Origin of the sequence: Thalassoglobus sp. (assembly GCF_048270125.1) — a bacterium.
In the GTDB taxonomy this organism is placed as follows: domain Bacteria; phylum Planctomycetota; class Planctomycetia; order Planctomycetales; family Planctomycetaceae; genus Thalassoglobus.
Genome location: NZ_JBLWTN010000032.1, coordinates 1 through 57,671 on the forward strand (window position 1 = coordinate 1; position 57,671 = coordinate 57,671).

The 57,671-nt window shown below is 50.1% G+C and carries 45 protein-coding genes and 1 riboswitch (1 of these 46 running past the window's edge); of the genes, 24 read left to right on the forward strand and 21 right to left on the reverse strand.

Translation table 11 applies throughout. The features are described from left to right. Window positions 1-386: 386 nt before the first annotated feature. The 6 genes from ACN0YR_RS22150 to ACN0YR_RS22175 form a co-directional block, all read right to left on the reverse strand. Window positions 387-2,351, reverse strand: coding sequence for a cation acetate symporter (locus ACN0YR_RS22150; protein WP_417851390.1), 1,965 nt, complete (start codon window positions 2,349-2,351; stop codon window positions 387-389). Further along, window positions 2,348-2,590 carry a DUF485 domain-containing protein gene (locus tag ACN0YR_RS22155; RefSeq protein WP_417851391.1) on the reverse strand — a complete coding sequence of 81 codons (243 nt, stop codon included), beginning with the start codon at window positions 2,588-2,590 and terminating at the stop codon, window positions 2,348-2,350. Before ACN0YR_RS22155 ends, ACN0YR_RS22150 begins: the two co-directional genes overlap by 4 nt. A 219-nt stretch (window positions 2,591-2,809) precedes the next feature. Then, window positions 2,810-4,000: a pyridoxal-phosphate-dependent aminotransferase family protein gene (locus ACN0YR_RS22160; RefSeq protein ID WP_417851392.1), complete on the reverse strand. Its 1,191-nt coding sequence runs from the start codon at window positions 3,998-4,000 to the stop codon at window positions 2,810-2,812. A 224-nt stretch (window positions 4,001-4,224) separates the two neighbouring features. Further along, complete coding sequence (locus tag ACN0YR_RS22165) at window positions 4,225-6,387, reverse strand: cytochrome b N-terminal domain-containing protein (RefSeq protein ID WP_417851393.1); 2,163 nt, start codon at window positions 6,385-6,387, stop codon at window positions 4,225-4,227. A gap of 169 nt (window positions 6,388-6,556) precedes the next feature. Continuing rightward, the gene (locus ACN0YR_RS22170) at window positions 6,557-7,123 is read right to left on the reverse strand and encodes a ubiquinol-cytochrome c reductase iron-sulfur subunit (RefSeq protein WP_417851394.1); all 567 of its coding nucleotides are present in this window, start codon (window positions 7,121-7,123) and stop codon (window positions 6,557-6,559) included. A 144-nt stretch (window positions 7,124-7,267) separates the two neighbouring features. After that, entirely contained in the window at window positions 7,268-8,290 is a 1,023-nt protein-coding gene (locus tag ACN0YR_RS22175) for a DHH family phosphoesterase (RefSeq protein ID WP_417851395.1), read from the reverse strand. 161 nt (window positions 8,291-8,451) lie between these two features. Here ACN0YR_RS22175 and ACN0YR_RS22180 point away from each other — a divergent pair, with 161 nt between their 5' ends. Then, complete coding sequence (locus ACN0YR_RS22180; protein ID WP_417851396.1) at window positions 8,452-8,796, forward strand: 4a-hydroxytetrahydrobiopterin dehydratase; 345 nt, start codon at window positions 8,452-8,454, stop codon at window positions 8,794-8,796. Between the two features lie 186 nt (window positions 8,797-8,982). Here ACN0YR_RS22180 and ACN0YR_RS22185 read toward each other — a convergent pair whose 3' ends face one another. Then, entirely contained in the window at window positions 8,983-9,696 is a 714-nt protein-coding gene (locus tag ACN0YR_RS22185; RefSeq protein ID WP_417851397.1) for a pyridoxine 5'-phosphate synthase, read from the reverse strand. Between the two features lie 42 nt (window positions 9,697-9,738). After that, on the reverse strand, window positions 9,739-10,830 hold the full coding sequence (gcvT, locus tag ACN0YR_RS22190) for a glycine cleavage system aminomethyltransferase GcvT (protein ID WP_417851398.1): 1,092 nt from the start codon (window positions 10,828-10,830) through the stop codon (window positions 9,739-9,741). 204 nt (window positions 10,831-11,034) lie between these two features. Here gcvT and ACN0YR_RS22195 point away from each other — a divergent pair, with 204 nt between their 5' ends. From ACN0YR_RS22195 to ACN0YR_RS22205, 3 genes are all read left to right on the forward strand, one after another. Then, window positions 11,035-12,180 carry a serine hydrolase domain-containing protein gene (locus tag ACN0YR_RS22195; protein WP_417851399.1) on the forward strand — a complete coding sequence of 382 codons (1,146 nt, stop codon included), beginning with the start codon at window positions 11,035-11,037 and terminating at the stop codon, window positions 12,178-12,180. Further along, window positions 12,177-14,966, forward strand: coding sequence for an FG-GAP-like repeat-containing protein (locus ACN0YR_RS22200; RefSeq protein ID WP_417851400.1), 2,790 nt, complete (start codon window positions 12,177-12,179; stop codon window positions 14,964-14,966). The genes ACN0YR_RS22195 and ACN0YR_RS22200 overlap by 4 nt, the downstream gene beginning before the upstream one ends. 368 nt (window positions 14,967-15,334) lie before the next feature. Continuing rightward, entirely contained in the window at window positions 15,335-17,062 is a 1,728-nt protein-coding gene (locus tag ACN0YR_RS22205; protein WP_417851401.1) for a SulP family inorganic anion transporter, read from the forward strand. A gap of 11 nt (window positions 17,063-17,073) precedes the next feature. Here the strand turns inward: ACN0YR_RS22205 and ACN0YR_RS22210 are convergent, their stop codons facing one another. The 3 genes from ACN0YR_RS22210 to ACN0YR_RS22220 all read right to left on the reverse strand — a co-directional run bounded on the left by ACN0YR_RS22210 (window position 17,074) and on the right by ACN0YR_RS22220 (window position 19,613). Beyond that, a complete protein-coding gene (locus tag ACN0YR_RS22210; RefSeq protein ID WP_417851402.1) occupies window positions 17,074-18,063 on the reverse strand; it encodes an ABC transporter ATP-binding protein in 990 nt (329 codons plus the stop codon). 104 nt (window positions 18,064-18,167) lie between these two features. Next, a complete protein-coding gene (locus tag ACN0YR_RS22215; RefSeq protein WP_417851403.1) occupies window positions 18,168-19,304 on the reverse strand; it encodes a VWA domain-containing protein in 1,137 nt (378 codons plus the stop codon). 18 nt (window positions 19,305-19,322) lie between these two features. Next, window positions 19,323-19,613, reverse strand: a complete 291-nt coding sequence (locus tag ACN0YR_RS22220; RefSeq protein ID WP_417851404.1) for a hypothetical protein — start codon at window positions 19,611-19,613, stop codon at window positions 19,323-19,325. A gap of 407 nt (window positions 19,614-20,020) precedes the next feature. Here ACN0YR_RS22220 and ACN0YR_RS22225 point away from each other — a divergent pair, with 407 nt between their 5' ends. The 4 genes from ACN0YR_RS22225 to ACN0YR_RS22240 all read left to right on the forward strand — a co-directional run bounded on the left by ACN0YR_RS22225 (window position 20,021) and on the right by ACN0YR_RS22240 (window position 27,482). Continuing rightward, window positions 20,021-21,853 (forward strand): UbiD family decarboxylase, encoded by a 1,833-nt coding sequence (locus ACN0YR_RS22225; protein WP_417851405.1) that lies wholly within the window; start codon window positions 20,021-20,023, stop codon window positions 21,851-21,853. Between the two features lie 372 nt (window positions 21,854-22,225). Then, a complete protein-coding gene (locus ACN0YR_RS22230; protein WP_417851406.1) occupies window positions 22,226-24,766 on the forward strand; it encodes an ABC transporter substrate-binding protein in 2,541 nt (846 codons plus the stop codon). Between the two features lie 57 nt (window positions 24,767-24,823). After that, window positions 24,824-25,345: a thermonuclease family protein gene (locus ACN0YR_RS22235; protein ID WP_417851407.1), complete on the forward strand. Its 522-nt coding sequence runs from the start codon at window positions 24,824-24,826 to the stop codon at window positions 25,343-25,345. 616 nt (window positions 25,346-25,961) lie between these two features. After that, on the forward strand, window positions 25,962-27,482 hold the full coding sequence (locus tag ACN0YR_RS22240) for a CARDB domain-containing protein (protein WP_417851408.1): 1,521 nt from the start codon (window positions 25,962-25,964) through the stop codon (window positions 27,480-27,482). 168 nt (window positions 27,483-27,650) lie between these two features. Here the strand turns inward: ACN0YR_RS22240 and ACN0YR_RS22245 are convergent, their stop codons facing one another. Further along, entirely contained in the window at window positions 27,651-29,114 is a 1,464-nt protein-coding gene (locus tag ACN0YR_RS22245; RefSeq protein ID WP_417851438.1) for a sulfatase, read from the reverse strand. A gap of 814 nt (window positions 29,115-29,928) precedes the next feature. Here ACN0YR_RS22245 and ACN0YR_RS22250 point away from each other — a divergent pair. The 6 genes from ACN0YR_RS22250 (at window position 29,929) to ACN0YR_RS22275 (ending at window position 35,746) form a co-directional block, all read left to right on the forward strand. Continuing rightward, window positions 29,929-30,951 (forward strand): DUF1559 domain-containing protein, encoded by a 1,023-nt coding sequence (locus ACN0YR_RS22250; RefSeq protein ID WP_417851409.1) that lies wholly within the window; start codon window positions 29,929-29,931, stop codon window positions 30,949-30,951. Between the two features lie 648 nt (window positions 30,952-31,599). Continuing rightward, window positions 31,600-31,836, forward strand: a riboswitch (cobalamin riboswitch). Window positions 31,837-32,047: 211 nt separating this feature from the next. Beyond that, a complete protein-coding gene (locus ACN0YR_RS22255; RefSeq protein WP_417851410.1) occupies window positions 32,048-32,938 on the forward strand; it encodes a DUF1559 domain-containing protein in 891 nt (296 codons plus the stop codon). A gap of 50 nt (window positions 32,939-32,988) precedes the next feature. Continuing rightward, window positions 32,989-33,345 (forward strand): hypothetical protein, encoded by a 357-nt coding sequence (locus ACN0YR_RS22260; protein ID WP_417851411.1) that lies wholly within the window; start codon window positions 32,989-32,991, stop codon window positions 33,343-33,345. Then, window positions 33,342-34,043 (forward strand): ATP-binding protein, encoded by a 702-nt coding sequence (locus ACN0YR_RS22265; RefSeq protein ID WP_417851412.1) that lies wholly within the window; start codon window positions 33,342-33,344, stop codon window positions 34,041-34,043. Before ACN0YR_RS22260 ends, ACN0YR_RS22265 begins: the two co-directional genes overlap by 4 nt. Next, window positions 34,040-34,678: a DUF6580 family putative transport protein gene (locus ACN0YR_RS22270; protein ID WP_417851413.1), complete on the forward strand. Its 639-nt coding sequence runs from the start codon at window positions 34,040-34,042 to the stop codon at window positions 34,676-34,678. Before ACN0YR_RS22265 ends, ACN0YR_RS22270 begins: the two co-directional genes overlap by 4 nt. 141 nt (window positions 34,679-34,819) lie before the next feature. After that, window positions 34,820-35,746 carry a cobalamin-binding protein gene (locus ACN0YR_RS22275; protein ID WP_417851414.1) on the forward strand — a complete coding sequence of 309 codons (927 nt, stop codon included), beginning with the start codon at window positions 34,820-34,822 and terminating at the stop codon, window positions 35,744-35,746. Window positions 35,747-35,843: 97 nt separating this feature from the next. Here ACN0YR_RS22275 and ACN0YR_RS22280 read toward each other — a convergent pair whose 3' ends face one another. Further along, the gene (locus ACN0YR_RS22280) at window positions 35,844-37,259 is read right to left on the reverse strand and encodes a proline dehydrogenase family protein (RefSeq protein WP_417851415.1); all 1,416 of its coding nucleotides are present in this window, start codon (window positions 37,257-37,259) and stop codon (window positions 35,844-35,846) included. A 276-nt stretch (window positions 37,260-37,535) separates the two neighbouring features. Then, window positions 37,536-38,783 (reverse strand): lactate racemase domain-containing protein, encoded by a 1,248-nt coding sequence (locus ACN0YR_RS22285; protein ID WP_417851416.1) that lies wholly within the window; start codon window positions 38,781-38,783, stop codon window positions 37,536-37,538. A gap of 603 nt (window positions 38,784-39,386) precedes the next feature. Here ACN0YR_RS22285 and ACN0YR_RS22290 point away from each other — a divergent pair. Beyond that, entirely contained in the window at window positions 39,387-40,253 is an 867-nt protein-coding gene (locus ACN0YR_RS22290; RefSeq protein WP_417851417.1) for an endonuclease/exonuclease/phosphatase family protein, read from the forward strand. 52 nt (window positions 40,254-40,305) lie between these two features. Continuing rightward, a complete protein-coding gene (locus tag ACN0YR_RS22295; RefSeq protein WP_417851418.1) occupies window positions 40,306-41,634 on the forward strand; it encodes a DUF4832 domain-containing protein in 1,329 nt (442 codons plus the stop codon). 13 nt (window positions 41,635-41,647) lie between these two features. Here the strand turns inward: ACN0YR_RS22295 and ACN0YR_RS22300 are convergent, their stop codons facing one another. From ACN0YR_RS22300 to ACN0YR_RS22315, 4 genes are all read right to left on the reverse strand, one after another. Next, complete coding sequence (locus ACN0YR_RS22300; RefSeq protein WP_417851419.1) at window positions 41,648-42,286, reverse strand: DsbA family oxidoreductase; 639 nt, start codon at window positions 42,284-42,286, stop codon at window positions 41,648-41,650. Beyond that, window positions 42,258-42,854 carry an alpha-ketoglutarate-dependent dioxygenase AlkB family protein gene (locus tag ACN0YR_RS22305; protein ID WP_417851420.1) on the reverse strand — a complete coding sequence of 199 codons (597 nt, stop codon included), beginning with the start codon at window positions 42,852-42,854 and terminating at the stop codon, window positions 42,258-42,260. Before ACN0YR_RS22305 ends, ACN0YR_RS22300 begins: the two co-directional genes overlap by 29 nt. Before the next feature lie 82 nt (window positions 42,855-42,936). Continuing rightward, the gene (locus ACN0YR_RS22310) at window positions 42,937-43,824 is read right to left on the reverse strand and encodes an aldo/keto reductase (protein ID WP_417851421.1); all 888 of its coding nucleotides are present in this window, start codon (window positions 43,822-43,824) and stop codon (window positions 42,937-42,939) included. Between the two features lie 131 nt (window positions 43,825-43,955). Next, the gene (locus ACN0YR_RS22315; RefSeq protein WP_417851422.1) at window positions 43,956-45,014 is read right to left on the reverse strand and encodes a Gfo/Idh/MocA family protein; all 1,059 of its coding nucleotides are present in this window, start codon (window positions 45,012-45,014) and stop codon (window positions 43,956-43,958) included. Window positions 45,015-45,149: 135 nt separating this feature from the next. Here ACN0YR_RS22315 and ACN0YR_RS22320 point away from each other — a divergent pair, with 135 nt between their 5' ends. The 5 genes from ACN0YR_RS22320 to ACN0YR_RS22340 all read left to right on the forward strand — a co-directional run bounded on the left by ACN0YR_RS22320 (window position 45,150) and on the right by ACN0YR_RS22340 (window position 50,188). Further along, window positions 45,150-46,553, forward strand: a complete 1,404-nt coding sequence (locus ACN0YR_RS22320; protein ID WP_417851423.1) for a DUF1501 domain-containing protein — start codon at window positions 45,150-45,152, stop codon at window positions 46,551-46,553. 56 nt (window positions 46,554-46,609) lie between these two features. Then, window positions 46,610-47,449, forward strand: a complete 840-nt coding sequence (locus ACN0YR_RS22325; RefSeq protein ID WP_417851424.1) for an alpha/beta fold hydrolase — start codon at window positions 46,610-46,612, stop codon at window positions 47,447-47,449. A 149-nt stretch (window positions 47,450-47,598) separates the two neighbouring features. Continuing rightward, window positions 47,599-48,528, forward strand: coding sequence for an amidohydrolase family protein (locus ACN0YR_RS22330; protein ID WP_417851425.1), 930 nt, complete (start codon window positions 47,599-47,601; stop codon window positions 48,526-48,528). Between the two features lie 251 nt (window positions 48,529-48,779). Further along, complete coding sequence (locus tag ACN0YR_RS22335; protein WP_417851426.1) at window positions 48,780-49,121, forward strand: exonuclease domain-containing protein; 342 nt, start codon at window positions 48,780-48,782, stop codon at window positions 49,119-49,121. Between the two features lie 176 nt (window positions 49,122-49,297). Beyond that, window positions 49,298-50,188 carry a dienelactone hydrolase family protein gene (locus ACN0YR_RS22340; RefSeq protein WP_417851427.1) on the forward strand — a complete coding sequence of 297 codons (891 nt, stop codon included), beginning with the start codon at window positions 49,298-49,300 and terminating at the stop codon, window positions 50,186-50,188. A gap of 134 nt (window positions 50,189-50,322) precedes the next feature. Here ACN0YR_RS22340 and ACN0YR_RS22345 read toward each other — a convergent pair whose 3' ends face one another. Then, window positions 50,323-51,741 carry a sigma 54-interacting transcriptional regulator gene (locus ACN0YR_RS22345; RefSeq protein WP_417851428.1) on the reverse strand — a complete coding sequence of 473 codons (1,419 nt, stop codon included), beginning with the start codon at window positions 51,739-51,741 and terminating at the stop codon, window positions 50,323-50,325. A gap of 47 nt (window positions 51,742-51,788) precedes the next feature. Continuing rightward, window positions 51,789-53,192: an ATP-binding protein gene (locus ACN0YR_RS22350; protein ID WP_417851429.1), complete on the reverse strand. Its 1,404-nt coding sequence runs from the start codon at window positions 53,190-53,192 to the stop codon at window positions 51,789-51,791. A 320-nt stretch (window positions 53,193-53,512) separates the two neighbouring features. Here ACN0YR_RS22350 and ACN0YR_RS22355 point away from each other — a divergent pair, with 320 nt between their 5' ends. After that, on the forward strand, window positions 53,513-54,550 hold the full coding sequence (locus ACN0YR_RS22355; RefSeq protein ID WP_417851430.1) for a DUF1559 domain-containing protein: 1,038 nt from the start codon (window positions 53,513-53,515) through the stop codon (window positions 54,548-54,550). A gap of 97 nt (window positions 54,551-54,647) precedes the next feature. On the opposite strand, the gene mgtE is transcribed toward ACN0YR_RS22355, so the two are convergent. Continuing rightward, the gene (gene mgtE, locus ACN0YR_RS22360; RefSeq protein WP_417851431.1) at window positions 54,648-55,670 is read right to left on the reverse strand and encodes a magnesium transporter; all 1,023 of its coding nucleotides are present in this window, start codon (window positions 55,668-55,670) and stop codon (window positions 54,648-54,650) included. 767 nt (window positions 55,671-56,437) lie between these two features. On the opposite strand from mgtE, the gene ACN0YR_RS22365 reads away from it, so the two are divergent. Both ACN0YR_RS22365 and ACN0YR_RS22370 read left to right on the forward strand, forming a co-directional pair. Continuing rightward, entirely contained in the window at window positions 56,438-57,310 is an 873-nt protein-coding gene (locus tag ACN0YR_RS22365; RefSeq protein ID WP_417851432.1) for a universal stress protein, read from the forward strand. Further along, window positions 57,310-57,671: the 5' portion of a potassium/proton antiporter gene (locus ACN0YR_RS22370; protein ID WP_417851433.1), read on the forward strand. The gene runs 1,192 nt beyond the window's last position; 362 of the gene's 1,554 nt are visible here — the first part of the coding sequence; its start codon is at window positions 57,310-57,312; its stop codon lies off the right edge, out of view. Before ACN0YR_RS22365 ends, ACN0YR_RS22370 begins: the two co-directional genes overlap by 1 nt.

Below are 57,671 nucleotides of genomic sequence, written 5' to 3' on the forward strand. Positions count from 1 at the left end.
CTCACACTTGCACCAAGCGTTCTGGCAACTCGGCTGCATGTTCACTATCCTCAAGGCGTTTTAGGACCGGTTCTAGTCTTCAGTGTCGATGTAGCCCCCGGTGAGTCATCGGGAGAGAAGCGGCCACCCAAGATGCAGCGATAATGCTGCAGACTCATCGTGAATTTGTTCTCGTGTTTGATCGTTTCTTCTCGGATGAACGAGAGTGAAGAAATAAAAAAAGCTGCACACCTGACCTGAGGTGTGCAGCGAAGTGCGTTTGAGCCGCAATCGTCGTTCAAGAGTTAGAGCATCTTTCGAGCTGGTTTGCAGGATCTGCCTCGTGGCGAACAGCATTTTTCCTGGAGAGATGCGTTCTTCACGGGCACACGGTAGAGCAAACTGCTCTAGCTGGCGACTGCGGTTTCGGATTTAGATTTGGTGAGTAATGAAAAGACAATCAAAGTGATGAAACCAAGTGGAATGGTGACAATTCCGGGTTGGCTGAACGGGACATATCCCGGATGACCAGCGTAGCCGTAAACCGAACTGAATGTGTCGGCACTCAGCAGAATCCAGCCGAGTGATGAAATCATTCCGACCCACACTGCAGCGATGATTCCCTGTTTTGTCGTCCCTTTCCAGAAGAGAAGCATCACAAGAGCGGGAAGGTTTGCAGATGCTGCAACACTAAACGCCCATCCGACCAGATAGCCAACGTTCATTCCTTCGAACAGAATTCCAAGGACAATCGCGATTGCACCCACGACAACTGAAGTGATTTTTGCAACTTTCACTTGTTGGTGATCAGTCAGTTCAACTCCTCCGACGTTCATTAACAAGTCACGAGTCACCGCACCTGCTGATGCGAGAATCAAACCGGAAACAGTTCCGAGAACAGTTGTAAATGCGATCGCGGAGATGATGGCGAACAGCCAGATGTTCATACTTTTAGCAAGCAGTGGAGCGGCCATGTTTGTGTCAGTGACATCCATTGCCCCTGAGACCATTGCACCAAGGCCTAAGTACAACGTCAGGACATAAAAGAAGCCGATCGCCCCGATACCGACAATGGTACTTTTGCGGGCACTTGCTTCATCTTTGACGGTGTAGTAACGAATCAGGATATGTGGCAAAGAGGCCGTTCCGCAAAACAAAGCAAGCATGAGCGACAGGAAGTTCAGCTTCGGAATCAGTTTGTCTCCACGAATTCCGGAGAACTTTTTGTTGTTCCCCGGCATGAGGACTTCGCTCCCCATTGTCGGCTTTTGGTAATAGAGCGTCGTTGTGGAACCATCTTCATTTTCGAAGATATCGCTCCCCCACAAAATGACTTCGCTGCCATGAAATTTCTGAAAGAACTCGACCGGTCCTAGAGGGCCAGTTTTTTCCACATCGCCAGGAAGCTTGCTGATGTATCCAACGGGATGGAGTTCCGGCTCGCCTTTTTCTGTCCCTTTTTCTTCGCCGTTGACGATAATTTTTCCATCGGCTCCATCTGTGAACATTTGCCCTTCAACAAGCATGACCTCATTGCTTTCGGCAACCGGTTCAATTCGGTAGGTGTAAATTCTGTCGTGATCAGCTTCCTTGGATTGAATGAAGTTGAGCTTTTTAAGACGTTCCTCTCTAGGGAGAAACTCTCCTTTGACACCATCGAGTTTCGGAGGAGTGTCGCCAGTCCAGTCCAGATCACTCATAGGAAATGGGCCAGCCTTGGTGAACTCATATTTATCCATGCCACCTGATTCTGTAGTGAAACCTTTCGCGAGAATCATCAGCGTCAGGATGAAGCTGAAGACTACCAGCAAGGACCCTTTCAGGAACTGGACGTATGTTGTCGAAACCATCCCAGCGGAGACGACGATAATCACTACTGCAGCGCCTACCAGGAGAACGCCGACCCAGTGTGGGAATCCGAGGAGTGGTTGAATCAGCACACCGGCTCCCACCATTTGTGGGATCAGGTAAAAAATTGAGACCGCTAAAGTACTGATTCCAACAACGAGCTTAATTCCGCGCGAATCAAACTTCGCATCGAGAGCATCGGCAAAGGTAAACTTTCCTAAACGCTTCAGTGGTTCTGCGACCACAAACAGTGCGACAATCCAGCCAGCCAGGAATCCGATCGAGTACAAAAATCCATCGTACCCGTAAAAGGCAATCATCCCGCAGATTCCAAGGAATGACGCTGCCGAAAGGTAATCCCCAGCAAAGGCAATCCCGTTGATGAACCAGGGGATTTCACCATGGGCGGCGAAGTACCCAGCAGAAGACTTTGCTTTGCCAGCAAGATAGAAGCTGAGGCCCATCGTCCCACCGACAAACGCCAGAAACGCAATAACTGCAATGACAGAAGGTTCGTAAATCATTTTTGCACCTCTTCTTCGTCGTTGGGAACCTCAGAACGACAAAGAAAGCCGTAAAGAATTGCGAGAACAAACGCAGCGATGATCAGACCGAAGCCGTAAATAATCGCAAGGTTGATCCCTTCAATAGGGGTTGCTCGCATAGTGTCCGGGCTGAATGCATTCAGAAGCACAAAACCGGAGTAGAAAAGTAAATAGACGGCGAAGAGCCGCAGCCCGATCCGCGCATTCCGAGCCTGCATAATCGAATTCCAATCTTCAACAGGAGTATTGAACCACTCGTGGGTCTTGATTTGCGTTCGAATCTCTTTGAAAAACTTTTGAACACATGCTCGCGAGCAGTTGATGAATCAATGATGTTTGATTGAACGGGAGGATACTGATTCAGGAGATTGGTCACAAGCGCTTTATGAAGATGTTTTGCCAGGCGCCTTTAGTGATACGCGAATCAGTAAGTGTTCTCAGTCACTCAGTTTTGAGTACGCTTGATTCGCGGCTCCGACTCCTGCACCGGGCGTCAGGTGATGGCCCGCAGCTTGTAAGCAGAATTCTAATGCAGCCAGAAAGAGGAGGACGTTTCGTTGTGTACATGCTTCGCCCATCAAGCCGATTCGCCAGGTCTTGCCTGCCATCGGACCGAGACCTCCGCCGATTTCAATTCCGAAATCAGTTAACAATTGTCCGCGGACAGCTTTGTCGTCGACGCCATCTGGAATTGTGACAGCATTGAGCATCGGGAGTCTGTACTCTTCTGCGACCGCGTATTTCAGTCCCATTGCTTCCAGCCCAGATCGCAATGCCTGATGATTGCGTAGATGCCGTGCAAATCGGTTTTCGAGACCTTCTTCGAGCAGATCTCGCAATGCCTGATGCAATCCGTAGTTCATATTAATCGGGGCAGTATGGTGATATGCACGTGAGTGATCACTCCAGTAGTTGCGGACCATGCTCATGTCGAGATACCAGCTGGCGACTTTGGTACTTCGAGCTTCCATCACTTCGACAGCACGGTCGCTGAAGGTGACCGGAGCGAGTCCCGGTGGACAACTCAGGCATTTCTGCGTTCCGGAGTAGGCCGCATCGACATTCCACTTATCGATTTCGACAGGCAGCCCGCCAAGAGATGTGACGCAATCCATCAAGAGCAGGGCACCTGCATCGTGTACAGCTTTCGAGATCTCCGGGATCGGTTGCAGAGCTCCTGTGGATGTCTCAGCGTGAACAATTCCGACAACCTTTGGTTGAAACTCTTCGACCGCTTTCTGAATCTCTTCTGTTGAAAAGACCTCGCCGAAAGGACGTTCGATGATTTTGACGTCTGCACCATAGCGTGCAGCCACGTCTGCCATGCGTCCTCCAAAGACTCCGTTGACGCAAACGAGAACCTTATCACCCGGTTCGACAAGATTGACGACACAGGCTTCCATTCCTGCACTGCCTGTTCCGCTCACAGCGAGAGTCAGCTTGTTTTTCGTTTGAAAAGCTGTTCTCAGCATCTGTTGGACTTCGTCCATCAGGTTCAGAAAGTATGGATCAAGATGCCCGACTGTTGGGGCTGCCAAGGCTGCCAGCACCTGCGGAGCGACATCACTTGGCCCTGGCCCCATGAGAACGCGGCGTGGTGGTTGAACGGGAGGAAATGATGACGACATTGAGAGATCTCCTGTGCCAGAAACAAAATTGCTTTCGAAGCAATCCTGTTCGGCATGGTCTGAAAAGGACCGGGGCTCGAAGTGTCACTTCAAGCCCCGATTGTAAATTTTGAATCGATCAACAGAGAACACTTTCGTGTTTCCTGTATTCGTGAAGAGCGCTTTCATGTGATAAGTCGCTCACTTCAACGAAACACTTTGTGCCGATTTTTCCCAAAAATGCTTTACTCCGCTTTCGCTGCTTCTTTCGCTTCTTCTTCAGCAGGGGGGGCGTCCGCTGCAGGCTTCGCATCGTGGGGTAGAGTCACAGGCGCGATGTAGTAATCCTTCGCTAACCAGCGAGAGACCATTTCCAGATCGTGCTCTGAAAGTTGAGACTCGAACGCAGGCATTGCATTGTTACCGTATTCACCTGCGTAATGAGATTGTGGATTGGCAATAAACTTCTTGAGCCACTCTGTCCCGGCGTATCCGGTGAGGACTGGCTGTAAGTCTTCGGAAAGTGGTTCTTCCTGGAGAACGATTTTGAGAAGATTGCCTTCTCCCTGAGTCGTCAGTGCGTGCATGCTGTGACAATCGACACAGGCGTCGATGGAACCTTTGGTCATTTCTCCGCTGACGAAGATTTCCTGACCGCGCTGAACGACTGCGTCATCGGGAGCCAATGCGTCTGGACGTTGGCTTTGAGTATAAAGAAATTCGACAAGGGCCTTGTAATCGTCTTTGTTCTCCGGATCAGTGAGAACTTCAGCGTTACTGTCTGACCAGTCTTTCATTGAGCCTTCGAGAATCGCTTGAGCCGCTTCGGCACGTTCGCCTGTGATATTTGCCAGCGAACTGAAGTGACCGCCGAAGTCTGTCAGTACGGCTTGAGTCCATGCTCGCGAACCGAAGAAAACTTCTTCGCGGTTTGCGGGATCGGCAAGTCCGGGCGCTTGCGGCTTCTCTTCGAACTCATCAAATCGCGATTCTGTCTGGTGGCAACTCAAACAGTATTGTTCAAAGATCTTTGGACCTTGAGTCAGTGGATCATTAGCCAGGAGAGTCGCTGCCCCTTCTGGAGGGATGCCGGTTTCAGACATGGCGAGTTCGACTGTTCGGTGTCCGTCGCGATGTGCTTCTGCCACAGAGGCTCGGAAGTCTCTCCCTTCTTCAGTGTCGCCGTACCAGTCTTCGTAGTAGGCGATCCCGGTCAAAGCTCCAGCGATTCCGATCATCGTCCACAAGTAAGCGACGTTGAATTTGTGACCCAGGCGGAAGTAAGCAATGATTGGCATCAATGCCAGAATTCCAAAGAGGATTCCGGGGATGACAATGGCGCCGAGTGCTTCGCCAAGATGAGTCATTTCACCCCATTGGCTGACGAATTCAAATTGCAAAAACTTGAACAGGAACAGGTAGTACCATTCCGGTCGTGCTGCAGAATACGCCTCAGATGGATTCGCAGGTGCTGTTAACTCTGCGCCATGCCAGTAAATTGTGGCACCAAGAATGGCTGCCATCACCGCAAGGCAGGCGACTCCATCTTTCAAAACTTGATCGGGCCAGAAACGTGACTCGGGTTCGGGTTTCCCTTTCCGACCAAACAGGAAAGCAAAAAGTCCGAGAACCACAAAGATAATCGCGATCGCATATGCGGGGGGAAAGCTAACGAGTTTAAAATATTTAGCGATGGCGATGCCTGCTGCAATCACAATACAGGCGATCGAGAACACTTTGCTTGAAGTGACTGAAACTTCGCTATGAGTGTGAATTGCATGACGCCGGAAAACGTAGATATGAAGGGCCAGAAAACCAACAAGCATTGCTGGCAAAATCCCTGCATGTAAGGCAAAGAATCGTGTCAAAGTGTGATTCCCGTAGGACGTTCCCCCTTGCATTAATTGTTGCATATAAGGACCAACTAAGGGCGCCGAGCCCATGATCTCTGTCGCCACACGCGTTGCGTAATATCCTTTCTGATCCCAAGGGAGCAGATACCCGGTGAGCCCGAGGAACATGACGATTTGCATTAAGACCAGACCGAGCCAGAAGTTCACCTCACGCGGAGCTTTGTAGGCTCCATCGATGACGACCTGCATCAGGTGGAGCATCAACAGGATCATCATTGCCTGAGCTGCAAAGTGATGAATCCCGCGTACAACCCAGCCGAAGACCATGTGATACTGAATGTAGTACACACTTTCCCAGGCGCTCGTGGCACTCGGACTATAAGCCATCCACAAGCAGAACCCGGTGATCACCTGCACGAAGAAGGTAAACGTGAGTGTGCTCCCCCAGACATATCGCCACTTGGCTCCTCCTGGGATCGGCTCATTGAGAGCCTCGTGCATTAAGTCCCGGTATCCAGTTCGGTGATCCAGCCAATCTGTGAGTCGTTTGATCATGGGAGGTCGTACTTCTTAGCTCGAACAAAACCTGGACAAATGATTGTAAATCTGGTGAATCACAACGATTTCTATCAGTTGTCAGGCTTTCTTAATCAAAGTTAAATGAATTCACGATCTGGGAAGGTCAAGCCATTCCTGCACGGAGAAGATCCGAGAGAACGGATTTTCATACTGGGATTTTTTCTGAAGTCCCAGCACGGAAGTTTTGAAATTTGACCCACACTTCAGTGTTGTTGCGGATTTCAACTTCGAGGCTGTCCATTGGACGAGGAGGAATTTCGTTCGTACGTTCTCCATCTGGCTTGAAGGCACTGTCGTGACAAGGGCAAATGTAGGAGTTGGCATCTGCTTTGTAATTCACAGTGCATCCGAGATGCGGACATGTGGCATTGAATGCAGACAGATCGCCCGCTTCATTCATGCTGACATAGACCGATCCGATGGCTGCTTCGGCGTAGGTTGTCCAGGCATCTGTTTTTGTTCCGGAGACCCTGAACGCGCGTGGCGGACCACCCGGAGTGAGTGAGTCAGTCGAACCGACCAATAGAAAACTGTCTCCATCCTCACCCCCTTTTTTCTTTTTCAGTAGCGGTGTGAGGAAGAAACCTCCACCGAAGGCGACAGGGATGATCGCACTGAGACCGCCTACGAGAGCAGCTGAGAATTTAAACAGAAATCCACGCCGCATATCGTCTTGATGGGCTGTTGATTCGTGATCAGAGGGGTCAGTCATGATGACAATCTTTTCAAATTGATCTTGAATTCGGTGTCCAGGAAGAATCTGTATTGAACAGGTGATACTGAGCTACGATCAGCGACGAATCGGCTTGGTCGGAACGTAGTCGGAAACCACTGAAATCTCGTTGATGAAAAAGGCTTAACTGGTGGTGGGTGGCTCTGAAGGACTTTCTTGGGGTGGGAATATCTTTTGGAATTCGCTGAGCAACGACGCTTTCGCTTCTTCCATTGGCCCCGGAAGGAGTGCTCCCGCTGCCAGTTTGTGACCACCACCTCCGAAGTTTTCGGCAATGGCAGCCACGCTAATTTCTTCTGAGCGGCTCCTGAGACTCCCTTTAATTCGACCATCAAGTTGCTGGACGAGAATAAAAGCGGCTTCCACTCCCTCAATGGTGAGGCAAGTATTCACAATGTCTTCAGTATCCGCTGGCTTCGAGCCAGTATCGGAAAAATCTTTCCGCATAGCAAACGTGAAGGCCAATCGACCATCAAATTCAACTTGCACACGATCCAAAATGATCGAATGAAGTTTCAGTCGGGCTAGTGATGAGCGCTCGTAAAGCTCTCGAAATAACCCTGTTGGTTGAACACCATAATCGATCAGTCTCGCTGCCGTACGATAGGTGCGAGCATCGGCATTTGGAAAACGATACCAGCCTGTGTCGGTCGCAATGGCTGCAAAGAGGGCGTCGGCCTGATGTCCAGAAGGAGGGTGGCCGAGAAACTCAGCCAGCTCTGTCACTAATACTCCAGCCGCAGCTGCAGTCGTGTCTTTGAATTCGATCGCCCCTAGATCGTCCGAAGCCAAGTGGTGATCGATGATCACTTTCTTTGCAGACGTTTTTTCAAGAACCTTTCGGACATCTCCCACCTGAATCCAGGCTGAGGTATCAACGACGATGTGGACATCAGTGTCACAAGCCGATTCCAGGGATACACCCGGACCGAATTTTGCGACCTTCGATTCTGGGTCAAGAAAACGAAGATGATCCGGAGTCGCTGAAGGATTGATGATGCGGACTTCTTTGCCGAGTGCTTCGAGCAGACTGGCCAGTCCGATCTCTGATCCGATTGCATCTGCATCCGGTCGAACATGACTGGTAATGACAAACCGCTGATGAGCCGAGATGATTTCCTGAAGCGGTTGCCAGTCAATAGGCATGGATGTTCCTTTGGTTGTCGGTTGTATTTTATGAAGAAATGAGTGAAGTTGAACAGGTCGAGAGTCAGCAGATGCGAATGCTCTCGGGCCGGAGTTCTCATCCCTCCGTATCGAAATGTAATGAGAATTCGAAGACATCGCCAATCAATAGGAGTGAACTTATGGCAGACGACGTCATTTTAACTGAAAACGAAATCGCAGAAACTCTAAAAGAGTTACCCGGCTGGGAGGCCAGGGATGGTTGGCTGAGACGAAAATACAAGACACCCGGATGGGCGCATACGATGATGCTGACCAATATGATTGGTTATGTCGCCGAGGCAGCGAACCATCATCCGGATCTGGAAATTGGCTATGCTCAGGTGATCTTTAAAATCCAGACTCATCGCGTGAGAGCCATCACGGAAAGCGATGCGGCACTCGCAAAAAAAATCCATGAAGCGGTCACATGGTTGCCATCTGAAGAGTCTCCACTGAGTGGGTATCCGAAGAAGTGGATCGAGTAGCACGACTCTGGCGCAGTGACGCTGTTGGAGAGACTTCGGACTGTCGAGGCTGAATTGAGAGGTGGCAAGATGTCTGCTGTAGCCAGCACAAGTTTTATTCGTACTCACAACGCGAATGCGATCGCTCTCCCCTCGAAGGAGAGCGATCGCTTTTTCAGGTCTTGAGAGAACGAAGACGATTTCCGCTTACGATATTAAATCTTTCATCTCACGGACTGCCATTTCGAAGCCCACCATGACGGCACGGGCGACGATGCTGTGCCCGATGTTCAGTTCGCTGACACCTTGGATTTGTGCGATCGGAATCACATTTCGATAAGTCAATCCGTGCCCCATGTGAAGCAGTAGATCCTCATTCAAGGCGACTTCACTGGCGTCGATCAGCGTGTTTAGCTCCGCAATTTGAGCCTTCTCACTGGTCGCTTCGGCATATCGACCGGTATGAATCTCAACGGCTTGAACCCCGAGCTTTCTTGAGGCCCGAATTTGTTCGACATCAGGATCAATGAACAGGCTGACTTCAATCCCTGCACCCAGCAATTGATCAACACAAGTTTTAACGCGATCAAAATGAGTTACGACATCGAGCCCACCTTCTGTCGTCAGCTCATCTCGTTTTTCGGGAACTAAAGTACACTGATCAGGGAGGACGTCTAGAGCGATCTGGGTCATCTCTGGTTCAGCCCCCATTTCCAGATTCAGTTTCACTTGTACGGTTTCTTTCATGACCCGCAGGTCGCGATCCTGAATGTGTCGACGGTCTTCCCTGAGATGCAGCGTAATGCCATCCGCTCCAGCCAGTTCACATAAAGCAGCTGCCCAAACAGGGTCAGGTTCAATCGTTTGCCGAGCCTGACGAATGGTGGCGACATGATCGATATTCACACCCAACTTCGGCATGATGAGATTCCTTTGAGAAAGTCGAATTCAAATCGACAAGAGTTACCGTTTATAGAATGGAAGAGCGACAATTTGAGCGGGGACGCGTTTTCCCCGGATATCGACTTCGACTTCCGTTCCAACTGTGGCGGAAGCAGCTTCGACATAACCCATCGCGATGGACTTTTCGAAAGTAGGCGAAAATGTTCCCGAAGAGATGTGTCCGATTTGCTGGTCTCCCAGCATCAACAACGCTCCTTCACGTGCAATTCTGCGACCCTCAAGTTCCACGCCAACACGTTGCGGCAAGTTTCCTTTCGAGTCGATAGCAGCGATGGCTTCTCGTCCGATGAAGTCATCCTTTTTGAGTTTGACAGCAAACCGCAATCCCGCAGTTAAGGGATCCATCGATTCGTCCATCTCATGTCCGTACAAGGGCATCCCCGCTTCCAGACGCAGCGTATCGCGACAGCCGAGACCGCAGGCGGTGACTTCACTCTCTCCCGTCTCGCCATTTTTCGCTTCAATAAGTGACGTCCAGACTTCGAGGCCATGTTCATTGTCGACAATGATCTCGAAGCCATCTTCACCCGTATAACCAGTTCGGCTGACTAAGGCTGAGTGACCGAGAACTTCGGTTTGTACGGCATAGTAGTATTTGATTTCATTTAACTCCGTCGCAACTTTAGGAGCCAAAATCGCTTCCGCTTGTGGCCCTTGAATCGCGAGCATGAACGTCGCACAAGTGGCGTCGTCCACGTTTACGTCATAGCTATCCTTCTGCTGATTGATCCAATCAACCACCTTTAATCGATTTGCTCCGTTGACAACTAGCAACGCACGATCCTCAAACCGATACACCAGAACATCATCCAAAATCCCGCCATCTTCGCGACAGAGGAGAGAATAACGAACCTGCCCGAGTTTCATGTTCACAACATGGTTTGTCAGCAGATGATCAAGGAAAGGAATCTGATCAGGACCCGAAAACCAGATTCTCCCCATGTGAGCGATATCGAACAGCCCAGCCTGCTTGCGAACGGCGTGGTGCTCTTCAACAATTGAGGAATATTGAATCGGCATGTGCCAGTCAGCGAAGTCGACCATGCGGGCGCCGGCTGCCGTGTGCCAGTCGTGGAGTGCGGTCTGCAACATGTCGATACGAATCCTTCAACGCTATGATGAAATTTTGCCTGTCGAATTGCCTCGGAGACTTCCACTCAGAATGTCTCAGTCATGTCGGAAATTCTCTAAGTTTGAGAGGTCGACATGAGGACTTCGAATTAGTTCAATGAGTCGATGGCTCAATCATGGCGAACCAGTCTACGAACACAAGTGACCGAATCAGAATTGCCAAAAATGAATGTCGAAACAAACAGATTTCTCGAAACAACTGATGCTCTCAGCGTTGGACTTGATCCGAAGAAATGGTCGAAGGTTCTCGAGTCAGCGGAACAGCTCACGCAAAACGACAAAATTCCTGCCTTGGCGATTCAGGTTCAGCGGAGAGGATTGACCACAGGTTCTCACGTCTTTGGTCGAAAAACGATTTCCGGCACTGAGCCGATCGATAACCAATCTCGCTTTCTCATTGCCTCCTTAACCAAGCCGATGGTCGCGATGGCTGTCCTTTTGTTGGCTGAGCGGGGGCAACTCGCTTTGAATCAACGAGTTTCGGACATCGTCCCGGAATTCAAAGGTGCCAATAAACGGCAAATCACTATCAAGCACATCTTGACCCACACATCAGGCCTGCCTGATATGCTGCCGAATAACCGCGAGCTGCGTGCTGCGAATTCTCCGCTCTCAAAATTTGTGAGCGAAACATCTGCGACTGAAATGGTGTTCCCCTGTGGGCAAAATGCACAATATCAGAGTATGGGCTTCGCCTTGCTGGGGCCTGTCATCGAAAACATCTCCGGGATGCCATACGCAAGCTTTATCCAACAAGAGCTTTTCGATGTTTTGGGGATGACGCGCACCGCGCTCGGGCTTCGGGGAGACGATCTGAACGATGAGAACATCGCCGAGCCGCGTGTCCCTCATGATCAGATTCATGAAGAAAGCTGGAACTGGAACAGCCATTACTGGAGAACCTTTGGGGCTCCCTGGGGGGGTGTTCTCGCCACGTCGCAAGATGTAAGTCAGTTTTGTCGCTGCATGCTGACGCTAGGGCTGACCCAGTCGGGGGAACAACTTTTCAATCCGGGAACTGTCGAGAATGCCACCACAAACCGACTCAACGATTTTCCCGACATTCCTGAGCCGGTGAGAAGAACGCGCGGTTGGGGGTACGGGTGGCGAATGAACTGGCCCGACCATCGTGGTTCATTCGGCGATTTCCTTGGACCGAAAGTCTACGGACATTGGGGAGCGACCGGCACACTCTTCTGGCTCGATCCAGAGACAGAAACCGCTCTCGTTCTACTCAGCTCGCAACCGTATGATCGATCGGTCTCTCCACTTGTTCCGCTTTCGAATATGATTTCCGCTGCGTTTGTGTGAGTACGAAGATCCAACTCAGTCGAGGCGCGAAGTGCCTCTGCTCATTCTTAATGAAGGAGGGAGGTGTCGCAGGCATCACGATTACTGGAATTGTCCTGCTGAAACCGAGTGCATACGATCACATCATGGCGATTTCCTTTCATTCCCCGAAAAGCAGAATCAGATGGCTCGTTCTCTTGGCGAGCATTTTGATTGTGGGAGTCATTGTGGGGCTGATGACTCGTTCGGGGGAAAATCATCGTTCGAAAGGGGGGCTCAATCTTACACAATCCGATCCGGCGAACATCGTTCAGACTGAGCAGACCGTTGAAGTAATGAGCAAGCGTGCTCGAGAACTTCATCAAAAGTGCCATTTCCTTGAAGCGAAGAAATTAGCCCGGCAAGCAATCCGCCTCGGTGCGTCTCATCTTGATCTCTTGCTGATCGCTTGCAGTGTTGAATATCCGCAACTGACCAATAGCGACATGACAGGTTGTAACCAGCTCGTCAGAGATGCACAGGCATTGATGGCGAAAGGCGAAGACCAATTCGCGTTGGACCTTTTACGCAAAGTGACCTTCGACGAACCGAATCATCTTCAGGCTCATGGATGGTATGGACAACTTCTGGCGAAGAGTCACTCTCCCGAGTTTGCGACCTGGAACGCGGCTCTTCCTGAAAATTCAGAAACGAGCGACGCGATTTGGTTCGCGAGAGGCTTGGCAGCAGAAGAAAACGGAAATTACGAGTTGGCAGCGAAGTGCTATGTCAGTGCTCTCGAACGAAATCCATACCATGCACAATCTGCTCTGCATCTTGAAAATGTGATCAAGGCAAACTCTGAAGTTTTTCAATTCGACACTGAAGATTTGAATCGAGTGCAAACGCTGAGTCGGCTCGCTCTCGGACTCGCCTTCTCCGTCGATTTTGAAGTGATGAAGCGGACACGACTTATCTTAATTGAACTTGGTGATGTCGAACTGGCGAACGCGGTGTCTCGGTCTGCACGTCAACTTGGATGTCAGGCACGCTGGGCCAGTCAAACGCTGAAAGATTCCTCTGCAGATGAGCGGAGCTATCGATCTCGGATTTTGAGCAAGAAGTTTCTTCCGGCGGTGTCAAATATTGAGCTCCCTGACTGGACCAATTTCCAGCTCAAGGATTCGCAACCGTATGCACGATTGGTTGAGGAGGGTGAACTCTTCCGCGACATTGCTGCGGAAATGGAAATTGATTTTCACTACGACAACGGATCGGTCCCTGAATATCCGCTTGGGCATCTCTTCGAAACCACCGGTGGCGGAGTTGCGGTGTTTGATTACGATCTTGATGGTTGGCCGGATTTGTATTTCGCGCAAGGAGGAAACTGGCGAGAGGAATCAACGACGAACAACGCCAGCGACCAGTTGTCTCGAAACTTAGAAGGGACTGCTTCAGCAAACGTGACTCATCTCGCGAACATTGAAGAGCTGAAATTCTCCCAGGGAGTCACTTCTGGCGACTTTAACAGCGACGGATTTCCAGATCTTTACGTTTGTAATCTTGGGGCCAATACGTTGTATGAGAATCAGGGGGATGGAACGTTTCTCAAAGTCTCTCAAACCACAAGCGCACTGAAAGAAGATTGGTCTCTCAGTGCTGCGTTTGCGGATTTCAATCAAGATGGCCATCCCGATCTGTACGTTGTAAACTATCTGGATATGGAGGCTGTTCGAAACAATCCTTGTTACTTTCAAGGAAAGCCGAGAGCCTGTCCACCGACAAAATTCCTGGGGACTCTCGACTGTATTTATCTGAACATGGGGAATGGTGAGTTTCGAGAAATGAAGCAATCCCTCAGAGCTTGGACGACGCCCGGCAAAGGGATGGGGCTCGTCATCGGTGATCTTTCTGGTGACGGTAACTTGAATGTTTTTGTCGGGAACGATGGGGAGGAAAACCATTACTTCGACGTTGTCTATTCACCGGGGTCATCGCTTCCAGAATTTATAGAAAGTGCCGTTCCTGCTGGACTGGCGACCGATCGAGACGGACTGAGCCAAGCAACGATGGGGATCGCAGTTGGTGACGCTGACGGTGATGGTCGACTAGATCTTTTTACAACAAATTTCTACGGCGAATCCAATACGTTGTACTTGCAACTTGAAACGGATGGATATGAGGATGCAACCTATTCCGCTGGTGGATTAAGATCATCGAGCCTTTCAACGCTCGGTTTCGGCACTCAATTTCTTGACGTCGATCTCGATGGCGACATGGACCTGTTTATCGCGAACGGACATGTTGATCGAACCTCCGTGACCGGGGAACCGGATGCGATGCTCCCGCAACTGTATCAAAACGATGGTGAAGGGAGCTTCATTTCTCAGCAGTCACCATCGCCAACTTCCTACTTTCAAAGTCCTGTTCTGGGGAGAGCGGTGGCAACTCTGGATTGGAACCGCGATGGAAAGACCGACCTCGTGGTCACTCACCTTGATCGAGCAGCAGCCTTGCTTCAAAACGCAACTCAATCCAACGGCAACTCGATCACTTTTCAACTCACAGCAACATCTGGCGAGCGTGATGCGATTGGAACAAAAGTGACGCTGAAGTCAGGAACCGACTTGTGGACTCAACAGCGAATCGCGGGAAATGGCTACGCAGCAACCAATGAGAATAGTTTGACTTTCGGCTTGGGTAGCAATCCAAGTGTCGATTCAATCGTTGTTGAATGGCCCAGTGGAGTTGTCGAGACCTATCCCGATCTCAAGCCAGGCACGAGCTACAAAATTGTTGAAAAGCAGGGGCTCTTCAGAGTCCCCTGACTTCACAATGAGTCTGCGAGGACACTTCGCAAAACGACGTTCAGAGATGTGCTTGAGATCATTTTGTGGTCATTGTCAAGTTTTATGTTGCTGAAATTGGAGTTTTGAGAAGGATCAAATTCATCTTCTCGATTATAAGGAAGTTCAGTATGTCAGACGCCGTGCATGAATTGGATTTCTAGATATTGTGGTTCAATTCATTGCGATGATGAACTTCTTGCTTCGTTGTGCTTGACTTGTCTTCGTTAACCTGACATAGAAGGCCATCTATCGCACATTTCATGAGTCACCTGCGTTTGGTTGCTCTGAGACAACATCTCTTCTCGCGAAAAACCTCGAATCGATGAGGCTCGCGTTCTGGAAAGACCATGCTGAACTTCTTCCGAATACAATCAGGCTCCGTTAAAGATGACGTCCTCTCCGGGCTCACTGTTGCATTAGCTCTCGTTCCCGAAGCGATCGCATTCGCTTTTGTCGCTGGTGTTTCACCATTGATCGGCTTGTACTCGGCATTCTTTATTGGGTTGATTACAGCACTGTTCGGCGGTCGTCCCGGAATGATCTCCGGAGCGACGGGAGCAATGGCGGTTGTCGTTGTCTCTTTGGTTGCGATGCATGGCGTGGAATACCTGTTCCCGACTGTCATTCTATGTGGGCTGATGCAGATTGCGATCGGCTTGGGACGACTTGGGAAATTGATCCGCATGGTTCCACACCCCGTGATGCTGGGTTTCGTCAACGGTCTGGCGATTGTGATTGGACTCGCGCAACTCGGAAGCTTCAAAACACTTTCACCTGAAGGAAACCTCGTCTATCTGTCGGGGGCTCCCCTGATGCTGATGCTGCTTCTCGTGCTGATCACGATGGGGATTATTTGGCTGCTTCCGAAGGCGACTCAAGCTGTTCCGGCGTCATTGGCCGCGATTCTCACGGTCACACTGCTCTCACTTGCGATTAACTCCTCGGTGACGACTCCGGGAGGAGAAAATGCTCTGGCGACTGTCGGAGATATGCTCCGCACGAATACCAAAGCAGCAGAACTCGGACAGCACGACTCTCATCATAAAAGTGACGCAGAACTTCCCGCAGGGTCAAATGAGACCCTCGCCGCCTCACAAGTCGCAGTGACAAAATTTACTGAGAAAACAGATGTGAAATCGACCGCAGATGCCGGAAGCATCAGCGGGGGCTTGCCAAATCTCTTCTTCCTGCAATATGACCTCGTTCCGATGACTTGGGAAACCCTAAAAATCATCTTCCCGTTTGCCATTATTCTGTGTGGTGTCGGCCTGATTGAGTCATTGATGACTTTGACGTTAATCGACGAAATCACTGAAACTCGCGGCAAAGGAAATCGTGAGTGTATCGGGCAAGGGGCTGCGAACATTGTTTGTGGGTTGTTTGGCGGAATGGGTGGCTGTGCGATGATTGGACAGTCATTGATCAACGTCAACTCTGGCGGCCGAGGGCGTCTTTCGGGAGTCACAGCCGCTGTTTGCCTGTTGCTGTTTGTCCTCTTTTTAGCTCCCCTCATCGAACAAATTCCAATGGCTGCACTCGTGGGAGTGATGTTCATGGTTGTTATTGGAACGTTCGAATGGGCCTCCTTGAAGATGTTCCGGCGGATGCCTCGCAGTGACGTCTTTGTGATGCTTTTGGTTGCAGGATACACCGTTCTGATGCACGACCTGGCATCGGCTGTCATTCTTGGAGTCATCGTTTCCGCCCTTGTCTTTGCCTGGCAACATGCAACACACATCGCAGCGGATATCAAATACAACGAATTTGGCTCTAAGATCTATCAGTTGCACGGCCCGTTGTTTTTTGCGTCTGTCTCATCATTCAAAGATATGTTTGATGTGACCAACGATACAGATGATGTTGTCATCGATTTTTACTTCACCCGGGTCTACGATCAGTCTGGGTTGGAAGCGATTAACTGGCTGGCAGTGAAGTATCAGGGATGCGGCAAGCGTCTCCACCTGACGCACCTCAGCCCGGAATGTCGAAAACTCCTCGACCAGGCAGGTGATCTCGTCGAGATCAACGTCTCCGAAGATCCTCAATACCACGTCGCTACAGATCGTTTAGCATAGAGCAAATAGCTCTATTTGTTGGGGGAGTCGGTCGCTGTGAACATTTCTGCGATGACTTCTTCCAACGGGCGATCCTGCACGCCAACGTCTTCGATCTGAAATTCATTCAGCACGGACGTTAAGACTTCAGGGACTTTGTGGCGTTCCACTTCGATCCGAGTACGTGGGCCGATTTGCTCCAGGACGGTCCCGAATCGTGAAAGATCCCCGGAGGATTGACCGGCGGCAAATTGCAGCTGAATGATTTTGTGCTGACTGAAGCGATCAACAATCTCTGAAAGCGGTCCATCGTGTTTGATTTCGCCGTCGTTAATAATGACAGCTCGTTTGCAGAGCGCTTCCACATCTTTCATGTAATGGCTCGTTAAGATCACGGTAATCTTACGTTCTGCCTGATAGTATTTCAGAAACTCTTGAACCTTACGCTGTGATATCACATCCAGACCGATGGTCGGCTCATCGAGGAGCAAGACCTCTGGACTGTGGAGAAGTGCGGCAATCAACTCCATACGCATCCGCTCTCCCAATGAAAGTTCTCGTACTGGCTGGCTGACCAGTTTTTTGACTTCAAGCAGCGCTGTTAGTTCGTCAAGACGTCGATCAAACTCACTGTTTTCGATCCGGTAGATTTCCCGGTGAAGCTGAAACGATTCTTGAGCAGGCAAGTCCCACCACAGTTGGTTCTTCTGTCCCATGACCAGTGAGAATCGTCGTCGAAACGAATTCGCTCGCTCCCACGGAATATAATCCAAGACTTGGGCATCTCCAGAAGTTGGAAAAATCAGACCGGAGAGCAACTTAAGTGTCGTGGTCTTCCCAGCTCCATTCGGTCCCAGAAACGCGACCATCTCGCCTTCTTCGATCGCGAAACTGACATCACGAACTGCTTCGACTGTCCGATACTTCCGTCGAAACAGACCGCCAATCGACGCAAGGATTCCATCGTTTTTTTGGTAGACTCGATACGTTTTTGTGAGATGCTTCGCTTCAATGGTCGGCATGTTTTCATTTCATGGGCTGATGTGAACGTGTTTTGCAGATAATAGAGGCTGCGATGTCATTTCGCAGCGCATGAGTCCCGCAAGAAACTTGTCATTCAGAAAAATCAAACCCGCGAACGCTTCTTGCGACCTTTGACAAAACTGTTAACGACCATGTTGCCCATGTCTTGAGCGTTGCAGGTAGCACTGATTCCTCCAGAAACCTGAGCCATTTGCTCGACGAAATTGACGAGTCCGTAATAGAAATAGTCCTCGATCAATGCAAAGCTGGAGATTTGAATTCCCGCATTCTTACATTTTTTGACTTCGCTCAAGGTCGCCCGAGCAGTTCTTTCCGCGGGTGGGTAAAGCAAGACGATCTCTCGACCTTCGATATGAGCCGTCGGCTCTCCGTCGGTGATGCAAATGATTTGCTGGTTCTGAGCGGGCTGCTTCTTCAGAATTCGACGAGCGAACTGTAAGCCCGCTTGTATGTTTGTGAAGTGTTCCGGGACGAATGCGGGTGGATTGTCGAGGGAGACCCGCAGGCTGACCTGGGGATCGAAAATGCTGACCTGTTTGGGAGCGGAGTTAAGCAGGTCTCGCTCGGTCATGGCAGTCGCGTAGGTGTAAAAACCGACAATCTGCAAGAAGTCAGACTGATATCTTGATCGCACCAAGGCTTGCAAAGCCATCGCGACTTTCTTGGCAGATGCGTACTTCCCGTACCGCATCATGCTGCCAGACATATCGATCAGCACGACTGTTGCACAGGACGTCTGGTATTCCGTTTCATAGATTTCCAGATCGTCTTCCGAGATGTGAACGGGGGAGCCTCCACCTTGACGATGAATCGCATTCTTCAGCGTTTCATGCATGTTCAAATTGCCGACCGGATCGCCGAATTCATACTTCTTCGACTCGTCCATCTTCACTTGACCAGCCCCACGAAATTCCGTTTCGTGCCGGCCCATCTTGTCTTTGTTCTGAATATTGAACAACGATTCCAAAGCTTTGTTTTCAACTCGCTTTAAGCCTTTGGGAGTGACACGAAACTTTCCTTCGCGATCTTTCTCAACGTACCCTTGCTTCATCAACATGTCGACGACGTCGGGGTTGTCCTCTTCCCATTGTTCAAGCGAATCTAGAACTTCGTCTCCGTAGTCCATCATGAATTCGGAGAATTGATCAAACAGATCATCCGCCGATTGTGGACTGAATCCTTGAGAGGGATCGAATTTTGAGTATTCGAATGAAGGCATTGGGGAGTTGATCCGGGGCTAGGATTGAGGTTTTTGTTTAGGAGCCTTGGCTTTGCTGGGGACTTCTTTTGGTGTTTCCGATTTGGCGCCTGAGGTGTTTTCAGTTGCTGGATCAGTTTTTGGTTCTGCTGTTGGTGATGCAGCCTCGATGGCAGTCTCAGCGGCAGCCTCAGCTACAGGCTCGACAGTTGTCGTCTCTGACGCTGCATCTGACGCTGTCGCTTCTGCTTCGACTTCTTCGTACTCAAAGTAGGCGGGCAATTCTTCCGGTTCGGCGCGAACCTTGCGTTGCTCTTCGACCAACTGCATGAATGGCCCTACTTTTTCGCAGTGGCAGCGAATTGCAGTCTGACTGGCATGCGCTCGCCGTTCGTAATGACATTTCGGACAACGCCACAAACGCCGAGCGTCATATTTAATTCGAACCATCGGTCCACGCATCTGCATGCCTTTTGAATGTCTGTCGACCTGGAGCATCTTCTCATGCTTGTCGTCACCATGAAGGTCACTTTCATGACTTCATAGACTGCTCGCCACAAGGCAGAACGTAAAGACCAACAGTGGATTTGCTCTAAAGTTGAGAAAAAATGAAAGGGGGCAAGACTATTCTATGCAACGTGGGGGAATCTGGCGAGAGGACACTGAACGTTTCCGTAAACTCGCTACAATCTCAGAGAGACCATGTCCATATTAAAACTCAAACGCTCGCGGAACTGATGGGTTACCGAAATCTTAAACAATGTGTTGAAGACCTTGAATCGCACGGTCATCTGGTACGGATTTCAACTGAAATCGATCCGCATCTTGAAGCTGCGGAAATTCAGCGTCGGGTTTTCCAAGCCAATGGCCCGGCACTCTTCTTTGAGAACGTCAAAGGTTGCCGGTTTCCGATGGTCAGCAACCTTTACGGAACGATGGATCGTACGCGATTCCTCTTTCGCGACACGTTGGAAATGGTCAAACGTCTCGTCGAGCTGAAAATCGATCCGTCCGTGGCGATGAAACATCCGTTGCGGTACGCACGCGCGTTTCCGACAGCATGGGCGATGCAACCGAAATATGTCTCGCGCGGACCAGTCAATCAGAATCAAACCACTCTGGATCAACTCCCTCAGCTCGTTAGCTGGCCGGATGATGGGGGGCCATTTGTAACGCTGCCTGCTGTCTACACGGAACACCCAGATGCCTCCGGCTGGCAAAAGTCGAACTTAGGGATGTACCGCGTCCAACTCGGAGGGAACGAATACAAGCAGAACGAAGAGGTTGGCCTGCACTACCAGATTCATCGCGGCATTGGCGTTCATCATGCAGCTGCGATTCGAAAAGGTGAAGCACTACAGGTGAACATCTACATTGGGGGGCCCCCTGCGTTGCCTCTCTCTGCGGTCATGCCGCTTCCGGAAGGACTTTCTGAATTGACATTTGCAGGAGCTTTGGGCGGTCGACGAGTGCGAATGGTCAAACAGTCAAATCACCTTCCACTGATCGCAGAGGCGGACTTCTGCATCACAGGGACCATCGATGCCGATCACCTGAAGCCGGAAGGTCCGTTCGGGGACCATCTCGGTTATTATAGTTTGACGCACGATTTCCCGGTTCTGAATGTCGATCGCGTCTACCATCGAAATGATGCCATCTGGCCGTTCACGGTCGTTGGTCGTCCTCCTCAGGAGGACACATCGTTTGGGGAAATCATTCACGAAATCACTGGCCCGGCGATTCCTTCTGTCTTACCTGGAGTCAAAGCTGTTCATGCAGTCGATGCAGCGGGGGTTCATCCACTTCTGCTTGCCATTGGCAGCGAACGTTACATGCCTTTCGTCGAAGAAAAAGCTCCGCAGGAAATATTGACGCAAGCAAACGCTATTCTGGGACAAGGGCAACTTTCGCTTGCGAAATACCTCTTCATTATCGACGAGGCCGATGAGCCAGGGCTGGATATCGAGGACATTACTAGATATCTCGCGCACGTTCTGCGTCGCGTCGACTGGAAACGCGACCTCCATTTTCAAACAAAGACAACCATCGACACGCTCGATTATACAGGCGATGGCATGAACTCGGGCTCAAAGGTTGTCATCGCTGCCGCTGGAGCGATTCAGAGGGACCTTCCCATTGAGATTCCGTCAAACCTTGATCTGCCAGCAGGGTTCAGAAAACCGATGTCTGTTCTTCCAGGTATTTTAGCCATTGAAGCACCTGAATGTCGGGACCAGAATGATGGGACTTTACAGCGATTCGTTGAGAGCTTCGACGAAGGACATTCACTCAACGCATTCCCATTGATCCTTCTGGTCGATGACGCTGAGTTCACCGCTCGCAATCTGAACAACTTTCTGTGGGTCACTTTCACGCGATCGAATCCAGCTCGTGACATCAGTGGAATCGGAGCCTTTGTAGAACACAAGCATTGGGGCTGTCGTGGTGCGTTAGTCATCGATGCACGAATCAAACCGCATCATGCTCCGCCGTTGATCGAAGACCCTAAAGTGACCGAGCGAGTCAACCAACTCGCTGCTCAAGGTGGGCCCCTGCATGGAATTCTGTAATGGTGAAGCTTGACTGATGCTCGCACCAGAAAGAAAGGCGCCAGAAAGATATTGAACGGGAACCTGAAACAGCGGTTCAACTGAAGCTCGTGTGATCTTGTTCTTGTTCGTCGGTTTGTATGGAACATTCGCTCATTGATGCCTCTCAATTGCACTGATTTCAATGTAGCCGTCCAGTTCCGAACGCAAGATTCATCAAGAAGAGTAGGGCAATCCAACTTCAATCCGGACGATCAGAGCTCAGATGCACTCAGATTGATTCATTCGTTCGAAATGGAGTTGGCGTTGTCTATTTTTAGAGATATGATTCAAGGGAATTCCCTCTGAGATCGATGAGCGATCGGGCAAAAACACTTGGTCAAGGAACAATTTGTGTCGAAATCCGATCCGCACTCGAGTCGAGATCCCAGCATCGACATGACGATCACGGCTCGCGAACTCTGCTTGCGGTTTGTGAAAGAATTCGAGAACGGAGCCGAGCCCGATCTGGAATCGTTCATGGCTGATGTCCCGGCTGAATATCGTCCGGAAGTTCTGGCAGAACTCGTCAATGTTGATCTGCTTCAGAGGCGAGCGCAGGGGGAAAACCCCTCGAAGAGTGAGTACATCAAGAAGTTCCCTCTCGATGGACCGACTATCTCGGCAGCGTTCGACGCCATCTCGGATACCAGAGGCGATCAAACTTATGTCACTGAATCTGCCATCGAGAGTACCGAAATTGATCTGGCTATCGGGGATCAGGTTGGAAAATATGAAATCCGTTCCGTACTCGGTCGCGGTGGCATGGGGATCGTCTTCGGTGCGTTTGACACAGTCATTCTCCGCGAAGTGGCCCTGAAACTTTTGAGTCGCAAGCACGCCGGAGATGAGTCCGCTCTCAATCGACTTCTTCAGGAAGCTCAGGCTGTCGGGGCCGTTCATCACCCCAACATTATCGGCATCTATGATGTCCTGGAAGAGAACGATTCCTACTACCTGGTCATGGAAAAAGTCTCAGGCGAAAACCTTGGTGAGGTTCTAAACTCTTCCGAACATGGGCGGCTCGATTGGGAAACGGCAACACGGGTCATCATTGATTGCTGCAAGGGGCTTGCTGCCGCTCACCAGCAAGGTTTGATTCATCGGGACCTCAAACCGATGAACATCATGCTTACGGATGATTCGTCCGCCAAGTTGCTCGACTTCGGTTTGGCAAAGGCCAATCAATCAGACGAGACCGCATTAACGAAAATCGGAACGGTTCTCGGCACTCCAGATTTCATGAGTCCAGAGCAATGCACGGCTGCCGAAGTCAATCCGGCCTCTGACATTTATTCTCTCGGTGCGACATATTTCGCTCTGCTATCCGGTCACCCCCCCTTCGGTTCACTTCAGAATCATCTGAAGATCATGTTTGCGCATTGCCATCGACCGACTCCAAATATTCTTGATGAACTTCCTGAGTTGCCACCGGCTTGCAACGACATTATTCAAAGGGCCATGGCGAAAGAGTCCGCTGATCGATATCAGTCAGCCCAGGAGTTTCGCGTTGATCTTGAAGCCGTTTTGAATGGGGGCCAACCTTCAGGAAGTACACAATCGTTTTCAGCAACGCAAAGAATAGAAGTCCCCCCAACTACAACGAGTTCAAAAAAGTGGATCAAAGTGGTGACCGTCGCATGCTTGGTCATCTCAATCGCGACTTGGGGAATCACACTGCTTCAAGATATCGAGAAGAATCAGGAAGGACGTCCTGCAAACTCAGTCTCAGGGCAGCAAGAAACCGGTCCGGAAGAGGCCACGTCTCCTCCACTGTTTCGGGGTATCTCTGAAAATACAATCCATCTCGGTACCTCCACTGCTTACAACGGTCCCAGTCAAGAACTGGGGCGAAACATGGTCGTCGGGATGAAATCCTGCTTTGAGAGCATCAACGATGCTGGTGGAATTCATGGTCGCAAAATCTCCTTGACAGTTCTGGATGATCGTTACCAGCCCGAAAAAGCATTGCAGAACATGCAGGATTTTTTTGAGGACAGAGATGTTTTTGCAGTCATTGGAAACGTTGGAACTCCCACAGCCAGGGTGACTTCAAAGTACGCCAGCGAGAATTCGTATCTGTTCTTCGCCCCATTCAGCGGTGCCAGTCTTCTTCGAGAAGATCCACCTGATCGATACGTCTTCAACTATCGTGCCAGTTACATCGACGAGACTGCAGCGATGGTGAAACATTTCGTCGTCAACTTAAGAATCCCTCCAGAAAACATCGCTGTGTTTGCGCAGAACGACGCATACGGGGATGACGGTTTCAAAGGGGTCACGAAAGCGATGCGGGAACACGGGATTCAAGGCGATGATCTGATTCGAGTCGGCTATGAACGCAATCAGTTGGATATCGACGAAGCTGTTTCCACGATCTTGAGCGAACAAGCTAAAGTTCGGGCCATTGTGATGGTGCCAACATATAAAGTTGCAGCGGACTTCGTGAAAAGAATCAAAACGGAAATACCAGAGATGGTTTTTGGCGCTGTTTCGTTTGTCGGAAGTCAGGCACTCGCTGAGGCATTCAATGAAATTGGCCCTCAGTTTGGAGATGGAGTTCTTGTCACGCAAGTGGTCCCTCACTATCTCTCCAACGCCACCGGAGTCCGTCGCTACCGAGAAGACCTCAAGAAGTATTACCCGGAGTATGAGCCAGGGTTTGTTTCACTTGAAGGTTATATTGCTGCTGAATGTTTCGTTGAAGGACTTCGCGATGCAGGTCCGAACTTGAACACTGAATCGTTGATCGATGCGCTGCATTCGATTCGCGATTTAGATTTAGGCATCGGCCCCATCATTCAGTTTAGTCCTTCGAGACATCAGGCGTCTCATAAGGTGTGGGGAACGCAATTAAACGCGCAGGGAGAATTCGAAATCGTGGACCTTGAGTAGAAGCTGAGTCTGAATGCATTGTGATTTTGCGTAATTTGAGTTCAAGGATTTTCAAGGATGGCTTCCCGGTTGAAATATCGAAAACCTCGCCCGTTCAACTTTCTCTTACTTCTGCTTTTGGTCTGCTGGGTTGCCTACCGGCTTGGAGACTTTCAGCAGAACGAGATTCCACCTGCCAGCGACCAGCAGGCAGCACGCGTACTGCGGGTCATCGATGGCGACACACTACTGATCGATGGTGATCGACGGGTTCGTTTAATTGGCGTCGATACTCCAGAAACGAAACACCCCAAACTTCCACCACAACCGTTCGGCGATGAAGCGACTCAATTCACGGTCGATATGGTTGAAGGGAGAACTGTGCAACTTGTTTTCGACAAAGAACGATATGATAGATATCAGCGAATCCTGGCATTCGTATTTGTTGATGACAGGTTTCTGAATGAAGAACTCGTCGCTGCCGGTCTTGCAACAGCTGAGCCACGATATCGATATCGTGATGACTTCAAAAAACGATTTATCGAAGCAGAGAAAATCGCCAAAGAAAAACGCCTCGGAATCTGGTCACTGGAACCGTAAAGCGGACCCGTGAATTCTTCTCTCCGTCAAGAAACTGGTCTTCCTGAGAAGGCTTTGAACTTCACGAGGCAGAATGCATCGATGATCTCTTGAAAGCATTTTTGTGTGTGGAGGCAGTAAGCCAGTGCGAATTGCTTGCTAGAGAATCTTTCGAATTGGTTTGCAGGTTCTGCCTCGTGTCAAATAGCATTTTTCCTAGAGAAATGAGTTCTTCACGGACACACGGTAGAGCAAACTGCTCAAGTTGGCAAAACCGTAAAATGTAAAAGTTTCAGGATTCATGTTCCCGGTGAGGGGATTTTTTGATACTAAGTACCTGTCCAGAAGCCTTTGCAACGAAGAGGTCTCTTCATTATTGAGATACCAGATGCAGGTTTTCGGATCAATTTGAGAGTAAATTTCATATCAGTAATTCACGCTCTGCCTCGTGGTGAACAGTAATTTCACTGTTGAAAAGCGTTCTTCACAGGCAGAAAGATAGAGCGGATTGCTCTAGAGCGTTTAGCAGGGATGATCCTGGTTCTGAAGTGTGCAAATTGAATTTGTGTCTCTATCAGAAATCAGCAGACAACCTGTTGCGAATAATATTCCTCGACTCGACAGGGAAGGAGTCTTCGTGTCGAAACCAGATCATATCCCCAGCCCCAGGCATCTCTTCCCGGAAGCTGCTGCCTGGGTTATCTCAGGCAAACGTGGCATCCTGCGGGGCCGTTGGCTGCTGAAGCAAGAACGTGACTGGTTTCCAGCCTGGTCGATTGGATCGATCGCGGGCGTTTGTGGAGTGATGCTTGCGGCGTTACTCTTTTTCTTTGAAGCTCCAAAGTTGGCAGCTTCGCCGACCGAACGGGAAGAGGTCTCCCTGGCGACTCAGTCGTTACTCACAATGGCTGATCCAGAACCGGTTCTTCCAACATCCGCACCCCCTTTTGTTGTTGGTGAATTTCCAATACAGAGTCGTACCTCGAATCTTTCTGGATCAGAACTGGTACGGACCGAGCTTCCGTATGTTTGGGATCAGGTCGAAATGGCCAATCTCGAGTCACGTCCAATCCGGCACCGAGACCCCTTCGTAAAAGACTCCTGGACAACGACCGCGCGAAATCAATTTTTCGCCAGCAACTTCACCCCATACTTCGTGCAAGGGGCAACGGTTCCTGTTACGCCGACTTACGTCACCAGTTCCGGTGCTCGAACAGAATTTGATGGAGTCGAGGCGACTCGCTCGCAAGCAGTGCTGGTCGAAAAACAAGCTGTAGGACATACGACCACCGGTCAGTCATATTCCTATGAAATCTACGTCACCAATCGTTCAAACGATCCGATTGATGAAGTCGTTTTACGTGAACAGATCTCAGCGATTCATCGAGTCACGGAAGTTTCACCACCAGCAGCTGTGCGAGGGGATGAACTGGTCTGGTCACTCGGAAAATTAACCGGGAAAGAACGGAAAATTCTGAAGGTGACTCTTATTCCAGACTCGGTAAAGCAAATTGAGACTCAGACGACAGTCAGTAATAAATCCAGAGTCGGCGGGAATGCGAATGTCAATGCACCGGTCATCGAAGAGCCAGCTCTATTGCCACTTGAGCCGGAAGAACCGGTCCTTCCACAAATCGATGAGCCACCACCGAAACGTGTCCCTGCTCCAAGTCCAATTTCTGAACTCCCGAAACCATTTCCTGAACTTAAGCTGGCAGTAACGCCTGTCGGAATCGTCAAGCAGGGTGAAACACTCTCGTTAACGTTCACTATCTCTAATGTCGGAACTGCGGCAGCTGAGAATGTTTCGTTGCGGGTCAATCTCTCAGAGAACTTCCGCCATAAATTTGGGGAGCACATCGAGCACACAATTACACGGCTGGAGCCGGGACAAAGTCGACGGGCCTTGCTGCAGGCTCGGGCGCTGGAATCTGGACAGGGAAAACTTTCAGCATCTCTGGAAATGCAGGGGACTGAAGAGGGAAGCCAAGACCTCGATATTCAGGTTGAGCCGATCTCGAAGTCGATCTCCAGTCGCCGTAGCGTCGCACCGGTTGTTGAATGCAAGCGTCCCGAAACTCTTGATCTCGATGAAGATCAAGTCCCCGAGAGCATTGCAACGAACTTAGTCCAATGGCGTAAATCGGAATCGTTCTAGAGCATCTTTCGGATTGGTTTGCAGGTTCTGCCTCGTGGCGAACAGCATTTTTACTAGAGAAATGCGTTCTTCACGGGCACACGGTAGAGCAAACTGCTCTAGGATTCTACGGACATTCAAACGATATCAGCGACAACGGCTGTCAGAGCCCGAATGGAGTAACGTCTCTTAAGGATCGGTCAAATTCGGTGCCCAGACTCCCTGTTTAACGGGAGGAATCTCACCCGATTCGGGGAACGATCCGATGATCGCTTCGTTGAGCTTCTTCGAGAGATCGGTGACGATCTCACCCAGGTGAGCGTTCTTGGCGAGATTGTTTTGTTCGAGCGGATCCTTCGTGTGGTCGTAGAGCTCACGACCATCCTGCCCGTTGTTCCATTCGGTGTATCGCCAACGTGGGGTTCGAATACTGTACCCGAATCTCTGCTGATTCCGTCCGCCTCGCATCACCTGAGTCACGGCCCATCCGCGCCCCTCTTTGGTGGTGTCGTTCAAGATTGGAGTCAGGTCCTGTCCCTGAAGATTCTCTGGAGTCGGGACGTTGCACATGTTGGCGAGGGTTGGGTACAAGTCGATCAGTCCGACAGGTGTTCTTGCGACCTTCCCAGCTTCTTTTACGCCGGGACCGGCGATGATTAGCGGAACCCGTGCACTTTCTTCGAACAGGCTCATCTTCTGCCACAGTCCATGTTCCCCAAGGTGGTATCCATGATCACTCGTGAAAACCACAATCGTGTTCTCCGCCAGACCAAGTTCTTCGAGTTTGTCGAGAACACGCCCGACCTGGGCATCCATAAACGAGACGCTGGCAAAGTATGCTTGAATCGCTTGTTGGCGTAGGTCGTCGTTAAGTAAATCGTGCTCTTTCTTGTGGGAGCCGAGTGCATCAGGCGGGAGGTCTTTGACGCTCTCTTCGACTCCTTCCACAAGTGGCATCTCCTTGACCGGGTATCCTTTGAAGTACGGCTTGGGAGCGACATACGGAGTGTGTGGGCGGAAGAACCCCAGGGCCATGAAAAAGGGTCGGTCCTTGTCTCTCGCACAGCGTTCAAGTACCCATTCTGCATCAGAGGCCAGCATGCCATCGGTGTGAAGTTTGTCACCACGCGGAGAGGCGTACCAGCTGAGCGTGCCACCGAAGCTGTTCTTCTTCAATGAGAAAATGTCTGGCTCTTCAAGGAGGCGATCACAGCCCGCCGGATTCAATTCCAATTCCCATGAACCGGGGTCATCGTGCCCATTCGTTCCGACAGATTTCGGAACATTATAATGATACAACTTCCCGATTCGGGCAGCGAAGTATCCTTGCATTCGAAACGCATGCGAAAGACTTTGGTGAGATGGAATTGTTTGGCGGAAAATCTGGCTGTTGCGATGAATCCCGGTGCTGTTCGGATACAACCCACAAAGCATGGAGTTTCGACTCGGACCACAGAGCGGGTACTGGCAGTAAGCCCGGTCAAAAAGAACTCCACGTTCTGCAATTCGATCAATGTTCGGTGATGTCACTTGCGGATGGCCGTAGCACCCCAATGATGTATTGAGATCGTCCGAAATGATGAACAAGACGTTTGGTCGCTTTTCCGCAGCGTGCAGTTGCGGAACGAAATTCTCAAGAGAGAGAGTCGACATCAACAAAAAGGAACTGGCGTAAAGTCCCAGCAGTTTTCGAACGCTCATTAAGACGGCTTTCGCTCTAAGGATTCGACGAGATTCGTTTTGCAGAAGCTTCGTTTTATGATTTCGCTCTCGTTTTTGCCACTCACTCGATGCAATTTCAATGGCTGCCGCGACCGTGAAAATCGCATTGCCGATGCTCTCGACGTGGTCCGAAAAGCTGAATTTCACCTCGTCAAGACTGAGGTTGCCGATCTTTACCAGACTCAACGATCCTTTCTGTGCGTCAAGTTTCATGCCTGAACAAGGATGGAGAGAACGTCCTGAAGAAGTCGGGAAGTGATGGGGCTTGTTGATCGGGGAACTACGTATTCCATGAGTTTTGTCGTACTCGGTGACTGACTCACTCTTCTGCTGAACACAGCTGGCACAGCCCGGAATTCCTGATTTTGACTCACTTACCCGGGTCGCTTCGTCCAGGGAGAGGGTTGCCATGGGGCATAAAACTCAGGGCGTCTCTCGCTGAATTGTTGAGTCTAGACACTTCGACCAGCCTGGAACATCTATTGTTAATTTGCCTAAGGAGGCATCGATCGGTGTTGATGTTTTAATTTTTTATTTTTTCAGAACTTTTTGAAAGAGGCGTGGTTTAGTAAGGGTACTGAATTTTGTTCCTTTTTCTAGAAGCTTGGAGGTCTCGGAAGCGTTGAGTTAAAGACTGCTAACAGGCAGGTCAAAAGACATGGTTGCTTTTAAGTGGAATTAATTTCGGGTCCTCTCCCGTGACTGATGGGACAGGTTTTGTACCTCTTTTTCTGAAAGTGCTAATATGGCTCAGCGCCACTCATTTCGTCGGGGCTTTACGCTGATTGAGCTTTTGGTGGTCATCGCCATCATTGCGATTCTTGTTGCTTTACTGCTGCCTGCTGTTCAACAGGCTCGCGAGGCTGCCCGGCGGACGCAATGTAAGAACAATTTGAAACAGCTGGGGCTTGCGCTCCACAATTACCACGATGTGTACAATCAATTTCCTCCTGGACAAGTTTTCTCAGGAGATCCGACGCTCGCGAATCAAACAGCTGATCGGCAGACATTCTCACTGAACCATACCGGTTTTACGATGTTGCTGCCGTACATTGATCAGGGACCGCTTTACAATCTATGGGATCCAAATATTGCTTCTGGGCCTGCACTCAGAGCGGGAAGTGCTCCTGTTTGGGGGGATCCAACACTCAATCATCAAGTGACTCAGCAACGGATACCAGCGTTTCTTTGCCCATCGGACAGTAATCAAGGACCAGCTCCAAACGTTGCAACTGGAGAGTACGCTTCAACTCAAGGAGCTCTTACCAGTTACGTCTTTAATGCTGGCTACAGTGGGGAGGAATACCGGACATACTCGATCTACAAGAGCAGTACGGTCGTCATGCCAACCGGAAAGACGGTCCGGCGAATCGGAGCCTTTGGAAATAATGGATCTGCAAGAATGGCTGATTTCACCGATGGAACATCCAATTCAATTGCAATGGGTGAAGTAATTCTCGACAAATCCAGTACAAGCTACCTGCCACTCTGGGGGCAAGGTCGACACGTTGGGACTTACGGGCGCGTCATTCCGGATCCAACTCCCGGACACGTCAATAACTGTCGCTACCGAATTAACGCCCACTTCGATTGTGATGCAGCCAATGTCGGAAAGCCATACGCCTGGACCTACTCCAGTTCGCATGTGGGTGGGGGACAGTTTCTGCTCGCAGATGGAAGTATCCGCTTCCTGAGCGAGAACATCGACTGGCCAACTTTCGTATATCTGAATTTCATTAAAGACGGAGAAGTCATCGGCGAATTCTAATCGTTTGAGTCCTTGTCCTGAATTTAATACCTGCCTGGAGGGTTTTAGAACACTCTAGGCAGGGTTCATTTTTCACACTGGTTGTGTTTTAAGGATCTGTTGTTGTGTTAAATTTTTTCAGATTATTTCAAGCAGCCGTATTGGTTTCTATCTTATTTGTCTCTGGGTGTGGTGGTTATGATCCGCCTAAAAACCCTGGTGAGGGTGATGATGCTCCGGTGATGCAGGATGTCCCGGACGCAAAACCGTAACTTGTTGAGTCGAGCCACCCTGAAAGCCACTTTTGGCAGGGTGGCTCGCTATTTTTGATTGATTAAGTCGGGTGCCGTCTCGTGAATTCGAGGGATTCCTCACGTGGAAAACACTCTTCACGGACATAAGTCACGGACTGAAGAAACACAAAGCTGTTTCAACAGTGTTTCAGCCGGGATATCTCTGAGAGCAGTTTGAATTTTGAGCCTGCCGTGATAGTTCCTGGGAAGGTCACATTCAAAATTCGCAGTGATCATTCTCTCAATCCGCCTGATCCGCGTTCAGGCAGACTCACATTCAAGTTTTTACACCACGAGGTCCGGCGGACACACGGTCTTCGGTGAAGGGCAAAATCTCTTTTCCGTAGATGATTGACGAATTCATTGTGTCCCTTATGATCACCATATCGGCTTGGGTGCTTGGGAGCGTGTTGCTTTCAAGAGAATAGGGAAGACGGTGTGATTCCGTCGCGGTCCCGCCGCTGTAACCGAGGACGAACGTCGCGTTCACCACTGTGAATCAGCACTGTGAATCAGGCACTGCGAAGATCCACTTCATTGAGTGCTCACGGGAAGGTGCGACAAGTAGGAAGATCCGGAAGCCAGAAGACCTGCCCAGATGTCGACAGATTTTCAGTCCCTTCGTGGAATAGGTCTCACTGAGAGCCAGTGAGTGGGGAGAATGTCTACGGCTGCGCACTCTGCGTTTTCTGTATTCAAACTTCCTGACTCAAGTGCTTTCACACTTTTGAGTCCTCTTCTCCAAAGTTGCTGAAATTAATGCGATACCGTTTCTGCGTAGACTTTCTACGGTGATGGTGTCGTCACGACAACGGAGATTTGTCATGTTCCTCTTGCGGCGTCCTCGCTCTCAGCGAGGTTTTACTCTCATCGAATTGCTGGTTGTGATTGCGATCATTGCAATTTTGGTTGCGCTACTTCTTCCAGCCGTCCAACAAGCCCGTGCAGCTGCCCGCCGTGCTCAATGTAAATCACGGTTGAAGCAAATCGTTTTAGCGATGCACAACTATGCAGATGTCCATTACGAAATGATGATGCCGTTCGTCATCGAAGACACCGAACGTTTGAATTATCTCAAAACCTTTAGTGGGAATCAGGGGACTGCTCAGTTCTGGTTCGGGACAGTCGACTACGATGAACCGAACATTGAAGACCAGTTAGACTACACCAACGGCCCGCTCGCACCGTATATGGAAACAAATTACACGGTGTTTCAATGTCCAGATTTTGGTCCATCTCAAATGGACAACATTCGCTTCGGAAAGCCAGCATCGGGGTTTGCCTTCAACGGATACGAGCTTTCTAGATCATCAGGAGTCGATTGGCTGCCACCGACCTGGGCTGCTGTCGACAATCCTAAACCAGCGACTCGTCGCTTCCGGGATGTTGCTCAAATGACTGAGACGATTGCCTTCGCGGATAGTGCTCAGGTGAGAACGGTCTCTTTTTCACCTCCCACTTTCAGCTTCGAAGAGAACTGGATTCTTGACGCTCCTGATCGCAACTTTCCAAACGTTCACTTCCGCCACAACGATTCTGCAAATGTTGCGTTTCTCGATGGGCATGTGAAGTCGTTTGGTCGCAATTTCTCCATTCAGGTTCCCGGACCGAATTTTGTTTCACAAGAACAGGCCGATCTTATGGATGAACACCGACTCGGATACGTGACCGACGGTGACCCGGACAATCTCGGCAAATTCTATGATCGCGAATAATCGTTGATTCAGTTCCTTATGCAGAATGAGCAAACAATCAGGAGTTGGCAATGATTCGCAAATTTCTATTCATCCTCTGTCTCGCCCCGCTAGTCGGTTGCGGTTCCGAGGATTCGACAGCCACTGAAAATGTTCTTTGGAGAGTCGCCTACGATCAGAAGTCGAAACAGGCTTACCTGATCGAAACTTCGGTTCAATTGCCTGTTTCAAACCCAGAGAATCCGAGGTCTCAGTTGCAACCGGCACTCTACTGTGCCAGTTGTCAAAAGTGGTATCCCGCACCTCCGCTGGAACAACTCAATCGGACTCCCGGAGCGGGCAAATGCCCAAAGGATTCAGGGCCGCTCACAGTTGACGGTCCACTGCCTGAGCAGAAATTAAGCTTCCGATCAGAGGCGAGCGAATGAGTATTCCGGTCGTCTTATCATGGAGTGGTGGTAAGGACTGTGCGCTTGCGCTGGATCGCCTTCTTTCAGAGGATCGTTATGAAGTCGTCTCGTTGTTGACGACGTTCACACGTGAGTACGAGCGAGTTTCGATGCACGGAGTCCGACGTGAACTGATTCTCGAACAGGCGAGGGCCATCGGGCTTCCGCTGTCTGAATCATGGATCGAAAAAGGAGCCTGCAACGCCGACTATGAAGCAGCAATGTCCGCTTCTCTTGAACAATTCAAACTCACAGGAGTCGAGACGATCGCCTTCGGAGATTTGTACGTCGAAGAAATCCGGGCATACCGTGACCAACTTGTTCAGCGAGTGGGCATGCAATCTCTTTACCCGATCTGGGGAGAGGAGACGACTGCGCTCGCTGAGCGGTTTGTCGCGGGTGGGTTCAACGCGATAACTTGTTGTGTCGACACCAAGCAGATTCCAGAATCGTTTTGTGGTCGAGAATTGGATTCTGCATTTTTTGAGACTCTTCCCGATTCAGCGGATCGCTGTGGCGAAAATGGAGAGTTTCATTCATTTGTTTACAACTGTCCTCAAATGAGTTCACAGATCGAAGTCTGTGTCGGAGAGACTCAGCGAGACGGGCAATTTGTTTTTTCAGATCTCACACTTGCAACAGCAAGCATTCACTTTCAACAGGATGCAATTACATGAACGTTCCTCAACAGAACAAGAACACAGAAGTTCCACGTTGGAAATTCGTCGCATTCATTTTTGGATACACGATTCTACTCAAGCTTCTTCCTTATGTGCTTTACAACATGGGAATGGATGTTGAGAAGGATTTCGCAATCTACCCCTGGGCGTTCTCGCCCATCTTTGCACTTGGGGTTTTTGGGGGAGCGATGTATCGCTCCAAGATGAATGCACTCTGGTTGCCAGTCGCAGCGATTTTCGTCGGCGACATTGGTGTTGGACTCATTTCCGGTCATCCTGAATGGGCATTCTACTCTGACCAACCCGTTGTCTATGCAGCGTTTGCGTTGTGTGCGGTTCTTGGATATGCACTTCGCGAAAATCGTTCATGGGGACGCATCGCCGGGGCAGGAGTTGGAAGCTGTCTTGCTTTCTTCCTGATTACCAACTTTGCAACATGGGTCGGATCGACGATTTATCCCCCCACTACTGAAGGCTTGATTGCCTGTTACGTTGCTGGTCTTCCATTCTTGAAGAATTCTCTGATTGCAACGACTGTTTTTGGTGGACTGCTCTTCAGTCCAGTTGCGATTCGTCAAACCAGCACACAGGAAGTTCAACCGGAGTTGATCCCGGCGACTTCAGGAAACTGATTTTTCTCGAGAGCCCATTTGAAGATGATCGCGTTCAGCCTTGTGGCGGACAGCCAATTTACTGGTGAAACGCGATCTACAGGCTTCAAGTATGCGACGAAATGTTGAATTTTTTTTGTGCAGTTTACTTCGAGATGTTTCATGCAACATCGTGTGATTAGTTTGATTGCCAGTGCGACAGAGATCGTTGCAGCACTGGGGTATGAAGATGCACTTGTGGGGAGATCTCACGAGTGCGACTTTCCTCCGAGTGTTGACCGGCTGCCGGTTTGTTCGGAGCCACGAATTGACGTTAGCGGGACGAGCCTGGAAATTGACATTGCTGTCAAAAACGCAGTCCAGGAAGTCCTCTCGGTCTATTCCGTCTTTAAAGATGAGCTGGAACGCCTGCAGCCGACTCTGATTGTCACACAAACGCAATGTGAAGTTTGTGCTGTCAACTTAAAGGATGTCGAAGCTGCGGTCTGCGAACTGGTCAACTCGAATCCTCAGATTGTCTCCTGCGAACCGATGGCACTCCCGGATGTCTGGGTCGATATTAAAAACGTCGCGATTGCTTTAGGCGATCCCGCGGCAGCTGACCGGCTCAATCACGAGCTTCAGCAGCGTCTGGAAGCCATTCGAAGTGAGTTCGGAAAGACTGAGAAGCCGCCGACGATTGCCTGCATCGAATGGCTCGAACCGATCATGATCGCGGGGAACTGGGTGCCGGAGTTAGTCAGAATAGCTGGTGGTCATGCTGTAATGGCAGAGGATGGGAAGCATTCTCCGTATCAGTCCTGGGATGATCTTGTCGAAATCGATCCCGATGTGATTGCGATCATGCCTTGCGGATTTGATATCGCGCGCACGGTGAAAGAGATAAACCTGCTGACAGATCATCCACGTTGGAACGAACTCTCAGCTGTCAAAAATGGACGTGTTTATCTCACCGATGGTAATCAGTACTTCAATCGCCCCGGTCCACGTGTCGTGGAATCAGCAGAAATTCTCGTTGAACTGTTACATCAGAACGTCGAGCCGAAACACCACGGAACTGGCTGGATTCGAATCGACGAAATAGATTGAGACGAGTCGTCACGCGGACCGTAGTCCGGGACCATTGTCCCGGACAAACCTGAAGCAGACTTCTCGAGACAAATCTCAATTCAGAGTCAAACGGGCATTACGCAGTCGCAGCGTTTTGGGTGGCGAGTTTTCCGATTTCGACTGGTGATCGCAGCAGTTCTTCAATGCTCGCATCTTGGTCGTAAGCGTGCCGCAGGAATGATTCGTTGGACGTGTTTTCCAATAACCGGCGAACCAGATAAGACATTCCCGGTAGCAGTTCGCCAAACGGAGCGTAGACCCGCACGCGGTATCCAAGCTCACTGAAGAGTTGTTGTTGTTCCTCAGCCATGCCGTAGAGCATTTGAATTTCCCAGGCATTTCGTGGGACTTTCAATTCCTCAGCCCACGCCATGGCACTCGCGAGGGACCGCAAATTGTGTGAAGCAATCGCCGGTTGCAAGTGCTCGTAGTTCTTCAGCAAGAATTGTGTTTGTTCCTCGAAGTTGGCATCGGACTCCCATTTCTGAGTGTAAACGGGACACTTCCAACCACGATACTCGGCTTTGATCGTCTCGTAATCCCAGTAGGCTCCCTTCACAAGTCGGACCCCAATCGGAGTTTTTCGTTTCTTCGCCCACTTAAGCAGGTCTTCCAGGTCTTCACGTGCATCGGGCAGGTACGCCTGAATCACAATTCCACAATCCGGCCAATCTCGGAATTCTTTCTCCATGCAAATTTCTTTGAAAATTTGCAGCGTCAAATTTTTGTACTCGTAATGTTCCATGTCGATGTGAACATAAGCGTCGAGCTTTCGCGCTAACCGAAAAATTGGACGAAGCTGTTCTTTGACGCGCTCCGAAGTACCTTCAGCGTCGATCGGTTTGAAATGGCTGACAAGTGCAGAGAGTTTCAATGAAACCTGACACCTGGGAATCCAACCGGTCTGATCACGATCGAGAAGAGAATCTTCTGGCCAGCTATTCACTTGCGGGGCGAGTTGTTCAATGAGGTCCAGATACGCTTGCTGGTATTTTTCCGCCTCCGGCTCGCTGATCACCGCTTCACCGAGTAAGTCCAAAGTAAACGCGACTCCCTTGGAACGGAGCTTGTGGACACTTCGGAAGACTTCTTGAGGCTTGGTTCCGGCGATGAACCGCTCCGCCATTTTTCGGGCGTTGGTCCGCGCATTTACTGCTAGCGCCTTTCCCAGAATGGTATCGGGCTGTGCGACATTCAATCCTAAACGAACCGTCGCTGGAAGATGTGAGCGGACTTCATCAAAGTATTCTTGCAAGTGAGTCGTTACCGTTGTGCTTGCCTTGAGCATTGGGAGCACATCAACAAAGCGAAACATTTGCACTTTGACAGACTCGTCTTGCATAGCCCATTCAAGAATGTGGTCCAACCACCAGCGACGTTCAAAAACGGTCGGCTTCCGTCGATCCAAATGTTCCCATAAGTCACGACCGATTCGCTGCGTTTCTTGCTCGACCCGCAGGCTGGCTGATGACTTTTGACTCCGTTTTTTCATGGACTTACAATCTGACTTCAGTAATTGGAGGACTTATTCGACACCGATTTTGTGTCATCTTGAGACGTAAAGCTCAACGTTTCTATTAAGAGCTAGAGCATTTTCAATGCTTGTCGTACCCGTACGTTCACTTTCATGACTTCACAGGCTGTCCGTGTCGGACGCGCTTCACCAGTAAAATTGCTGTTTGTCACGAGACATGTCACGTACTTCAGTTCTAAAATGCGATAGCACGAGACTCTGGTCCCGTGCTATGTGTGGAGAGTGGATTTCAATCTATTCTTCCTGAAGCCGATAGAGTTGCTCGCCAGCTTTACGGACAAGCAGAACTCCCTCATCTTCGCGGTTGGCGTAGTCTTCAATGTTGATTGTAGCGGGATCTCGATAACCAAGATTGATGCTCTCGCAAACTTCTTTGGGAACCTGTGACGCCAACGTCACCTGCACGCGACATTTTTCAACGCCGTTTTCATAAGTTCCAGTTCCGCGAACATGCGTTGAGTGAGCAACGACTCCCCATGGGTAATCTTTGAACTTGTCCCATTGCTCAGTGAAATAGTCTTTGCAATGATAGCCAATCTTGTGGATCGTCTCACCATGCGTGACGGAAATGCTCTTTAGATGTGGAGCATAGATAATGAGTTCACCACCGTCAGCGACGACCGGTTCAAGCTTGTACATGCATTTTCCGGCTGTCCAAAGTTCATCATACATCGTAGGTGAACAAGACAGGACCGTGTGAAACGGCTTCTCCATCCGCTTTATGTGAGTCTGCCCCGAAACATCCGCTGCTGCGTTCCAAGCATCTTCAGGCGTTCCATAAAACAGACCATGCAGGCTGGTTGTTCCATCAGAGGAGACGACAAAGGTAATTGCTTTTCTCTCCACCGGGATGCTCTGGGCAGAGAGGTCAACAACCTCGCGAACTGGCGTCCCTTTGACGCCAATAATGCCTACGTTTGTGATCAAAGCACCGAGCCAGTGGAAGAAGTTCAGAAGCAGCGGTCCGGAAATGCCGGGGAAAAAGTACTTGTTACCGCCGGAGAATCCGACCACTTCATGTGGAAAGACTGGCCCCATCACGAGCAGCAGATCATAGTCGTGAATTCGCTTATTGATCTGGATGGGAACTTCCTGCGAGAGCAACCCGCCTGAGATACGCTCGGTGTCAGCCTTCGTCAGAATTCCGATGGTGTCCAAAGCATCAGGGTTGTCCCATTCGTGATTGATTAACTCCACGTTCGCGTATTTCGTATTGCGTTCTTCCGGTTGAATTCCGAGCAGTTGACACATCAACTCCTCAGAAATCCCCGGGTGAGTCCCCAATGCAAAGATCACATCGATTTTTTCTACGACGGCGTTCAGTTGCTGGAAAAGTGAATCAAACAGCAATGGCATTGGTGCCGTTCGGGTTTGATCCGGAACAATCAGCAGAACTTTCTTGCCTTCAAAATCACTTTGTGGAATTTGACTGGCGAACCAATTTCTGACTTCCTCTTCAGACATCACCGGTTGTTGCGTCATCGTCATTGTCTCTGCGAAAGCTTCTGGAAGCTCGTGATTTCATCCCAGCGGAGAATCCCGCTGAATCAACGAGTTGATGTCAATTCTCAAATATTCATCTCAAAATCACAATTCCGGACGATAGAGTTCCAGAGAGATTGCATCAACACTGAAGCCGAAATCGAAAATCTGTTTCTTGAAGATTGCTGAATCAACTCCGACTGATGCACCGTGAACTGATGCACCGTGAAATGTGCAACACTCTAAAAGTCAGTGCGGCTGAGTCTGTTCTGTCGAGCTTGGAGGCTCAGGTGGCTTGAGCCAGGTGGAACTTAAATTCGGTGACCGTTCTCGTGTCAGATCGGCGGAAATTGAACCCGTCGTCATTTGCGAACTATGTCGGAGTTAGCCAGCATCTTCTGAACCGTATTCTACCAACGTTCGCCTGACCTGTCTTGTGATGACAGATGGATGATTGTTGATTTGTCTGGCGGTGTTACAGTTCCTTGTCTGCGGTTATGTCAGTCGTTTCGACAGTCGTGATGGAAAGGAAGTGCCGTTCGTGCGACAATGAGCCCAGTATCGGCGATACCAGTATCGACAAGCAGGAAAGGATGAACTCATATGACGATTTCACGACGCCAGTTTTGTGCCGCCCTCGGAGCTGCTGGGCTTACGACAGCCGCGCTCCCCACGTTCGCATCAGACAAGAAAATACAACCTCTTCGAGTGATTGCCTACAACGTTTACGCCTGCACAGGCTGGCCGAAGGATCGACTGTTGGCGAAGAGTGCGGTCAAGAAAGGCCAGATGGCAAGACGGCTGGCCATGGAGTTGGCTTTGTATGAACCGGACATTATCAATTTCTCAGAATCGCCAAGTGAAGCGGTTGCCAAAGAAGTGGCAGAGCATCTGGGGATGAACCATGTTCGCTTCCCCAGCGGAGGGAACTGGCCGGGAACATTGCTCAGCCGTTTCGAAATCACCGATTCAGAGAATGTTCCACTCGGTCACGAGCGCCCGAAAGACCTGTTCACTCGACACTGGGGACGTGGGACGGTCAAGTTGCCGAATGGCGAATCCCTGATTGTCCACTCCGCTCATCTTTATCCAACACCCGACCCATCTGTCCGGTTGAAGGAAGTCAAGGCGATGCTGGTGTCAATGAAAAAGGATCTTGATGCTGGTCGGTCGATGCTTTTGATTGGTGACCTCAACCATAATCCGGAGACTGAGGAGTATAAACTTTGGATGGACGCCGGATGGATCGATACCTTTGCCAAAGTCGGTGAAGGTGAAGGTCTGACCATCAGAGCGGACGATCCAAAACACCGCATTGATTACGTGTTGGCGACCGGTCCCATTGCAAACCAGATCCTCGAATCAAGGCCGCTATTCGAAGGAGCTTTCCGTCTGAACATTGCAGATGAAAATTCATTTGCTCTGAGCGACCACCTTCCACAGTTGGCGGTCTTCGGCCAGAGCGATTAGTTTCAGATGTTTTCGAAGCGGTTCTAATTTCCCCACATGAACTGATGATGCGATGAAAACACTACTCCCTGCATTTTCCGTATTGCTCGGAATTGTCCCTTCTCTCTGTTTTCCTGGATTTGGATCAGCGGAGGAGATTGTGGTCCGCCCACAATCAAAAGCGGGCCCACTGGATAACCCGCTCAAGGGCTGGGCTCCCTACACTGACGCAGGTAAAATTCATCAGCCTTATTCCATGGTGTTTCAATACATCTCCTGGCGTGAACTCGAACCTGTTCAAGGAGATTTTCGCTTTGATGAATGGGAGAAGGCTTGGGAAGTCGAGAGAGCAAATGGCAAGCACATCATTTTTCGAGTATATGTCGATTACCCTTCATTGCCATCCGGCCTCCCCGATTGGCTGCGCAAAGCGGGTGTGAAAGAGACTGCTTATGAAGAGCATGGAGGTGGGATGTCGCCTGACTATAATAACCCACTTATGATTTCGGCCATGGAGCGGCTGATTGAAGCTCTCGGGAAGCGATACAACAAGCATCCACGCGTCGCTTTCATTCAGTTAGGTTTGCTCGGTTTCTGGGGCGAATGGCATACATGGCCACGAGATGAACTGTATGCCACACCCGAGACGGAACGTCGAATCATTGACGCCTATCGGAAATCGTTTCCTGATAAGTCCCTGATGGTTCGCTATGCCAGAGGGTATGCTGGGCAGCAGGATTGGATTGGATTTCATGACGACATGTTTCCACAAGACACCGACAACGGGAAAGACTGGAGTTTTCTCTCGGGCTTGAGGAAGACGAAGCGAACCGAAAATTGGCGAGTTGCAGTGGTCGGCGGCGAGATGGTCCCAAACAAAGCTCGGCAATGGCTCGGGAAGGACTATGAGACAACTCTGACAATGTTGGATCGGTCTCACTTTTCATGGGTTGGTCCATACTGCCCTGCATTGGAGAAATCGAATGACGAAGAGTTTTTCAAGCGAAGCGAAGAACTGGTCCGGAAGATGGGCTACGAATTCCAGATTACTGAGGCCGTTCATCCTGCTGAGGTGATCTCAAAGCAGTCGAACAGGTTTTCTCTGAAAGGCAGAAATGTTGGGAACGCTCCGTTTTACTACCCATGGCAGTTCGAATGGGCTTTGCTCGATTCGTCAGACAAGGTCGTCAAGATTTGCGAAACAGAATGGGATATCCGGAAGTGGTTACCCGGCGATTTTTCTGAGGAGACGAAAATTACGTTCCAAGTTCCAGCTGGGACATATCGACTGGGAGTCGGAATCCGCGATCCATGGCAAGATCGACCAGCCATCCGTTTCGCCAACGACTTGCCGGTGGTTGACGGATGGACGATCGTTTCGAAGCTAAAAGTTACCGAGTAGTTTGTGAATTTCTTTAAGACTCATCCGTGAGTTGCTTGAACGCATTGAGGAATTTCTCCGGATGCTGTGCGCCGGACAATCCTAGTTTCTGGTTAAGAATGAAGAACGGAACGCTCGCAACTTGATACTGCTGTGACATTTCAGCAGCCTGCGCAATCATGTCCATCCCTTCTTCGCTATCCAACATGGTTTCCGCAGCTTCTCGTTCCAGACCAGCGGCGGCAACGATGTTGATGATCGTCTGGCGATCGCCGATCTCCTGACCTTCGCTGAAGTATGCTCGGAATAAAGCTTCGACAACTGCATCTTGATAGCCATGCTGATCGGCAAGCCAGATGAGCCGGTGGGCGTCGACAGTATTTGGTGTTCGCTCAATCTTGTCGAAGTCGAAACGAATCCCTTCAGCTTCGCCAGCACTGGTGACTGTGGCGTCCAGCTTGACTGAACGTTCCCAGCTTCCAAATTTTTGAGTTCGATAATCTTTACGGCTGATCCCTTCCTTTGGCATCGTGGGATTGAGTTGAAAGGGATGCCATCGAACCTGAACTTCATGCTCGGTACTTAAAGCAGCAATCGCCGTTTCAAGTCGCCGTTTGCCGATGTAGCACCATGGGCAAATGACATCAGAGATTACGTCTACGAACAGTTTCATTTGGTCTCGCCAGAATTTTCCTGAAGGTCAAGTTGATTCGCTCGCCGACTTTTTGCTTCGTCTTGGGAACTTCATGTTTCCAGAATTGCTGCATTGTTCCAGCCATGATAATCAGTGTCCCGTGACCTGCAAGAAAGGTCTTTGTCGCTTTCGTTTCGTTATGCCTGATCCGAAACTTCCGTGTGGCTCCCAGAGAAAGTGAACCGATCACGTTCCCCATCTCCGGTTCATCGTCTGCATGCCAGCCCATGCTGTCGGCCCCAGTTCGATAACGGTTCAAAAGGCAGTAGTTATATTCGCCGCGAACCGTCTCGATTTTCTTTTTGATTTCCAGCAATTCATTCAGCCACGGGAGAGCAGTATTGTTCACGCCCGAATACCGATAAGTGACACCCGGGTCGCCGTATGAGGCAATCAACCTTGGCTGCATGTGGCCGAAGAGACCTGGTTTCTGCTCCCATGCATAATTGTCGCGCAACCGGGCGAAGTAATGATCTGCGACCTCGGCCGGCAGAAATGCGTCGTCATAGAGAAGTAACCCTCCCTCTCCAAGTTTGATTGTTTCCATGACAAAGCTTCAAAGAAATTTCGTGCATCCTGTGTCCGCGAAGACAAATGTTGGATGGAATCAGCAAATGCGTGTTTTGATTTTACATATCCGAATTCGCATTGAGAGTCATGGCTTGAAGTGCCTGGTCAATTTGTGAAGTGTTTCGCGCGCCGATCAGCATTGAGGTGATGTTGGGTTGCCTGAGAACCCAGGACAACGCGAGTTGCACATGGGAAAGTCCGGTCTCTTGGGCAGAGGCATCAAGTTCTTCAAGGACTCGAAAACCATGATCAGTGAAATAGATTGGCTGATGCCCCGGGATGACATCGAAGCGGGAGCCAGCTGGAATTGATTGGCCCGATCGATACTTGCCAGTCAAGAAACCAGCCCCAAGCGGGCTGTAGCTGAGCACACCGACATTCTCGCGAGCGCATAACGGTAGCAGGTCCGTCTCGATCTCTCGTTGGACCAGATTGTAAGGAGGTTGGACGGATGTCAGCCGAGAAAAGTTTGATTGATCACTTAACTTCAACGTCGCTGCCAGTTGGGCTGCATTATAATTACTGCAGCCGACGCATCGGACTTTGCCTTGGGCGACCAGTGCTGTCAAAGAGTCGAATGTTTCTTCCAGTGCCGTCGATTCATCCCATGAATGAGTTTGAAGTAGATCGATGCAGTCAGTTTGCAAACGCTTCAAACTTGATTCGGTGGACGAGATGATCCGTTCGCGAGTGAGCTTGCCCTTAATTTTTGTGGCAAGAACAATTTGGTCTCGTCGGGCTCGGCTCTTCAACCAATTTCCGACGACACGTTCCGACCCACCTTGTGCGTAGGCTTCGGCAGTATCGAAAAGTGTGATCCCATTTTCAAAAGCGTAATCCATGATCCGCAGCGACGTCTCTTCGTCGATTTCCCGACCAAATGTGACGCATCCCATTCCGATGGAACTCACTGAAATCTCAGAATGGCCGAGCGTTCGATACTGCATTTTTTCGGATTACTTTTTGGGGCCATAGCAAGCCCAATATTGGACTTTACTTCCTGCCGCGTGACGAGCAGTCTCTGAAGTCCTGAATCTGAACTTCGCGGGTATGACAAGCGTGGGAAATGAAAATGTTTTTAAAGCGGATGGTTTTGAAATGGAACCGGGACAGTGTTGATCGTCTTTTTAGTTCCTGTTTCTGCAGCTTCGTAAATCCCAAAGACTGTTCTCATTGTGTTTAAGGATTCTTGAGTTGTAATTGGAGGTGGAGTGTCGTTGGCGATGGCAGAGATCGCTCTTGCCACGATTGGAGAGTAGCCGCGAGATTTTTTGCCGACATCGAAGGTTTGAATCTGTTTCGCGTTTGGCCCTTTGTTTTCGTACCAGGTCATTTTCGGTTCCCCGGTGGAGTCAAGATTGATCCAGCCTTTTGATCCCCAGATGCGTATCTGAGTGTGGTAACCGGAATCCAGATAGTACCCCGAGTTGATTGTGCCGAGAGTGCCGTTGCTGAAACGTAGAATTGCCGCAGCGGAATCTTCAGCGGTAATCGGCTGACCTCCGACATTCGCGACGGCTCCGGTCGCTTCGGTAATTTCAGTTCCAGTCAGATACATTGCCAAATCAAGCCAGTGAATCCCCAGCCAGATCAGGTGTCCGCCACCTGCACGGGATTTGTCAGCGAGCCATGTTTTGTGGTAAGCGGGGCGAGTCAGACGAGTTTGATCGGCGACGATATGCATATCGATGCTGTAGATTTTGCCTATTCGACCTTTGCGAATCATTTGTCGAGCTTCGAGCGATTCCGGATTTGTGCGGTTGGCAAACGCCATCATCAGTTCCAGGTGTTTTGATTCTGCAAGAGTTGCGAGCTTCTCAAACTGATCGAGTGAAACGCACGCAGGTTTTTCCGAGAAGACGTTTGATCCGGAATTCAGTGCGGCTTCGATGACAGGTGGAGCATGATCGGCTCCTATTGAAACCAGGCAGAATTTCGGTGATTCCTTTTCCAGGAGTTCTGCGTAACTGGTGTAAGTCCGCGTCAACTTTTCGCCGAGCGTTTTTTTCGCGTCATCTTTCCAGCGACCACTGGGATCTGCCATGACAACTTCATCGCAATCTTTCGCATTCGCCAGGGCGGAATAATAGGCGCTCATATGAGGCCCGTCGGCGTGTGTCAAAAATGCCGCTTTCATGATGTCGTCCTTGGCTTCAGAGTCGAGTGTTCGTAAGGTCGCTGGAATTATAATGGATCTCTGCAATGACAGTCACTAACATTGACGATGTCATGGGCACAATTTTGATTTCGAAGAGTTGACCGGAGAAGTGGAATGCGAGAGACCTCAGATGGCCGACTTGAGAATTCTCTAACACGAAGAACTGCGATGCAGATCGGTGCCATCGGGGCATTTGGGTTAAGCTTGGAAAAATTACTCGCTTCCGATGATCAGGCTTCAATTAAAAAATCTTCCGGACAGTCTCCCAAGTCTTGCATTTTCATTCATCAGTATGGTGGTTTGTCTCAGCTTGATTCTTGGGACATGAAGCCCGCAGCGCCAAGTGAGATTCGTGGGCCGTATCAATCGATCGAGACGGCAACTCCGGGATTTCAGGTTTGTGAACTGATGCCGGAGCTTGCGAAGATCTCCGAGAAGTATGCCGTCATTCGTTCGATGACGCATCATATGTCTCAGCACGACAAAGCCAACTCCATGTTGCTTGCGGGTCGCAGTAAACCAGCTGAGGACGATCCATCGTTCGGAGCGATGGTCTCTAAACTTTCTCCTTCTCTCGAGTCCATCCCGGCACACGTCTGGTTGCAAAAGTATGGAGGAGGCTCTGCTCCTCCGGAACACACATATTTAACAGGTGGACACCTCGGCATGGCATACGCCCCGATGCTGATTGGTGAGAGTCATGATGACAATCCGGCATCGAATGACTTCCGTGTACGTGCATTCGATACAGATGAATCCGTCTCCTTGAAGCGGTTGGAAGAACGCTGGCAATTGTTGCAGACTTTGCAAAGCTTCCCTCAAAGCAAAACTTCATCAGCCTTCGAATCGCTGGATATCTATCAACAGCAATCATTCGATCTCTTACATAGCAGCGACGCCAAATCCGCGTTTGAAATCAATCAAGAAAAACCTGCCACGCGAGACCGTTATGGTCGGAATCCTCTTGGACAAAATTTATTGCTCGCTCGACGATTGATCGAATCAGGAGTCAGACTTGTGAATGTTGTGGCGTGGACGGGGTTAGCTGCTGGTGAAAAATTCGTAAGTCTTGAAACTTGGGACATGCACGGAAATGCAAATGTTGGCATCTTTGAAAATGGGTGGAATGGACTGCCGTTTGCGTTGCCAAGAACTGATATCGCAGTGGCAGCACTCTTGGAAGATCTCAGTGAACGAGGTCTGCTCGATTCCACGTTAGTGGTCCTCATCGGAGAATTTGGAAGAACGCCTGTCATCAGCAAAGGTGCGAAACGAGTCGGTCGCGATCACTGGCCTCAATGTTATTCTGCGATGGTGGCTGGTGCGGGGATTCAAGGAGGGACAGTCTATGGAGAATCCGACTCCCGCGCAGCCTATGTGAAATCGAGTCCGGTCACACTAGAAGATTTCACTGCGACCCTCTTTAAGGCAATGAACATCAATCCCGCCTCAAGGCTCAGTCCCAACGGATTTACAATTCCAGCCAGCCCCGGAATTCCGATTGCTGAACTTTTGTAGGCAGTTTCTTTCTGAGCAAACTGTTACGCACAAAACAAAAAGGCAGATTACTCGCGATGGATATTTCACTTCCAAAAATCTTCTTTCCAGTGGCTTATTGCATCGCAGCCATATTCATGGAAGTGAATTGCACGGCTGAAGATTCAGCGAAGTTTGCGAGTACTGTCGATCAAACATTCCTGGCGGATCACGATGGGACTAAGCAGAAGTATGTTGTCATGACTCCGACAGAGATGGTTGAGGGAAAACCTGTCTCTGTTCTGATTGTGCTGCACGGGCATGGATCGGACCGGTGGCAGTTTGTTCAACAATCTCGCGGTGAGTGCCGGGCAGCTCGTGACGTTGCTTTAGAACATCGTATGCTTTTGGTCTCGCCCGATTATCGTGCGCCAACTTCGTGGATGGGACCGGCTGCAGAGGCTGACCTGGTTCAGATCATTCAAATCCTCAAAGAAACATACAACGTCCAACGCATCATATTGAGCGGAGGCTCGATGGGAGGAACAGGGGCACTCACATTTTCGGCGAGACATCCAGAGATGATCGACGGAGTCGTTTCTCTTAATGGGACCGCCAATCTCGTGGAGTACGAGCGGTTTCAGGATGCCATCGCAACTTCGTTTGGAGGGAGCAAAGCACTTGTCCCCGATGAGTACCGCAAACGGAGTGCCGAGTTCTATCCGATGAAATTCACGATGCCCTTGGCGGCCACAACCGGTGGAAAGGATGAAGTTGTGCCTGCGGCGAGCGTTCTGCGGTTGGTGGATCAGGTTCAGAAACACAACTCAAACGTCCTCAGCATTCATCGAAAAGAAGGCGGACACAGCACGACATACGCGGACTCAAAACAGGCCTTCGAATTCGTGATCCAAGCGACGGCTTCGAAATCAGAATAAGATTTCCCCCCTAGCGCCGGGGACTGACCAATCACGCAACGGTGAAATTAAAGAAGCCACTGGAAATCTGGCGCTGGGATCTGGAGCTGCCATCAAGTGAATAACATCGGCGGCAATTTAAGCTGTTCATTCAAATCAGGAGTATGGTAATGAAATCAGAGCAGATCACACGACGTGAATTTGTCTCGGCTGCAACATTCGCGGCTGCCAGTGCGCTCGCTCTTAAAAACTCAATCGCAGCAGAACCCCGTGGAGTGAAAGTTCCAAAAATTGACACTCACTTACACTGTTTTGCCGGCACCGATTCTGAGAAGTTCCCTTATCATGCGAAGGCTCCTTACCGTCCCACTGCCTTGGCAACACCAGAGCACTTACTCAGCTGTATGGACGCAGCTGGAGTCGACTATGCTGTCGTTGTCCATCCAGAACCGTATCAAGACGACCACCGCTACCTGAAGCATTGTCTCGATATTGGAGGTGGCAGATTGAAAGGGACGATTCTGCTCTTTTCAGATCGTCCGGGCTCGTTAGAAAAAATGCCAGATTTGTGTCAGCAGATGGATGTGATAGCTGTCCGGGTGCATGCGTATGTTCCAGATCGTCTTCCGCCATTTGGTTCCAAGGAACTGCGTCATTTGTGGAAAATGGCGACCGAACTGAATCTGGCGGTGCAGCTTCACTTTGAACCTCGGTACGCTGACGGCTTTGAGCCACTCATCAAAGAATTTCCGGAGACAACCGTCCTGATTGATCACATGGGGCGTCCATTTCAAGGAACACCGCAGGAACACTCAAAAGTTGTGAAGTGGTCTCGATTTCCAAATACGATCATGAAACTTTCTTCGATTCCGACGACCCGTCAGTATCCTCATCGAGATATTCAACCAACGATTCGTGAACTGACAAACGCGTTTGGTGCAGAACGAATGATGTACGGCGGCGGTTTCGGAGCGGATACGACAGGCGAATCATATCAGCAAGCTTTTGCACGAGCCCGGTCGCTTCTCTCCCATCTCTCGGAGAATGAGCAAAATCAAATTCTCGGAGGAACTGCGAAACGGATTTTACGCTTCGGATAAGATAGAGCGAAGGTGTAGCTTCGAATGGGGCAATCAGAGATTGTCGGCGTCACTCGTCATGTTTGTCAGCCTCGCGATTTGGAGGCAGCCTCACTCAGGCAGATCGGAAAGAGTGGATGAAAAGAGTAAGTTTAAAGGTGGATATAAAACGAGCCTCACCCCGACGGGCCAGTGCGGGGGAGGCTCTAACAACACAGCAACGGGCCTGATGCTGCGTTGTGTGCGGCAATTTTCTCAGAATGAGCTTTGACTTGCAATCTTCTGAGGTCAAAATCAGACTTGTCGAGAGAAAAAAGTTTAAGAAAGGGCCACGCTATGGGGCAGAGGACGCTGTTATTGATGTTGAAACGACTGGTGTCGGAAACAAAGACCGCATTGTTGAAGTCGCAGTTGTCGTTTTGAACGAAAATTTGAAAATCATCGACGAGTACGACACCCTCGTTGATCCTCTGCGAGATGTGGGGCCGGTCGATATTCATGGATTTTCACCATCCATGCTCACAAACACTCAAGGAAGAGGACAGAATCCGAGATCTGTACTTCGATCAATAGGGGGCTTTGAAGAACTTCACGGTCACAAAAAAAAGCATTGAAGATGCTCGAATCTGGCACTTTGAGATCGACCTGAAATCGACGAACAACGATTCAGTTTTTTGTAGTAACTTCTCAAGAACCAGTCCGGAAACGATTCGTTAGAATGATCAACTTTCTCTGTGTTTGAGAGAGTCAGTTCAGGTTTCAGGATCAGTTCTTAAACAAGGAGACTCTGATGAACCGTAAAAAAGCAAGTGATTTCGATCCACAAGTTCTGGGTCTGTACGATGACTATTGCCACGGGCGACTTGATCGTCGTGAATACATGAAACGTCTCGCGACGTTTGCTGTGGGTGGCCTGACTGTGGAAACTTTGATGTCAAGCATGAGCCCCAATTATGCTTGGGCAGAACAAGTCAAACCGAATGATCCACGGATTCAGAGTGAGATGATTACTTACGATTCTCCCGATGGAGCAGGAGAGATGAAAGGGCTGCTGGCTCGTCCGGCGAAGGGGGATAAGTTTCCGGCTGTGTTGGTGATCCATGAGAACCGAGGTCTGAATCCCTATATCGAAGATGTCGCACGTCGACTTGCAGTTCAGGGATTCCTCGCATTAGCTCCTGATGCGCTGACTCCGCTGGGTGGGTATCCGGGCAACGATGACGAGGGGCGTGCGATGCAGGCTAAGCGAGACGGTGAGAAGATGACTCAAGACTTCATCGCAGCAGCCAAATTTCTCGATACGCATCAACTTTCTACCGGAAAAGTCGGAGCAGTCGGTTTCTGTTACGGCGGTGGGGTCGTGAATCAGCTTGCTGTGCGAATTCCAGATATCCTCGACGCTGGCGTTCCGTTTTATGGAAGACAACCTGACCTCGCGGATGTTTCCAAAATCAAAGCTCCTTTGTTAATTCAAAATGCAGAAAACGACGCCCGTATTCTCGCCGGAGCTGCTGCCTTTGAGGCTGCGATGAAAGAAAATGGCAAGTCGTTTACGGCGTACGTTTACCCCGGTGTGAATCACGGTTTTCACAACGACACAACTCCACGTTACGACGAAGCTGCAGCTGAGCTGGCATGGAAGCGGACCATCGCGTTCTTCAAAGAGCACCTGGCCTCATAGAGTATTTTCAATGCATGCTGCGTCTGTGAAGTTCACATTTTGACTTCATCGACGACTCGCCCGATGCAGTGATTATAGAGCAGGCTTGGCTTTGGTGTCGTGGAAAGACTCTGAAGGGAGATATTCATCTGGGATTATGGGAGTTCGGAGACATTCAGTTGATACCTCCGGATTTTTTCGCGAAGTGTTTGGCGATGGATTCCCAGAATTTTTGCAGCCTCTTGACGATTCCCGTGCGTTAGCGAAAGGGCCTCCGAGATGAGTACGGATTCGCTTTCGGACTGGAATCGATCAAAGAGGTTCGCAATTTCTCCGTCCGAAGTGTGGTCGTCGATTTGGGATTGAATCCAGTTACGGACCGACTGGCCCAGAGATGTCGATGGTTTGCTTATGGAGTCTGTGATCGACATCGGAGCGGCGAAGGCATCTGCAGAGATCTCTCCTGAACGGGTTACGATTACGGCATGTTCGATGGTGTTGCGAAGTTCTCTGACATTCCCCAACCAGGGACGTGAAAGGAGTTCTTTCGACGCAGCTTTCCCGAGGTAGACCTTACCTGCCGGATCGATACGTTTCATGAAATGGTCTGCAAGCAATGGGATGTCTTCAGGACGTTCGCGAAGTGGTGGGATCATGATCTGATAGACATTGAGCCGAAAGTAGAGATCCTTGCGGAATGTTCCATCAGCGACCATCGAGTCCAGATCACGATTTGTGGCAGCCAGTAATCGGAAATCGGATATGAGAGGGTCGTCGCCCCCCACGGGAGTGACTGCCCTCGATTCGATCACTCGCAACAGCTTGACCTGCGTTGGAATCGTGATGTCGCCGATTTCGTCGAAAAATGCGGTTCCACCGTCAGCAGCTTTAATCAGGCCACTCCGTTTTTCGGTCGCCCCGGTAAAGGCACCGCGCGTATGACCAAACAGTTCACTTTCCAGAACTGATTCACTCATCGCAGGGATGCAGACCGGCACGAACGGACCGTTTGCCCGTTTGCTGTATCGATGAATCGCTGCGGCGACGAGTTCTTTGCCTGTCCCACTTTCGCCGGTAATCAACACTGGAACATCCCGCTCTGCCACGATGGCAATGTCTCGATAGATCGCCTGCATCGCGGGAGAAGAGCCGATCAAGAGATGGTTTTCAAGAGATTCCTCTGATGTCGTTTTGTCAGCTGACGTAACGGAACCTCCTGCTGCAATCGCTTTCTGAATCACGTTGATTGCTTGATCAAGATCAAACGGCTTGGTGAGATACTCGAAGGCCCCTCGATTGATGGCCTGAACTGCGGTGTCAAGATCTCCAAAAGCAGTAATGATGATGACTGGAGTCTTCCCGATTTGACGCTGCAATTCTTTCAGGGCCGTCAAACCGTCCATACCGGGCAAGCGAACGTCCATCACCACGACATCAGGCACAGATTCCGTGATCAGCTGGAGCGCGTCTTCTGCTGTTGCTGTAGTGTTGACTTCGTGCCCATCTTCGCTGAGTGCTTTCTCTAAAGCCCAGCAAATGGAAGGTTCGTCGTCAACGATCAGAATGCTGCTCATGATTTCATTGCTTAAAGTGACTTTGTGGTGCCGATGTTTAGCCCGGTTCAGCTGGATGCGGAAGTCTGATTGTTGTTCGCCAATTCCGCAGATGCGGGGCGATCCTTAAGCTGAGGGAGACTCAGACGGAATGTTGATTTTTCTTGTTGAATGATTGTTAATGTCCCATTGCAATCTTCGGCTGCCTGACGTGCCAGTGCCAGTCCCAAACCTGCTCCTTCTGGTTTCGTCGTAAAGAACGGTGTGAAAACTTTATCGAGATGATCACTCGACACACCCGGACCATCGTCGACAACATCGATAGTGATTTGATCACCGGTAGAATGAGTTTGTACGAAGACCTCACCGTTTCTCGGCGTTGCTTCAATGGCGTTCATCAATAAATTTAACAGCGCTCCCCGAATTGCATCCTGATCTTCAACAAGACAATCAAAGTTCTCCCGATTGTAAATGAGATCGATTTTCTGGTGAATGCATAGTGGACGGACTAATGAGATCGCATCGTCAAGGATGACCGCGACATCACCGGAGCGGGCAACTTCTGACTCGCCTCGCGAGAGTCTTAAAAGAGCTTTGATCTGCTCTTCAGTTAAGGTGAGTTGTTTCAAAGCGACTTCAATCGCCTCTTCTTCGCCTGTGGAACAATGTCGCTGATGGAGTTGTATTGAGACTCTCGCCCCGGTGAGCGAATTCCGCAATTGATGTGCCAAACCACCCACGAGCTGTGTCAGCATTGCGGATCGCTCGCTCTCTTGTATCCGCTTCATTGACTGGTCGAGAACAACTGTCATGCGGTTCACGCTTTGTGACAATTCACGAAGCTCGTCCCGCGATTTGAGAATCGGCATAGGAGTTAAGTCACCACCGGCGATCCGGGAAACGTGTTGTTGGACGTCTTGAATTCTTCTCGCAAGCCGCTTAGAGATCCAAAACGACGCAAGTGGTGTGAGCAGGAGCAACGATCCGCCAACCAGTGCCGGATTCACAATCGCTTCCCAGCGAGCGGCCTCTAATGCACTTTTGGGATACAGAACAAGAACGGTTCCACGATTTGATTGCAACGTCGCTTTTCCAGCCAGAAATTGTTCCCCCGCGAAGGGCAGGGTTCCCTGACTTCGAAGAAACTGAAAGTTCTGTTCCGGAGATGGAATTGACTGTAGCTCTTCTGTGGTGAGGGCAAAATCTTTTAGAGTGGAAGCTGTCTGCTGACCATTGAAATTATAGACGACAAACTCTGCTCCGGTCAGATTGTTGAGCTGTTCCAAGATGTTGCTGGTCAGCGGGTAAGACGCTTTTTCAAGTGTCTCCATCACGTTCTCCAGGCGTGTTGCCACTTCGTCGTCAACCTGGCGAATCGCAAACCATCCAGATGATAATGCCACCGCAAGAATTGTCGCGATCTGAATGAACAGAAACGGGACTAAAATCTGATTTCGGATTGGCCATCGCATATCAATTCCCGGTGAAAGCAACCGTTCAGCTCTTGTGCTCGAGCTAACGTAAGTGCGTCATATTTGTGGCGATGTTTTCGCCACGAGGTGGCGGTTCTGTCGCCACCTGCTGTGAAGGTTTACAAAGATTCAGTCAATTCGCTGCGTCTTACCCTGCATTTGACTTGGAATATGGTTAAGGAACACATTTTGCGTCACCAGTTCTCCACTTTACGAGTTGTTGGTGACTTGGTCTTCCAAAGCCTTGTTGGCCTGCATCTCCGACGTCGCTGGATATCAATCCAGACGAAATGATTTTGTCAGTCCCAGTTTACCCAAAAATGAAATATTCTTCTGAAATGTTTGTGCCCCAAAGACCGAAACGACGAGGCTTCACTCTGATCGAACTGCTCGTCGTGATTGCTATTATCGCGATTTTAGTTGCTCTTTTGCTTCCCGCAGTGCAGCAGGCTCGAGAAGCTGCCAGACGAACGCAGTGTAAGAATCATCTTAAGCAGTTGGGACTTGCTCTGCATAACTACATTGATGCCAACAGATACTTGCCACCGGGGGCAGCTGTGAATTTGTCAGTCACATCAACCGGCAGCAATGGGTCGTGGGGTGTCCATGGTCGAATTCTTCCATATCTCGAACAGGGAAGTCTTTACAATGGAGTTGATTTGACGACCGCCTGGGATTTCCAAACAGCAATCAGCGGCGTCAAAATTCCTGTCTTCGCCTGCCCCAGCGACCCGAAGAGTGACGTCGCCCGAGATCCTGGTGGAGGAAAAGTGACGCTCTACCCAACATCGTATGGATTTAATTATGGAACGTGGTTCGTCTTTGATCCAACAACTGGGCGAGGAGGAGATGGACTTTTTTTTCCGAATGCGAGACTCTCTTTTCGTGATGCAGTTGACGGTTCGACGAACACCATGTTAGCTGCCGAGGTGAAAGCTTGGACACCGTATCAACGCAACGGTGGGCCATCACAAACGACTGTCCCTGACTCAATTGCTGAGGCGGAAGCGATTGTTGCTTCGGGAGGCCAGTTCAAGAATACCGGGCATACAGAGTGGCCCGATGGTCGCGTGCATCACACCGGAGTGACGACCGCTCTCCCGCCAAATTCAAAAGTCCGCTTCTCAACCGGAGGCGTTGACTACGAAGAGACCAATTACAATTCATGGCAGGAAGGTCTCAATGGATCAGCGGGCAGCCCAAGTTACGCGATGATTACATCACGCAGCTATCACGTGGGAATGGTGAACGTTCTTTTGTTTGACGGATCGGTCCGTTCTCTTAGTGAAAACCTCGACCGAGCAACCTGGAGAGCATTGGGAACTCGCAACGGTGGAGAAATCATCGGAGAATTTTAGAACAGCTTCCGAAGAGGGAGGTGGAAACGACTGCTTCTCCATGATAGACCATCGCGGGTTCCGGAAAATTTCTCCAAAGTTGATGTTTGAGGGTGGTTCACAAATTAAAGAACCATGACGCAAGGGAGAAGTAAATCAATACGCCGGAGATGTCTGCAATGGAGGTAATCAGCGGCGCGCTTGCCGTGGCAGGATCGAGTCTGAGTTTCGTGAGTATGAAGGGGAGCAACAGGCCAATCAGGCTGCTCAGCACCACCGTACAGACCATTGTGATTGTGACCACCGCAATGATCTCCGGTGCTCGGATGCTGGCGACTATCGCAACTCCCGCTGCCATTGTGACTCCTAACAGAAGCGAGACCATAAATTCTTTGCTCACCAAAGTTAACCAGTCTCGCATGTGAACGTCACCAATCGCCAACGATCGAATCATCAAAGTGGCTGACTGCGCACCCGCGTTGCCTCCGCTGTCGATCAGCAACGGCAGAAAGAAGACAAGAGAAACCATCGACGTGATGAGATCTTCGAATTGCGAGATGGCGAAACCTGAAAAGACATTCATGATGACCAACGCAGACAGCCAGACGATCCGCTGCCGGTACAAATGAACGATGCGGGCTGTCAACGGGTTGTTAATTGCGTTTTGAATCGAACTGAACTTCTGAAAGTCCTCCAGCGACTCATATTCTGCAATCCCCATCACGTCGCGAGCAGTTATGATTCCGACTAAGGTTCCCGAATCGTCCAAGACTGGCAGCACCAGTGCATCATGCTCTCGGATTTTCTTGACTGCGACTTCCTGGTCCTCGTCCACTGTGAGCGAAATAAAGTCAGGGTCCAGAACCTCCGAAACCTGTTGTTCCGGAGAGGCGAGAACGAGATCTTTCAAGCGCACCGCGCCAACCAGGGTGCCGAGAGAATCAACAACATAGATTGTGTTGAGGGTTTGAGCTTTGCGACCGTGCTTGCGGATGTAGGCCAAAGCTTCGTCGACAGTACATTCCGGGCGGACCGCAACGAACTCTGACCTCATGAGTCGCCCGACAGTCTCGGCTGGGAAATCCTGTCTGCGATCGTCGAGAATGTCAATCAGGCTATTCTTGTTTGTGCCGTTCTGCACTGTCAATTTCCTCTCGAAAGCATTTTCGGATTGATGTTCGGGCTCTGCCTCGTGGCGAACAGCAATTTCACTGGTTAGAGCTGGTCCTGAAACTTGAAATTGCTCTCTCAAACGTTGAGGAAAGCGACGATTCCAGAGGTTTTCGGACTGGTTCTAAACATATTCTACATGGGCAGGCGGTTGAGAAAACGGTAGAGAAAACTCTTCAAGTTACATTACGGTCGCACGACTCATGATTTCTTTCCTCATTAACTTCAGAACTTTTGGATGCAGGAGGGCTGTGACTGGCGCAGATGAATGTTTTCTTTGCGCACGTTGCGACCAACCTGACAGTAGGACCTAAATGGAGCGGATTACCGAGCTATGGAAGAGTTCACCCGGAAAAGCAGTAAAGATAACATCAATCTTCACAGCTTGAATGGTCAATTCAAGGCGGTGTTTCTCACACAGATTTGTTATGACTCTCGACGGGCTCTAGATTAGCGAAGATTGCAAACCGTTTCAATCTGTTCGCAGCCTCAGAGCGGAGTGTCGATTTTCGATGTTTATGCAAATTTCGTGAGCAAATTAAAACCCGATTCGTTATGTTACGACGTTTCCGAATCCCTTACAAACGGATTCGGATACAATAGAATTTTTCGAATTGGTGTTCGGGGTCTAAATCGTGGATCTGTGCAATTTTCCACATGAAAAGCACTCTCCCCGAGCACGGATACACGAAATTATTCAAGTCCTCTCTCCATAGATTGACGCCGGTAAGTAGAGTCATGAAGACCATAGTAGTCGCAACCGATTTTTCGGAACGCTCGGATCGTGCAATCCAACGCGCGAAGTTGCTGGCGCGTGATTTCGATTCCAAGCTCTATCTGGTTCACGTTGTTGATAACGATCAGGCAAAGGAGATCGTGCTGGCCGAGCGGGATGTTTCAACCCAATTGCTTGAGAAGTTGACGAGTACTCTCCAGGAAATTGACGGCTTAAACTGCGAGTTCCGTGTTGTTCTCGACAACCCGTTTTCGGGAATCACGAAAACGGCAAACGACCTGAATGCTGACTTAATCGTCATCGGGCCGCACCGTCGGCAGATTCTCAAAAATATCCTGGTTGGAACAACAGCTGAGCGAACGATCCGTACTGCAGGTCGTCCCGTTTTGACAGCCAACGGTGTCCCAGCCGGATCGTATCGTCGAGCTGTCGTAGCGACAGACCTTTCCGCGTATTCAAAAACAATGATCCTTGCTGCCAAATCAATCGGCTTACTCGATCAGCTCAATATTTCACTTCTTCATGTGTTTAGTGCTCCTGGGACGGCGCTGATGAGTCGGGCGTCGTTAAGCGTTGAAGAGAAGCATTCTTATATCGCAGGAGAACGGAAACGGGCAAGCGAAGAGCTCGCGTCGTTCATTGAAGGAATCAACATTGAGGGTCTGTCAACGATTCTAAAACCGGACACTGCCGACATCGCTGAAACGATCCGTGAGACAGCCATCGAGTTGTCGGCGGAATTGATCGTAGTTGGAACGTGCGGCCGATCGAAGGTTGCTCGAGTACTGATGGGAAGCGTGACAGAGGGCGTATTGCGAAGCTCTGATCGAGACGTGCTTGCTGTGCCCCCGCTCCAAAACGGAATTGAGTCCTGATGCCGGATATTGCAACTCTCATTTTAGCCTCCGGGATTCTCCTCCTGCTGGGCATCGCATCGAACAAGTTGTCCACTCGTATCGGTGTCCCCGTGCTGCTCCTGTTCCTGCTTGTCGGGATGCTGGCTGGCTCGGAGGGAGTGGGGGGAATCGACTTCGAGGACTACTCGTTGGCCAATGCGATCGGCACAATCGCCTTGTGTCTGATTCTCTTCGATGGTGGTCTTCGCACCTCACTCAAATCAATTCGGTCCGTCTGGAAACCGGCCGCGGTCCTTGCAAGTCTCGGAGTCCTGATTACCGCCGTGATCACTGGATTGGCGGCATCGTGGATACTCAAAATCTCAATTCTTGAAGGGCT

Bases quoted from the DNA above. Each gene is read 5' to 3' on its own strand.
- ACN0YR_RS22220 (WP_417851404.1), bottom strand. From the start codon at position 19,613: ATGCAGTTGGTCGAAGAGCAACGCAAGGTTCGCGCCGAACCGGAAGAA.
- ACN0YR_RS22275 (WP_417851414.1), top strand. From the start codon at position 34,820: ATGCAACATCGTGTGATTAGTTTGATTGCCAGTGCGACAGAGATCGTT.
- ACN0YR_RS22255 (WP_417851410.1), top strand. From the start codon at position 32,048: ATGTTCCTCTTGCGGCGTCCTCGCTCTCAGCGAGGTTTTACTCTCATC.
- gcvT (WP_417851398.1), bottom strand. From the start codon at position 10,830: ATGTTGCAGACCGCACTCCACGACTGGCACACGGCAGCCGGCGCCCGC.
- ACN0YR_RS22280 (WP_417851415.1), bottom strand. From the start codon at position 37,259: ATGAAAAAACGGAGTCAAAAGTCATCAGCCAGCCTGCGGGTCGAGCAA.
- ACN0YR_RS22175 (WP_417851395.1), bottom strand. From the start codon at position 8,290: ATGCCTATTGACTGGCAACCGCTTCAGGAAATCATCTCGGCTCATCAG.
- ACN0YR_RS22215 (WP_417851403.1), bottom strand. From the start codon at position 19,304: ATGCCTTCATTCGAATACTCAAAATTCGATCCCTCTCAAGGATTCAGT.
- ACN0YR_RS22285 (WP_417851416.1), bottom strand. From the start codon at position 38,783: ATGACGCAACAACCGGTGATGTCTGAAGAGGAAGTCAGAAATTGGTTC.
- ACN0YR_RS22365 (WP_417851432.1), top strand. From the start codon at position 56,438: ATGAAGACCATAGTAGTCGCAACCGATTTTTCGGAACGCTCGGATCGT.
- ACN0YR_RS22270 (WP_417851413.1), top strand. From the start codon at position 34,040: ATGAACGTTCCTCAACAGAACAAGAACACAGAAGTTCCACGTTGGAAA.
- ACN0YR_RS22205 (WP_417851401.1), top strand. From the start codon at position 15,335: ATGCTGAACTTCTTCCGAATACAATCAGGCTCCGTTAAAGATGACGTC.
- ACN0YR_RS22265 (WP_417851412.1), top strand. From the start codon at position 33,342: ATGAGTATTCCGGTCGTCTTATCATGGAGTGGTGGTAAGGACTGTGCG.
- ACN0YR_RS22210 (WP_417851402.1), bottom strand. From the start codon at position 18,063: ATGCCGACCATTGAAGCGAAGCATCTCACAAAAACGTATCGAGTCTAC.
- ACN0YR_RS22245 (WP_417851438.1), bottom strand. From the start codon at position 29,114: ATGTCGACTCTCTCTCTTGAGAATTTCGTTCCGCAACTGCACGCTGCG.
- ACN0YR_RS22195 (WP_417851399.1), top strand. From the start codon at position 11,035: ATGAATGTCGAAACAAACAGATTTCTCGAAACAACTGATGCTCTCAGC.
- ACN0YR_RS22170 (WP_417851394.1), bottom strand. From the start codon at position 7,123: ATGACTGACCCCTCTGATCACGAATCAACAGCCCATCAAGACGATATG.
- ACN0YR_RS22350 (WP_417851429.1), bottom strand. From the start codon at position 53,192: ATGCGATGGCCAATCCGAAATCAGATTTTAGTCCCGTTTCTGTTCATT.
- ACN0YR_RS22325 (WP_417851424.1), top strand. From the start codon at position 46,610: ATGGATATTTCACTTCCAAAAATCTTCTTTCCAGTGGCTTATTGCATC.
- ACN0YR_RS22150 (WP_417851390.1), bottom strand. From the start codon at position 2,351: ATGATTTACGAACCTTCTGTCATTGCAGTTATTGCGTTTCTGGCGTTT.
- ACN0YR_RS22345 (WP_417851428.1), bottom strand. From the start codon at position 51,741: ATGAGCAGCATTCTGATCGTTGACGACGAACCTTCCATTTGCTGGGCT.
- ACN0YR_RS22330 (WP_417851425.1), top strand. From the start codon at position 47,599: ATGAAATCAGAGCAGATCACACGACGTGAATTTGTCTCGGCTGCAACA.
- ACN0YR_RS22250 (WP_417851409.1), top strand. From the start codon at position 29,929: ATGGCTCAGCGCCACTCATTTCGTCGGGGCTTTACGCTGATTGAGCTT.
- ACN0YR_RS22305 (WP_417851420.1), bottom strand. From the start codon at position 42,854: ATGGAAACAATCAAACTTGGAGAGGGAGGGTTACTTCTCTATGACGAC.
- ACN0YR_RS22340 (WP_417851427.1), top strand. From the start codon at position 49,298: ATGAACCGTAAAAAAGCAAGTGATTTCGATCCACAAGTTCTGGGTCTG.
- ACN0YR_RS22185 (WP_417851397.1), bottom strand. From the start codon at position 9,696: ATGCCGAAGTTGGGTGTGAATATCGATCATGTCGCCACCATTCGTCAG.
- ACN0YR_RS22310 (WP_417851421.1), bottom strand. From the start codon at position 43,824: ATGCAGTATCGAACGCTCGGCCATTCTGAGATTTCAGTGAGTTCCATC.
- ACN0YR_RS22165 (WP_417851393.1), bottom strand. From the start codon at position 6,387: ATGATCAAACGACTCACAGATTGGCTGGATCACCGAACTGGATACCGG.
- ACN0YR_RS22155 (WP_417851391.1), bottom strand. From the start codon at position 2,590: ATGCAGGCTCGGAATGCGCGGATCGGGCTGCGGCTCTTCGCCGTCTAT.
- ACN0YR_RS22180 (WP_417851396.1), top strand. From the start codon at position 8,452: ATGGCAGACGACGTCATTTTAACTGAAAACGAAATCGCAGAAACTCTA.
- ACN0YR_RS22260 (WP_417851411.1), top strand. From the start codon at position 32,989: ATGATTCGCAAATTTCTATTCATCCTCTGTCTCGCCCCGCTAGTCGGT.
- ACN0YR_RS22300 (WP_417851419.1), bottom strand. From the start codon at position 42,286: ATGAAACTGTTCGTAGACGTAATCTCTGATGTCATTTGCCCATGGTGC.
- ACN0YR_RS22355 (WP_417851430.1), top strand. From the start codon at position 53,513: ATGAAATATTCTTCTGAAATGTTTGTGCCCCAAAGACCGAAACGACGA.
- ACN0YR_RS22235 (WP_417851407.1), top strand. From the start codon at position 24,824: ATGGCTTCCCGGTTGAAATATCGAAAACCTCGCCCGTTCAACTTTCTC.
- ACN0YR_RS22315 (WP_417851422.1), bottom strand. From the start codon at position 45,014: ATGAAAGCGGCATTTTTGACACACGCCGACGGGCCTCATATGAGCGCC.
- ACN0YR_RS22160 (WP_417851392.1), bottom strand. From the start codon at position 4,000: ATGTCGTCATCATTTCCTCCCGTTCAACCACCACGCCGCGTTCTCATG.
- ACN0YR_RS22295 (WP_417851418.1), top strand. From the start codon at position 40,306: ATGAAAACACTACTCCCTGCATTTTCCGTATTGCTCGGAATTGTCCCT.
- ACN0YR_RS22320 (WP_417851423.1), top strand. From the start codon at position 45,150: ATGCGAGAGACCTCAGATGGCCGACTTGAGAATTCTCTAACACGAAGA.
- ACN0YR_RS22290 (WP_417851417.1), top strand. From the start codon at position 39,387: ATGACGATTTCACGACGCCAGTTTTGTGCCGCCCTCGGAGCTGCTGGG.
- ACN0YR_RS22225 (WP_417851405.1), top strand. From the start codon at position 20,021: ATGGGTTACCGAAATCTTAAACAATGTGTTGAAGACCTTGAATCGCAC.